At 67.1% G+C, this 57,671-nt stretch carries 42 protein-coding genes (2 of these 42 only partly in view); 25 read left to right on the forward strand and 17 right to left on the reverse strand.

Annotation, left to right across the window (positions count from 1 at the left end; genetic code table 11):
* The 9 genes in view from AC1DDH_RS06385 to AC1DDH_RS06425 are tightly spaced (at most 9 nt apart) and all read right to left on the reverse strand, a layout consistent with a single transcriptional unit that may run on beyond the window.
* Positions 1–1,100 carry the 5' portion of an XdhC family protein gene (locus AC1DDH_RS06385; protein WP_476955073.1) on the reverse strand. 28 nt of this gene lie to the left of the window's left edge, so only the first 1,100 of its 1,128 coding nucleotides appear in the window; it begins with the start codon at positions 1,098–1,100; its stop codon lies beyond the left edge, outside the window.
* A 9-nt stretch (positions 1,101–1,109) separates the two neighbouring features.
* Positions 1,110–1,820, reverse strand: a complete 711-nt coding sequence (locus AC1DDH_RS06390; RefSeq protein WP_476955074.1) for an SRPBCC family protein — start codon at positions 1,818–1,820, stop codon at positions 1,110–1,112.
* On the reverse strand, positions 1,810–3,117 hold the full coding sequence (locus tag AC1DDH_RS06395; RefSeq protein WP_476955075.1) for a vWA domain-containing protein: 1,308 nt from the start codon (positions 3,115–3,117) through the stop codon (positions 1,810–1,812). Before AC1DDH_RS06395 ends, AC1DDH_RS06390 begins: the two co-directional genes overlap by 11 nt.
* Entirely contained in the window at positions 3,110–4,033 is a 924-nt protein-coding gene (locus tag AC1DDH_RS06400; RefSeq protein WP_476849588.1) for an AAA family ATPase, read from the reverse strand. Before AC1DDH_RS06400 ends, AC1DDH_RS06395 begins: the two co-directional genes overlap by 8 nt.
* Positions 4,030–4,680, reverse strand: a complete 651-nt coding sequence (locus AC1DDH_RS06405; RefSeq protein WP_476858633.1) for a nucleotidyltransferase family protein — start codon at positions 4,678–4,680, stop codon at positions 4,030–4,032. The genes AC1DDH_RS06400 and AC1DDH_RS06405 overlap by 4 nt, the downstream gene beginning before the upstream one ends.
* A complete protein-coding gene (locus AC1DDH_RS06410; RefSeq protein WP_476955076.1) occupies positions 4,664–5,617 on the reverse strand; it encodes an XdhC family protein in 954 nt (317 codons plus the stop codon). Before AC1DDH_RS06410 ends, AC1DDH_RS06405 begins: the two co-directional genes overlap by 17 nt.
* A complete protein-coding gene (locus tag AC1DDH_RS06415) occupies positions 5,617–8,010 on the reverse strand; it encodes an aerobic carbon-monoxide dehydrogenase large subunit (protein WP_476849591.1) in 2,394 nt (797 codons plus the stop codon). The genes AC1DDH_RS06410 and AC1DDH_RS06415 overlap by 1 nt, the downstream gene beginning before the upstream one ends.
* On the reverse strand, positions 8,007–8,558 hold the full coding sequence (locus AC1DDH_RS06420; RefSeq protein ID WP_476858630.1) for a (2Fe-2S)-binding protein: 552 nt from the start codon (positions 8,556–8,558) through the stop codon (positions 8,007–8,009). The genes AC1DDH_RS06415 and AC1DDH_RS06420 overlap by 4 nt, the downstream gene beginning before the upstream one ends.
* A gap of 5 nt (positions 8,559–8,563) precedes the next feature.
* A complete protein-coding gene (locus AC1DDH_RS06425; protein ID WP_476955077.1) occupies positions 8,564–9,442 on the reverse strand; it encodes an FAD binding domain-containing protein in 879 nt (292 codons plus the stop codon).
* Between the two features lie 131 nt (positions 9,443–9,573).
* On the opposite strand from AC1DDH_RS06425, the gene AC1DDH_RS06430 reads away from it, so the two are divergent.
* Both AC1DDH_RS06430 and AC1DDH_RS06435 read left to right on the forward strand, forming a co-directional pair.
* The gene (locus tag AC1DDH_RS06430; protein ID WP_476955161.1) at positions 9,574–10,608 is read left to right on the forward strand and encodes a LysR family transcriptional regulator; all 1,035 of its coding nucleotides are present in this window, start codon (positions 9,574–9,576) and stop codon (positions 10,606–10,608) included.
* Positions 10,609–10,713: 105 nt separating this feature from the next.
* On the forward strand, positions 10,714–11,031 hold the full coding sequence (locus tag AC1DDH_RS06435) for a DUF6457 domain-containing protein (RefSeq protein WP_090577613.1): 318 nt from the start codon (positions 10,714–10,716) through the stop codon (positions 11,029–11,031).
* 184 nt (positions 11,032–11,215) lie between these two features.
* Here the strand turns inward: AC1DDH_RS06435 and AC1DDH_RS06440 are convergent, their stop codons facing one another.
* Positions 11,216–13,564, reverse strand: a complete 2,349-nt coding sequence (locus AC1DDH_RS06440) for an FdhF/YdeP family oxidoreductase (protein WP_476955078.1) — start codon at positions 13,562–13,564, stop codon at positions 11,216–11,218.
* Between the two features lie 382 nt (positions 13,565–13,946).
* Between AC1DDH_RS06440 and AC1DDH_RS06445 the strand changes: the two genes are divergently transcribed.
* The 5 genes from AC1DDH_RS06445 (at position 13,947) to AC1DDH_RS06465 (ending at position 24,900) form a co-directional block, all read left to right on the forward strand.
* On the forward strand, positions 13,947–15,059 hold the full coding sequence (locus AC1DDH_RS06445) for an SDR family NAD(P)-dependent oxidoreductase (RefSeq protein ID WP_476955079.1): 1,113 nt from the start codon (positions 13,947–13,949) through the stop codon (positions 15,057–15,059).
* A complete protein-coding gene (locus AC1DDH_RS06450) occupies positions 14,998–16,194 on the forward strand; it encodes a glycosyltransferase family 2 protein (RefSeq protein ID WP_253906778.1) in 1,197 nt (398 codons plus the stop codon). The genes AC1DDH_RS06445 and AC1DDH_RS06450 overlap by 62 nt, the downstream gene beginning before the upstream one ends.
* A gap of 614 nt (positions 16,195–16,808) precedes the next feature.
* The gene (locus tag AC1DDH_RS06455) at positions 16,809–22,187 is read left to right on the forward strand and encodes a peroxidase family protein (RefSeq protein WP_476855953.1); all 5,379 of its coding nucleotides are present in this window, start codon (positions 16,809–16,811) and stop codon (positions 22,185–22,187) included.
* A gap of 117 nt (positions 22,188–22,304) precedes the next feature.
* A complete protein-coding gene (locus tag AC1DDH_RS06460; RefSeq protein WP_476858624.1) occupies positions 22,305–24,014 on the forward strand; it encodes a multicopper oxidase family protein in 1,710 nt (569 codons plus the stop codon).
* A 1-nt stretch (position 24,015) separates the two neighbouring features.
* Positions 24,016–24,900 (forward strand): hypothetical protein, encoded by an 885-nt coding sequence (locus AC1DDH_RS06465; protein WP_476955080.1) that lies wholly within the window; start codon positions 24,016–24,018, stop codon positions 24,898–24,900.
* Between the two features lie 43 nt (positions 24,901–24,943).
* Here AC1DDH_RS06465 and AC1DDH_RS06470 read toward each other — a convergent pair whose 3' ends face one another.
* Positions 24,944–26,683, reverse strand: coding sequence for a long-chain-fatty-acid--CoA ligase (locus tag AC1DDH_RS06470; RefSeq protein ID WP_476955081.1), 1,740 nt, complete (start codon positions 26,681–26,683; stop codon positions 24,944–24,946).
* A 339-nt stretch (positions 26,684–27,022) separates the two neighbouring features.
* On the opposite strand from AC1DDH_RS06470, the gene AC1DDH_RS06475 reads away from it, so the two are divergent.
* The 7 genes from AC1DDH_RS06475 to AC1DDH_RS06505 all read left to right on the forward strand — a co-directional run bounded on the left by AC1DDH_RS06475 (position 27,023) and on the right by AC1DDH_RS06505 (position 33,723).
* Positions 27,023–28,405, forward strand: coding sequence for an MBL fold metallo-hydrolase (locus AC1DDH_RS06475; RefSeq protein ID WP_476955082.1), 1,383 nt, complete (start codon positions 27,023–27,025; stop codon positions 28,403–28,405).
* Complete coding sequence (locus AC1DDH_RS06480; RefSeq protein ID WP_476955083.1) at positions 28,402–29,718, forward strand: erythromycin esterase family protein; 1,317 nt, start codon at positions 28,402–28,404, stop codon at positions 29,716–29,718. The genes AC1DDH_RS06475 and AC1DDH_RS06480 overlap by 4 nt, the downstream gene beginning before the upstream one ends.
* A 33-nt stretch (positions 29,719–29,751) precedes the next feature.
* A complete protein-coding gene (locus tag AC1DDH_RS06485; protein WP_476872576.1) occupies positions 29,752–30,621 on the forward strand; it encodes a universal stress protein in 870 nt (289 codons plus the stop codon).
* A gap of 103 nt (positions 30,622–30,724) precedes the next feature.
* Entirely contained in the window at positions 30,725–31,411 is a 687-nt protein-coding gene (locus tag AC1DDH_RS06490; protein WP_223917392.1) for a hypothetical protein, read from the forward strand.
* Between the two features lie 265 nt (positions 31,412–31,676).
* The gene (locus AC1DDH_RS06495; RefSeq protein ID WP_230010221.1) at positions 31,677–32,882 is read left to right on the forward strand and encodes an inorganic phosphate transporter; all 1,206 of its coding nucleotides are present in this window, start codon (positions 31,677–31,679) and stop codon (positions 32,880–32,882) included.
* Complete coding sequence (locus AC1DDH_RS06500; protein ID WP_028276822.1) at positions 32,879–33,100, forward strand: hypothetical protein; 222 nt, start codon at positions 32,879–32,881, stop codon at positions 33,098–33,100. The genes AC1DDH_RS06495 and AC1DDH_RS06500 overlap by 4 nt, the downstream gene beginning before the upstream one ends.
* A 74-nt stretch (positions 33,101–33,174) precedes the next feature.
* On the forward strand, positions 33,175–33,723 hold the full coding sequence (locus AC1DDH_RS06505) for a dihydrofolate reductase family protein (RefSeq protein WP_476886588.1): 549 nt from the start codon (positions 33,175–33,177) through the stop codon (positions 33,721–33,723).
* A gap of 47 nt (positions 33,724–33,770) precedes the next feature.
* Here the strand turns inward: AC1DDH_RS06505 and AC1DDH_RS06510 are convergent, their stop codons facing one another.
* Complete coding sequence (locus AC1DDH_RS06510) at positions 33,771–34,235, reverse strand: hotdog fold thioesterase (RefSeq protein ID WP_476849603.1); 465 nt, start codon at positions 34,233–34,235, stop codon at positions 33,771–33,773.
* Here AC1DDH_RS06510 and polA point away from each other — a divergent pair.
* From polA to rpsA, 3 genes are all read left to right on the forward strand, one after another.
* Positions 34,234–37,128, forward strand: coding sequence for a DNA polymerase I (polA, locus tag AC1DDH_RS06515; protein ID WP_476955084.1), 2,895 nt, complete (start codon positions 34,234–34,236; stop codon positions 37,126–37,128). The genes AC1DDH_RS06510 and polA overlap by 2 nt on opposite strands.
* 101 nt (positions 37,129–37,229) lie before the next feature.
* The gene (locus tag AC1DDH_RS06520; protein ID WP_476955085.1) at positions 37,230–38,516 is read left to right on the forward strand and encodes a GNAT family N-acetyltransferase; all 1,287 of its coding nucleotides are present in this window, start codon (positions 37,230–37,232) and stop codon (positions 38,514–38,516) included.
* Positions 38,517–38,754: 238 nt separating this feature from the next.
* Entirely contained in the window at positions 38,755–40,230 is a 1,476-nt protein-coding gene (gene rpsA / locus AC1DDH_RS06525) for a 30S ribosomal protein S1 (protein WP_018773018.1), read from the forward strand.
* Positions 40,231–41,136: 906 nt separating this feature from the next.
* Here rpsA and AC1DDH_RS06530 read toward each other — a convergent pair.
* Complete coding sequence (locus AC1DDH_RS06530) at positions 41,137–41,787, reverse strand: GNAT family N-acetyltransferase (protein ID WP_476955086.1); 651 nt, start codon at positions 41,785–41,787, stop codon at positions 41,137–41,139.
* Complete coding sequence (locus tag AC1DDH_RS06535) at positions 41,771–42,472, reverse strand: IMPACT family protein (protein WP_476872141.1); 702 nt, start codon at positions 42,470–42,472, stop codon at positions 41,771–41,773. Before AC1DDH_RS06535 ends, AC1DDH_RS06530 begins: the two co-directional genes overlap by 17 nt.
* Positions 42,473–42,494: 22 nt before the next feature.
* Between AC1DDH_RS06535 and coaE the strand changes: the two genes are divergently transcribed.
* From coaE to AC1DDH_RS06550, 3 genes are all read left to right on the forward strand, one after another.
* Positions 42,495–43,796: a dephospho-CoA kinase gene (gene coaE / locus AC1DDH_RS06540; protein WP_476955087.1), complete on the forward strand. Its 1,302-nt coding sequence runs from the start codon at positions 42,495–42,497 to the stop codon at positions 43,794–43,796.
* Between the two features lie 40 nt (positions 43,797–43,836).
* Positions 43,837–45,918 carry an excinuclease ABC subunit UvrB gene (uvrB, locus tag AC1DDH_RS06545; protein ID WP_476858612.1) on the forward strand — a complete coding sequence of 694 codons (2,082 nt, stop codon included), beginning with the start codon at positions 43,837–43,839 and terminating at the stop codon, positions 45,916–45,918.
* Between the two features lie 163 nt (positions 45,919–46,081).
* Positions 46,082–47,110 carry a TerC family protein gene (locus AC1DDH_RS06550; protein ID WP_028276830.1) on the forward strand — a complete coding sequence of 343 codons (1,029 nt, stop codon included), beginning with the start codon at positions 46,082–46,084 and terminating at the stop codon, positions 47,108–47,110.
* Positions 47,111–47,261: 151 nt separating this feature from the next.
* On the opposite strand, the gene AC1DDH_RS06555 is transcribed toward AC1DDH_RS06550, so the two are convergent.
* The 3 genes from AC1DDH_RS06555 to AC1DDH_RS06565 form a co-directional block, all read right to left on the reverse strand.
* Entirely contained in the window at positions 47,262–48,620 is a 1,359-nt protein-coding gene (locus AC1DDH_RS06555) for an alpha/beta fold hydrolase (RefSeq protein ID WP_476955162.1), read from the reverse strand.
* 19 nt (positions 48,621–48,639) lie between these two features.
* Complete coding sequence (locus AC1DDH_RS06560) at positions 48,640–49,188, reverse strand: N-acetyltransferase family protein (RefSeq protein ID WP_476931758.1); 549 nt, start codon at positions 49,186–49,188, stop codon at positions 48,640–48,642.
* Between the two features lie 112 nt (positions 49,189–49,300).
* Positions 49,301–51,847: a DEAD/DEAH box helicase gene (locus AC1DDH_RS06565; protein ID WP_476849611.1), complete on the reverse strand. Its 2,547-nt coding sequence runs from the start codon at positions 51,845–51,847 to the stop codon at positions 49,301–49,303.
* 156 nt (positions 51,848–52,003) lie between these two features.
* On the opposite strand from AC1DDH_RS06565, the gene AC1DDH_RS06570 reads away from it, so the two are divergent.
* The 5 genes from AC1DDH_RS06570 to uvrA all read left to right on the forward strand — a co-directional run.
* The gene (locus tag AC1DDH_RS06570) at positions 52,004–52,783 is read left to right on the forward strand and encodes a trans-aconitate 2-methyltransferase (RefSeq protein WP_079549556.1); all 780 of its coding nucleotides are present in this window, start codon (positions 52,004–52,006) and stop codon (positions 52,781–52,783) included.
* A 134-nt stretch (positions 52,784–52,917) separates the two neighbouring features.
* Entirely contained in the window at positions 52,918–54,708 is a 1,791-nt protein-coding gene (locus AC1DDH_RS06575) for an ABC transporter ATP-binding protein (RefSeq protein ID WP_476856042.1), read from the forward strand.
* A 113-nt stretch (positions 54,709–54,821) separates the two neighbouring features.
* Positions 54,822–56,663: an ABC transporter ATP-binding protein gene (locus AC1DDH_RS06580; RefSeq protein WP_476856041.1), complete on the forward strand. Its 1,842-nt coding sequence runs from the start codon at positions 54,822–54,824 to the stop codon at positions 56,661–56,663.
* The gene (locus tag AC1DDH_RS06585; RefSeq protein ID WP_476849612.1) at positions 56,660–57,052 is read left to right on the forward strand and encodes a GntR family transcriptional regulator; all 393 of its coding nucleotides are present in this window, start codon (positions 56,660–56,662) and stop codon (positions 57,050–57,052) included. Before AC1DDH_RS06580 ends, AC1DDH_RS06585 begins: the two co-directional genes overlap by 4 nt.
* 67 nt (positions 57,053–57,119) lie before the next feature.
* On the forward strand, positions 57,120–57,671 hold the start of the coding sequence (gene uvrA, locus AC1DDH_RS06590; protein WP_476955088.1) for an excinuclease ABC subunit UvrA. It continues 2,397 nt past the right edge of the window; only the first 552 of its 2,949 coding nucleotides appear in the window; its start codon is at positions 57,120–57,122; its stop codon lies beyond the right edge, outside the window.

Here is a 57,671-nt window from a genome sequence, read left to right on the forward strand (position 1 = left end):
TCGCCGAGCTGCCGCAACGGCTCCCCGCTGCCGCTCCACTGTTGGGCGATGAACTCTGCCGCTATGGACACCGCCGTTTCCTCCGGGGTGCGGGCGCCCAGATCCAGGCCGACAGGACTGTGAAGCCTGGACAACTGGGCCTCAGTCAGTCCCGTCTGCCGAAGCCGTGCCATCCTGTCCTCGTGCGTGCGCCGGGATCCCATGGCGCCGATAAAGGCCACGGGGCTGCCGCGCAGGGCCACCTCAAGGACGGGGATGTCGAACTTCGGGTCGTGGGTCAGGACGCAAAGCACAGCCCTGGAATCCAGCAGCCCTTGGGCAAACTGCGCGCTCAGGTACCGGTGTGGCCACGCGTTGACCACCTCGGCTGCGTCAGGGAATCGCGCCGGCGTCGCGAACACGGACCGCGCATCGCAGACGGTCACCCGGTAGCCCAGGAACGCGCCCAGCCGCGCCAGCGCCGCGGCGAAGTCAATGGCGCCGAAGACGAGCATGCGCGGCGGCGGCGCATAGCTGGCAAAGAAGACGCGCATGCCGGTGTCCAGCCGCTCGCCGTCCACGCCGTAGTTCAGGATGCCCGTCCGGCCGGCGGCGAGAAGACCCTGGGTGTCGTCGCCGACGGCGCGGTTGGTCCGGTCCGAACCCAGGTCACCCTCGCAACCGTCCGGCCTGACAACCAGGTGCCGCCCCACACGGCCGGCATCAGGGTGTTCAATGACCGTGGCGACCCCCACACGGCGCCCGTCGGCGATGTCCTGGGCGACGGCGTCGAGTTCGGCAAAGTGTTGCCGGGAGACAGGTTCGACGAAGATGTCGATGATTCCACCGCAGGTCAGGCCCACGGCATAGGCGTCGTCGTCGCTGATCCCGTAGCGCACCAGGGCCGGCTCGCCGTCGTCCTTGACCTGGGTGGCGAGCTCGTAGACGGCGCCCTCGACGCAGCCGCCGGAGACGGAGCCCACGGCCTCGCCGCCGGCCGTCACCAGCATGGCGGCCCCGGGGAGCCGGGGCGCAGATCTGAATGTGCTCACAACGGTGGCCAGGCCTGCCGTGGCACCGCTTCGCCAGTCGGGCAACATGACCGCGAGGACATCACGCATCGGCGCTCCTCAGAGCCTGCCGCACAGCCGGAGCAGCCGGAACGCCGAACGCCGGCCGGCCCAGTACGCGATGCACGCTACGACGGCGATAACGCCGAGGACCTTCACCGGGCTGGACAATTGCTCCGCCGCGATTTCCTTGGCGAGGCTCAGCGCATCCAGGCTGCCGTCCGGCGCAGCCGCCGCCGAGACAGGCACAGGGACCGGAGCCGGGGTGGGTTCGGGGACCGCCGCAGGGGTCGGCCCCGCAGGGGCTTCCTGCGCAGGGGGTGCTGCCTCAGTGAGCATGGCCTGCAGATTTTTCGCGAAGAGCGACATCATCTGCTCCGTGACGCTGCCGATCACCCCCTTGCCCATGGCCGCTGCCTTGCCGGACAGCGCCAGGTCTGCGCTGACGGAACCCCGTGTGGCCGCTCCGTCTTCGGCCAGCACCAGGGTGACGGTGGCCTCGGCGGTGCCTTGTCCGCGGGTCTCCTGGGCCTTGCCGCCAAGGACCGCACGATGTTCCGGGGCGTTTCGTTCAATGACGTTCAGCAGGCCCTTGTATTGCATCGTGACCGGGCCGAGCTTTACCGTCATGCCCACTTGGTAGGCGTCGTCCGAGAGCTTGTTCAGGATCCTGGCCCCCGGAAGGCAACCGGCCACCCGTTCAAAGTCCATCAGCGTGTCCCACACCTGGCTTATTGGTGCGACCACCGAGAACGTGCTGTCAATGTGCATGGGCTGGTTCCTTGCCTCTCGCTCGTTCGTGCGTGTCCTGTGAAGGCGGCCCCTCGCCGCGAATGGCGGCAGCCACCTGCGCCAAGGCCCGGTAGCTGTGGCCGCTGACGAAGGCGTCGCAGTAGGGCAGGGCCGCCGCCATGCCGCCCACGAGGGGCCGGTACTGCGGGGCTGCCTTGCGCGGATTCACCCAGATGATCCGGTGGGCGAGCCGGCGCAGGCGGGCCATCTGCGCCGCGACCTGTTCCGGATCCTCGTAGGCCCAGCCGTCGGAAAACACCACCACCACAGCGCCCCGCGCCAGTCCGCGGCGGCCGTGCTCGTCGACGAAGCGCCGGAGGCATTCGGCGATCCGGGTTCCGCCGGCCCAGTCCGGCGCGGAGACAGCGGCGCGGGCCAGGGCCTGGTCCGGATCACGCAGGGCCAGTTGCCGTGTCAGCCGGGTCAGCCTGGTGGAGAAGACAAAGGCTTCCGCTCCGGCCCGGGTCACGGCGCCCTGCAGGAAGGATACGAAGACCCGGGAGTAGGGTTCCATCGATCCCGAAACATCGCAGAGCAATACCAGTTTGCGGCGCTGCTCGCGCCGGCGGGCATAGAGCAGCAGCGGGGCGTCGGTCCCGGACCGGCGGGCAGCGCGCACTGTCGCCCGGACATCCAGGCTCGCCGTGCTGTGGGCCGACGTGCGCGTGCGGCGGCTCAGGCGCAGCGGCGTCGCGAGCTGCAGCGCCGCCGCCAGCCGCCGGACCGCCGCTACTTCATCGGCGGAAAGCTCGGCGAAGGATGTCACCTGCAGGTGTTCGTCTGCGGAAACCATGGCAAGGACGGCCTCCCGGTCAGTGCGGCCGTCCTCCGCGGAGCCGTCCCGGCCGGGGAAGGCCAGGCGCGGCTGCTGCGGCGTGCCGGGGGCCGGGCCCGGCGTCTGGCTCCCTGGCGCTGCGGGCTTGGTCCGGAGGGCCGGTGCGGGCGGCGCCGCTGCCGCGCCGGGCACGCTGCCCGGCTGGGCGGGGGCGGCGTTCCCGCGGAACACGGCCGCGAAGACGGCATCGAACACGGGCACTTCTTCGCGGGCGGACACGAGCACCACGCGGCAGGTCCAGTAGAGCTGCTCAAGCCGGGCCGGGGGGATCAGGTGGAGCGCCTCGGCGAGCCGCGCCGCCCGGTCCGGCGAGGTCGCCAGGCCGGCCCTCCGGATGGCCGTGACGAACGCGGCGGACAAGGCGGCCGCCTCGACCAGTGGCGGCTGCGGCGGCTGATCGGTGGCACTGTTGTTCTGGGCGGGGCCGTGGTCTTCAGCCATCGGTGCCGTCCACGAGCCAGGCCGCGCCGCGGGAGCCGACGAGTTCGAGGTCATCGCGGTTCTTGACGATGGAGCCCCACGTTTGCTCGGTGGTGCCGGGGTCGATCCGCTCCACCCCCAGCACGGCCAGGGCCGAGACCCAGTCGATTGCCTCGGAGATCCCGGGCGGCTTGGCGAGGTCCAGGGTGCGCAGCCGGGTGATGACGGCAGCGGCCTGGAGGGCCAGCGGGCCGCTGCTGGCAGGAACCCGGCGGCGCACGATCTCGGCAATCCGGGCGGGTCCCGGGTAGTCGATCCAGTGGTACAGGCAGCGGCGGGTCAGGGCGTCGTGAAGGTCCCGGGTCCGGTTGGAGGTCAGGATCACGATGGGGGGATGGGTGGCGCGGATTGTGCCCAGCTCCGGGATGGTGACGGCGGATTCGGCCAGCAGTTCAAAGGTGAAGGCCTCGAATTCGGCGTCGGCGCGGTCGATCTCGTCCAGGAGCAGCACGGCAGGCCGCGGGCCGGGATGTTCCAGCGCCTGCAGGAGCGGGCGCCGCAGCAGGTACTGGGAGGCAAACAGGTCCGTTTCCGTGACCTCGGTGTCGCGGACTTCGGCCAGCCGGATGCCGAGCAGCTGGCGCTGGTGGTTCCACTCATAGAGGGCCTCACCGGCGTCGATTCCCTCGTAGCACTGCAGCCGGTACAGCGGGGTGTCGAGGAGCTCGGCCAGCGCCTTAGCGGCCTCCGTCTTCCCGACCCCCGCCTCGCCCTCGAGCAGGATGGGCTGCGGCAGGCGGACAGCCAGGAACAGGGCCGTCGCCAGTCCGACGTCGGCCAGGTAGTTGGCCCGGTCCAGCGCGGCCATCAGCGATCCGACATCCGGGACCCGGCGCCGCACGTCCTCCTCCGCGCCGGCCCGCGCCGCCGCCGTCATAGGGCCCCCAGCAGCCCGGCAAGGAGGCGCCGGTAGTCGTCTTCGGTGTCGACGTCCGGGGGGACGGGGCCGGCTGTGCGGACCTCGACGACGTCGTCCGCCCGCTGTGCCAGGAGCTTCCAGACGGCTTTGTCCCCGTGCAGGGCGGCCAGGTCCGGCAGCAGGCGCCGGGCAAACGCCATCGGGTGGCCCACGCCGTCGTCGTAGCGGCACACCGCGATGCCGGCAGTGTGCGCAGGAGTGGGCTGCAGGGCGCCAAGCACTGCCCGGACGCTCGCGGCCCGGACACCGGGCTGATCGCCGAGCAGCAGGACGACGGCGCTGGTGCCCGGATGGAGGGCGGCGAGGGCCGTGGCGATCGAGGACGCGCACCCTTCGCCGAAGTCCGGGTTGAGCACCACATCGCAGCCGCTGGTGTCCACAGTGCGCTCCACGTCGGCCGCTGCGCCGCCCAGGGCCAGCACCGTCTGGCCGAAGCCACAGTCCCGGGCAGTCGCCAGGACGGCATCGAGCAGCACTCCGGCGCCGTAGGGCAGCAGTTGCTTCGGCCGGCCCAGTCGCCGGGAACCGCCCGCGGCCAGGATGATGCCGGCGGTCCGGGGCCCGGGGCTTTCTGCCGCCGGCAACGGCTCAGGTCGTAACGGCATAGCGTTCCGGATCTTTGCGGAAGGCGGCCCGGCAGCCGGGCGAGCAGAAGTAGACGGCGGCCCCTTCGTGAACCAGGTGCAGGGACGATTCGAGGGCCGGGACAGACATGCCGCACACCGGGTCGACCGCGCTCGCCGGCCCCGGTGGTACTGGCTCCGTGCCGAAGCTCGTGGCCGCCGCGGCAGCGGACGCCAGGGGCGGGGCGGCGCGCCGCGCCCTGGACCGTTCACCGACCAGCTGGGCGAGGATGGACAGGGCGATCTCCCCGGGGGTCCGGGCGCCGAGTTGCAGCCCGGCCGGTGTGAAAACCCGCCGCCGCAGGGCGTCGTCGACGTCGAGGGATTCCAGGACGGCGGCGCCGCGGGTTCTACTGGCCACGAGGGCAACGTAGGGGACACCGGCCCGCAGGGCGGCTTCCAGGGCACGCTCTTCCGCTTTGCCGTGCGAGGCGACAATCAATGCCGCGTCGTCCCCGCGGGGATCTGCGGATTCGCCGTCCGTCAGTTCGACTTCGAGGCCGACGCCGGAGCCGAGCGTTTCCAGGGCCTGCGCCACCGGCGTCGTGCCCACCACCACGACACGGGGCGCCGGAATCCGCGGCTGGAGGAAGATCTCGATCGCCCCGCCGCTCAGGCACGGGTTGGTGACCTCGACGGCGCCTTCCTCCGCGGTGCGGGACGGTTCTCCGGGCAGCACCCGCAGCAGGAGGGGTTCCTGGGTGGCCAGGACCTGCCGGCTGTACTCGCGCACCGACTCCTCCACGCAGTTTCCGCCCACAAAGCCGTGGATCTCTCCGCCGGGCAGCACCAGGGCGGTGTCCCCGGCGTGGGCGCTCGTCGGATGCTGGGCGCGGACCACCGTGGCATGGACGAACGGCTCGCGGCGGCTGGCGAGTTCATCGGCCCTGGCGGCCAGGGATCCTGCGGTGGAGGCCATCAGATCGGCGGCCGGGCCCGGCCCTGCATGGCAGCCCAGACGCGGGCCGGGGTGCAGGGCATGTCCATATGTGTGACGCCGAACGGCGCCAGGGCATCGACAACAGCGTTGACGATCGCCGGCGGTGAGCCGACTGTGGCGGACTCGCCGATGCCCTTCGCCCCGATCGGGTGGTGCGGGGAGGGCGTGACAGTGAATCCGGTTTCCCAGTCCGGCACTTCCATGGCCGTGGGGATCAGGTAGTCCATGAAGGACCCGGCGAGGCAGTTGCCGTCCTCGTCGAACTCGATGATCTCCATCAGGGCCATGCCCACACCGTCCGTCAGCCCGCCATGCACCTGGCCTTCGATGATCATCGGGTTGATCCTGGTGCCGCAGTCATCCACCGCGATGAAGCGCCGCACTTTGACCTGCCCCGTGCCGGGATCGATGTCGACGACGCAGATGTAGGCGCCGAACGGGAAGGTCAGGTTCGGCGGGTCGTAGGTGACCTCGGCGTCGAGGTTTCCGTCCACGCCCTCAGGCAAGGCAACGGTGCCGTGGGCGCCCATGGCGATCTCGGCCATGGTCTTGCCGACGCTCGGATCGCCTTTGACGAACCAGCGGCCCTTTTCCCATTCGAGGTCCTCGGGGCGGGTCTCCAGCATCGCCCCGGCGATCAGTTTCGCCTTCTCGCGCACCTTCCGGGCTACAAGGGCCACGGCGCCGCCGCTGACCGGCGTCGAACGGCTGCCGTACGTGCCCAAGCCGAACGGCGTCTGGTCGGTGTCCCCGTGCACCACCTCGATGTCCTCCGGCGGGATGCCGAGTTCTTCCGCCACGATCTGGGCGAAGGTGGTCTCGTGGCCCTGGCCCTGGCTCTGCACCGAGATGCGCACCACGGCCTTGCCAGTGGGGTGGACGCGCAGTTCAGCGCCGTCGGCCATGCCGAGGCCCACAATGTCGAAGTGCTTCCTTGGCCCGGCTCCGACGACTTCCGTGAAGAAGGAAACCCCGATGCCCATGAGTTCCCCGCGTTCGCGTTTCTCGGCCTGCTCGCGGCGGAGGTCCTCGTATCCGGCGAGCTGCATCGAGAGGCGCATGGCGGCCTCGTAGTTGCCCGAGTCGTAGACCCAGCCGGTCTTGTTGGCATAGGGGAACTGCTCCGGCTTGATGAAGTTCTTCAGCCGCAGTTCCGCCGGGTCCATGTCCAGCTTGCGGGCAAGGATGTCGACCATCCGCTCCACGAGGTAGACGGCCTCGGTGACCCGGAACGAGCACGCGTACGCGACCCCGCCGGGCGCCTTGTTGGTGTAGACACCGGTGACGGAGCAGTGGGCGGCCGCGAGGTCGTAGCTGCCGGTGAAGATGGAGAAGAATCCGGCCGGGTTCTTGGTGGGCTGGGCCGTGGCGTTGAACGCGCCGTGGTCGGCCAGCACGTGGGTGCGCAGGGCGAGGATCTTGCCGTCTTTGGTCGCCGCGATTTCGCCCTGCATGATGTAGTCCCGGGCGAACGAGGTTGACATCAGGTTTTCGGAGCGGTCCTCCACCCATTTGACCGGGCGGCCGGAGACGATCGAACCGACGACGGCGAGGATGTAGCCGGGATAGATCCCGACCTTGTTGCCGAAACCGCCGCCGATATCGGGGGAGACGATCCGGATCTTGTGCTCGGGGATGCCGGCGACGATCGCGAACAGGGTCCGGTGCGCGTGCGGTGCCTGGGTGGTCTCGTAGAGCGTCAGCTTGCCGTTGACGGCGTCGAAATCGGCGACGGCGCCGCACGTCTCCATCGGTGCGGGATGGACCCGCGGGTAGACGATCTCCTGGCTGACCACAACATCCGCGGAGGCGAACACCGCATCCGTTTCGGCCTTGTCGCCCATCTCCCAGTCGAAGATCCGGTTGTCCGTCCGGCCCTCGATCTCATCGCGGATCACCGGGGCGTCCGGGTCCAGCGCCTTGCGGGCGTCCACCAGCGGGGGAAGGACTTCGTATTCGACGTCGATCAGCTCCAGGGCGTCCCGTGCGGCGTAACGGTCCTCGGCCACGACAAACGCGACTTCCTGCCCCTGGAACCGCACCTTGTCGGTCACCAGCACAGCCTGGACATCCGCCGAGAGCGTCGGCGCCCACGCGAGCTTCAGGCCCAGAAGGTCCTTGCCGGTGATGACTGCCACGACTTTCGGGTGAGCCAGGGCGTTGGTGGTGTCGATGGACACGAGCCGGGCGTGCGCCACCGGAGCGCGCAGGATGGCGCCGTGCAGCATCCCCGGCAGCACGATGTCATCCACGTAGTGCCCCTTGCCGCGCACGAAGCGCGGGTCTTCCTTCCGCTGGATGCGGCCATATCCGATCGGACGGTCCTCATCGCCTGCGGCCGGGTTTGACGGCCGGTCATGGATGACGGTCATGCCTTCACCTCCGTGTCTTCTGTCTCCGCCGTGACATCCGGGACGCCGGCATCCGGGACGGCGGTGTCCGTGTCGGCCAGGCCGGAGCCGGCCGGATGGGCGGCGGCCCACTGCACCGAGCGGACAATCGTGGCGTAGCCCGTGCACCGGCAGATCTGCCCGGAAATGGCCTGCCGGATCTCGGCGTCGTCCGGGTGCGGATTCTTATCCAGCAGCGCGCGGGCCGTGAGCATCATCCCCGGGGTGCAGAAGCCACACTGCAGCCCGTGCTCTTCCATGAAACCCTGCTGGACGGGGTCGAGGGTGCCGCCGCTGGCCAGCCCCTCGACGGTGCGGATGTCGTGCCCCGCGGCCATGGCGGCCAGGACGGTGCAGGACTTCACGGGCTGTCCGTCCATCAGGACCACGCACGTCCCGCAGTTGCTTGTGTCGCATCCCCAGTGCGTACCGGTGAGGCCCAGGACCTCGCGGATGTAGTGGACCAGGAGCACCCGGGGCTCAATCTCGCTCGTGACGTCGGTGCCGTTCACGGTCATGCTGATCTGCATCGGCTTCAGCCTTCCTGCATCTGGGCGGCGCGGGCACAGGCCCGCCGCAGTACCCGTTGGGTGAGCTCATCGGCGAGATGCCGCTTGTAGTCGACGGGGCCGCGCTGGTCAGCCACCGGATCGCAGGCCTCCGCTGCCAGCCTGCCCGCCTCGGCGAACAGCTCCTCGTCCGGATGCCGGCCGCGGAGCACGGCGGCGGCCTCGGCTACCGTATGGTCAAGGCCCAGCGCGGTGAGGCCGACGGCGGCGTCGTCAATCGTTCCGTCCGCAGCGAGGGACACGGCGGCGCCTGCGGCACCGACGGCCCAGTCGCCCACCCGGCGTTCGACCTTCTCGTAGGCGCTGCCCGAACGGGGGACGATGGGGAACCTGAGTTCGCAGAGCAGCTCATCCTGTCCGACGGCGGTTTGGTAGGGTCCGCGGTGGAACTCGGGCATGGTGAGGGTGCGCTCGCCGCCCGGTCCGCGGATCACGGCCTCGGCACCCAGGACATCACAAACGGTGGAGAGGTCCTCGGCGGGGTCGGCCTGGCACAGCGAGCCGCCAATCGTGCCGCGGTTGCGCACCACGGGGTCGGCGATCCGCAATTCGGCGTCCCGCACAATGGGGAACAGCGCTGCGACCTCGTCCGATTCCAGCAAGGTGGTGTGGCGGGTCAGGGCGCCGATCCTCAGCTTGTTGCCGTCACGGAGGATAAAGTCCAGCTCGTAGAGATCATTGATGTCAATCAGCCATTCGGGCCGGGACAGGCGAAGCTTCATCATCGGCAGAAGGCTGTGACCGCCGGCCACGACGCGCGAGTCCGGGCCGTACCGGGCGAGAAGTTCCAGGGCGTTGTCCACGGTAGTGGCGCGCACGTAGTCAAATGGAGCTGGAATCTGCATAATCCCTACCTCACTCCGAAGGGCCGGCGGCATGGCGTAGCGGTTGTCTAGCGCCGGATTGAGGTCAGTCTTGCCCCGGCCTAACCGGGATGTCAATATCGTCATAAGCGAAAGGTTATGAAGCCGTGGCGATGACATTGGGACAGTTGCGCACGTTCGCCCTGGTTGCCAAACTGGGCTCACTCCACGCAGCCGCTGCCCACCTCGGAGTCAGCGAACCGGCAGTGTCGACGGCGCTTGCCGCCCTCAGGCAGGACCTGGGTGACCCGCTCTTTGTGCGCGCCCACGGCGGAATTTCGTTGACCCCGGGGGGCAGGGCGCTCGCCGAATACGCCCAGGACATCGTGGGGCTGGCGGACAAGGCCCGGTGGGAGGTGGCGCATGCCCAGACCGAGACCGGGCGCCTGAAAATCGTGGCGACGGCGCCTTTTGCGGAGCACGCTGCCGGTCGCCTCCTGGATCTGTTCACCCGCCGCGTTCCCGGCGCCTCTGTCGATGTGGTCGTTGAGCAAGCGGAGGACATTGTGTCGCTGATGCTGGAACGCGTCTATGACATCGCCCTGGGCGCCCGGCCAGCCGCTCCCAACGGCGCCGTCGCCAACGGACTGGCTGCCAATGGGCTGGCTGCCAACGGGCTGGCTGTCAACGGGACGGGCGACGTCGGCATCGACTCCGTCCCGTTCCTGCGGTACCAGCGGATTGTCGTGGCGGCCGCCGGGCATCCCCTTGCCTCGTACCACGGGCCGGTCGCGCCGGCCGAACTGGTGCGCAGACCCTGGTTTGCCGGGCCCGCCGGCATCCAGGCCGCCAGTGAAGAAGGACGCTGGCTGGCGTCCCAGGGCGTGGCGCCGGAGATTGTCCGGCTCAGCAGCGAAACGGAGGCCCTCGCTGCCGTCAGGGCCGGTGAGGGAACCATGATGGCGCTCGGCCACATCGTCCGGGCTGAAATCCGAAGCGGTGCCCTGGTCCGCGTTCCGGTGGCCGGGACGCCGGTCGCCGGGCTCTGGTGGGCCAGCATCCTTGACCGCCACCGGGCCACCTCCATGGCACGGACTTTGCAACGGTTTGCCGCCACTGCCGATGCCACCGCGGCCATGGTGGCTCCCGGCGGTTCGCGAGGGCTCGAACGGCGGGGGTCCAAGTTCCATGTGGCGCTCTGGAGCTGAGGGGCCGGCCGGGGCGCCGGACGCTGTGTCGCGTTGCGCAACGCCGGGCCGGGTGCTAACCCTTGAGGGTTAGACGATCCATTCACCCCGCGAGAAGGAGTAGCAATGACGTTGTCCCGAGACGAAGACAGCTCGCTGCGGCATTGGAGCAGCCGGCTCATCCAGGCCCTGCAGATTCTTGACCTGGAAGTCGACCACGAAAAGATCGTCCAGGTCGCCGACGAATCCGTTAAAGCCGTCGGGCCGCACGCGGATGCCATCAGCGCGTTCATCGTGGGCTACGCGGCGGGCACTGCATCCACCAACGGCCGCAAGGGCACCCAGGAGGCGGTGCACGCCGCGTCGAACAAAGTCATTGAGCTCTGTGAGCACGGCGAGTCCGGCGGCCCGGACGAAGAAGGCTGGACCAAGAGGGCCCAGTAGCGCCAAGACTTCTCGGGAAAGGCCGCGTCCCCCATGGGGCGCGGCCTTTCCGCATTTTTCAGATCCGTTCCGTGGGACATGCTCATTGCTTGGGCGCAGGGGTGGGCATGGTGGTGTTATGTCCAGTGGCCGGGGCGGGGGCTGGGCATGTCCCGCGGCCCCGGCCAGTGGAACCGGGTGCCTACTAGGGCGACGCCACGCCGGCAGGGGCTGTTGCCGCGCCGTCGGGCGTCTGGTCCAGGCTCGGCTCGAGCCGGACGATGACTGCCTTCGAGACTGGCGTGTTGCTGCCTTCGGCCGTGTGGTTCAGCGGCACCAGCACGTTGGCTTCGGGGTAATAGGCAGCAGCGCAACCGCGTGCCGTGGGGTACGACACCACACGGAACTTGCGCACCACGCGTTCCTCACCGTCGTCGTATACGCCGCGGACGTCCACATATTGCCCGTCCGCAAGGCCGAGTTCGGCGATGTCGTCAGGGTTCACGAACACCACATGGCGGCCCTTCTTGATGCCACGGTAGCGGTCGTTGTGCGAGTAGATGGTGGTGTTGAACTGGTCGTGGGAGCGCATGCTCTGCAGGATCAGGGTTCCCTCCGGCCGTTCGACAAGTTCAAGATCGTTGGCGGTCAGCACGGCCTTGCCGGTGGGCGTGGGGAAAGTGCGGGAGTCGCGGGGACCGTGGGCGAGGACAAACCCGCCTTCCTGCCGGATCCGCTGGTTGTAGTCCTTGCAGCCGCCCACCACGCGCGAAATATGGTCCCGGATGAGGTCGTAGTTCTTCTCATAGCCGTCCCAGTCGGCCCTGATCTTGTCGCCCACCAGGAGTTTGCCCAGCCGGCTCACGATGGCCGGCTCCGAGAGCAGATGGTGGGACACCGGCTCGACGCTGCCCCAGGACGGGTGCACTGCGCAGACGGTGTCCTCCACCGACACGAACTGGGGACCGGATTCCTGGATATCGATCTCGGTCCGGCCCATCGTGGGGAGGATCAGGGCCTCGCGGCCCGTCACAGTGTGCGAGCGGTTCAGCTTGGTCGAGATCTGGACCGTCATCTCCGTGTTTTGCATGGCAGCCTCGGCGGCGTTCGTGTCCGAGATGGCACCCACCAGGTTGCCGCCCAGGGCGACGAATACCTTGATCTCGCCCGCGCGCATCTTGTTGATGGTCTCGACGGCGTCCGCGCCGTGTTCGCGGGGCGGCTCGAAGTCGAACTCCTCGCCGAGGGCCTCCATGAAGGACTGCGGCATTTGCTCCCAGATGCCCATGGTCCGGTCGCCCTGCACATTGCTGTGCCCGCGGATGGGGGAGGCGCCGGCGCCTGGCTTGCCGATATTGCCGCGCAGCAGCAGGAGGTTGATGATCTCCTTGATGGTGGCAACACCCTTCTTCTGCTGCGTGATGCCCATGGCCCAGGTGATGATGACTTTCTCGGCCTTGAGGTAGCGGGCGGCCAGCTCATCGATGTCCTCGCTGCGCAGGCCCGTGGCCTCAAGCACTGTGCCTTCATCCAGCCCGGCGAGGTGTTCCTTGAGCTCCTCGAGCCCCTCACAGTGTTCGGCCAGGAAGGCGTGGTCCAGGACCGTCCCGGGGTTCTTGGCCTCGGCGTCGAGCACGCGCTTGGACACGGCCTGCAGCAGCGCCATGTCCCCGCCGATCCGGATCTGGAGGAACTGGTCCGCGATCTGGACGCCGTGACCGACGACCCCGTTGACCTGCTGCGGGTTCTTGTACCGGCGCAGGCCCGCTTCGGGGAGGGGGTTGACGGCCACGATCTCACCGCCGTTGCGCTTGCACGCCTCGAGTTCGGTCATCATCCGGGGGTGGTTGGTGCCGGGGTTCTGGCCCATGATGATGATCAGGTCGGCTTTGGCGTAGTCGTCGAAGCTGACCGTCGCCTTGCCGATGCCGATGGTCTGGCCCATGGCCCAGCCGGAGGATTCGTGGCACATATTGGAGCAGTCCGGCAGGTTGTTGGTGCCGTAGCCGCGGACCATGAGCTGGTAGAGGAAGGCAGCCTCGTTCGAGGTCCGGCCGCTCGTATAGAACGCCGCCTGGTCGGGGGAGTCCAGACCCTTGAGCTTGTCGGCCACGAGCCGGAGCGCCTCGTCCCAGCTGACCGCCTTGTAGTGGTCCTCGCCGGCGGCCTTGTACACCGGTTCGGTCAGGCGGCCCTGCATGCCAAGCCAGTACTCGGTCTGGCCGCGCAGGTCGCTGACGGCATTCTCGGCCCAGAAAGTTTCGGGTACCACCACCGGGGTCGCTTCCCAGGTGACCGCCTTGGCCCCGTTCTCGCAGAACTCGAATGCCTTGCGGTGGTGGGGATCCGGCCACGCGCAGCTCGGACAGTCGAAGCCGTCCTTCTGGTTCATCGCCATGACGGTCTTGCGGGTCCGGTTCAGCCCCATCTGTTCGATGGCTGGCTTCATGGAGTGGTACACGCCCGGGACGCCGGCGGCCCAGCTTTTCGGCCCGTCTCCGACGACGAGATCCTTTTCGGACGGTTCCTCGATGTGAGGAGTCTTGCGAGTCACGTGAACTTCCCTTCTGCAACCACCACCCGGATGGGGCGGCGTGCTGATCTGCCACTCTGCACCTTACCGTCAGGCCTATCAGCTTGATCGGAGCGCCGCAAGCAATTGACCGGCCGGTGCCCGTAGGCAAGTCCTCCTTACCAAGTAGCGCTCACGCTCATTTACAGGTACCAGCTACTCGTGTTGCCGAGAAAGAAGCCGTGTGTTGTTGGGGTGGAAGGTCTCAGTGGGGGAAAACCAACGGATTCCAGGGTCACGGCCCTGCGGCATGCGGGTTATTCATTTGCGTTCGGCCGCCTCCTGGCGGAGCCGAAGAGATCTGTCCTGCGATGAATTTGCTCAATAAGAAGCCGAACAATTTTGTGAACATGGGGGCAGTGCGATGGAAAAGATTTGGGCCGACCGACTACTTGGCAGAGAGTCGATGCACGTTTACGGGTCTGCTGCGAAAGCTTTGATCCAAGGCAGAACCATCCTCGTGACGGGCGCCGGGGGTTCCATCGGCTCAGAGATCGTGCGCCAGATGCATACGCTGGAAGCTGGCAAGGTCTTCTGCATCGACGACGACGAGTTCGCCCTTTATAACCTGCAAATGGACCTGGAAGGCCTGGCGCTGCTGGACGACGACGTGTACCGGCTGGCCGACATCCGGGACGAACAGCTCATGCGGCGCATCATGCAGGAGGTCCACCCGGATGTCGTCTTTCATGCCGCAGCCCACAAGCACCTGCCGCTTCTCGAGCGGGCACCTGAGGCAGCAGTCAAGACCAACGTCTTTGGAACCCAGTCCGTAGTCCGAGCAGCAATTGCTGCAGGTGTCAGCAGGGTTGTCAACATCAGCACAGACAAGGCGGCCAATCCGACATCGGCATTGGGATGGTCCAAGAGGCTCGCCGAGCACGTGGCCGGCAAGTATGCCGGCACCTCAGAGACCAAACTGGCAAGTGTCCGGTTTGGAAATGTTCTTGGCAGCCGAGGCTCCTTCCTGCCCACGCTGATGACTCAGATTGAGAGGGGACAGCCGATCCGGATCACCGATCCCGGTGTCGCACGCTACTTCATGACCATCCCCGAAGCAGCCGGCCTGGTGATCGAAGCCGCTTGCCTCGGTTCCGGCGGGGAAACGTACGTGCTGGACATGGGCGCCCCTGTGCGGATCGAGTCGCTGCTGCGCCGGTACGTCGAAATGGTTGACTGCCCGATGCCTGCAGTTGAGTACACCGGCCTGCGTCCCGGCGAAAAGATGTCCGAGGAACTTTTCGACATGCGCGAAACCCACTACGCCACGCCTCATCCGCGCATCCTGAAGGTCGATGTTGGATCCTATCCGATTGACCCTGCACTGGAACTTCTTCGCGAGCTCGTCGATCACGGCGCGCATCCTGCACTCGTTCGCGAGGCCCTCGAATTCAATACGGCCGGAAAGGTAAACGATGGACTGGACAGCCTCTCTTCTGGCGCTCTTGGCACTGCCACTTCTCGCAGTCTTAGTTGACGCTGTCGGGGCGGCCCGCAGCAGCCGCTTCGGAACGGCGGTCCGGGAAGCCGGCAGTGAGTCGCTTCAGGGTTTGTCATTCGACGTGCTGGTTCCCATCTATGGCGATATCCGCTATTTGACAAACGTCGACTTTCTCCACAGCTACGGCTCCCAGGTCATCCTCTGTACGACCTCCGGTGAGTCCGACGGCTTCAGGCAGTCGCTCGACCAAATTGCGACGACTCATGGTTTCCGGGTATTCCTCAGCGATTACGTTGCGCCTTCTGCCGGAACTGGTCGCCGAACTGGCGGTACAGTCCGTGACCGAGTCATTCGGGACGCACTGGAATCTGCCGTTGACGCTGAATACGTCGTATGTCTGGATGCGGACACGACGTCGGTCCGCCCGCTGTCAGAGCTGGTGGGAGAGCTTCGGAGGCGGGGTGACGATGTCGCCTCCATTGAACTGGTGCCGCAGGCGGAGGGTCCCGCCTTGGTCCAGTTGCAGCGGCATGAGTACCGCCTGGCCATGCGCCTCAGGTTCGTCATGCCGTGGCTTCTGAGCGGGGCATGCCACGCAGGAACAACATCCGCAATGCGTGCCATCATGGCGCAGCATTCACTCTTCTTCCAGGGGAATGATGTTGAGACAGGACTGCTCGGTGAGCGCCTTGGATACCGTATGACACACATTCCGTTCGCCGTGAACACGGAGGTACCAGCGACGCTGCGGGCCTGGTGGCGGCAGCGCCTGGCCTGGGCGGGCGGGGAATTCCGCTTGTATATTGTGAATATCCGCTTCTGCTTTTGGCATCCGTTCTTCTGGACATACGGCAGCGTCGTACTGTTTGCTTTTCTCCTTCTTCGGTGGGAAGCGCTCGTGCATCCCGGGCTGTCACTGCTGGCCGCGGCCGTTCTTTACTTCGGCATGATTTATGGCATCCACTGGAAAAATCGGAATCGCTGGCTTTTGCTGATGCCTTTCTACACACTCATCACAAGCTTGATCATTCTGCCCCTCGGCATGGTTTGGTATTTTGCCATGGCAATTCCTGAGAAGAACTTCGGACTCATCAGGTTTCGCCGCGGCTCTGGCGGTTCCCGTGCGACGAGCCCACGGCGAAGGAACGCAGTGGGTGTAGCCGGCACATAGCCAGGGTGCCCTTGTCCCTCAAGCTCGCTGCTCGCGGCTCGGCCAGCCAGCGGCATTCGAGCGCCCACCGTCGCCCGCTGGTCCAGAAGGGTCAAACGGTCGCAAAGCCCCCGGGTCTGCCCAGGCAACCCGGGGGCCTATGCCGCCACTATCGAGTGCACCGTCCAGCTCCTGTGCGGGCCACCATTATCAGCACCACCTTGGCGCAAGCTGGGGATCTGCTGTACGCCGGCCTCAGGTAGCGGAGGCCAAAAAAACGGGTCCTCGGGGGGTATCCGTTACTCGGCCGTTATTCGTCGACAGTACGCCCGTGCAGTCGTTCCCGCGTAGGCTGCGGCAGCGCCGTCGAGCACAGGGCGAGTAGCCCAAAGCGTCTGCGCACGTAGCCCCAGAGCATGGTCCGGGTGGCCAGAGGCCCCGGAAAGCACCGGACTGCGGTCCGGATCCGAAGTTACCGACCGGTCCCAGTTTTCCCCAAGGAATCACCCAGCACTGTTGCACCATCACTCACTCTAAGAGGCAGGTGTGCAATGAATTTGTTCGCATGCAGGAAGGTTGAAGGCCAAAGACGTGCCTTTAGCCGGCCGACCCGCGCAGTAGCGGCAGGGACAGCGATGACCTTGCTCAGTTTTGTTGGACTCACCACAACGGCGCTTGGCGCCAGCGCCGCGCCGGCACCCGTCGGCGCAGGCTTCACCGTCACCGCGGCCGACCTGGCCTATATCCTCAAGCAAATCAAGATCGCCGAGGCGCACGTCGCGAATACGACGTCGGCGACCGGCCCTTGCGGGGCGCTGGTCGGGCCGGGCCCCAACCAGATCCCGGACGCCCTCACCTCCTACGGCCTCCGTACGGTTGACGGCTCCTGCAACAACCTGATCAAGGGCCGCGAAACGTATGGGGCCGCCGATCAGCTATTCCCGCGTCACGCGACGCCGTCGTTTAACACCGCCGACGCCGTCCCCGCAGGGTTCGGCCCTGCCGGCACGTCCTCCTACGCACAGAAGTCGGGCAATGTGTTCGACGCCCAGCCCCGCCAGATCAGCAATCTGATCGTGGACCAGACCTCCACCAATCCAGCCGCCGTGGCTGCTGCCGGGTTCCCGGTCCGGACCCAGGGCAACCCCGGTCTGTTCCCGTGCACCACTGATCCTGACCCCTTGGCGACTCCGCCGGTCGAGGCTGTGCCGGCCGGCTGCGTCCCCACGGGTGACACGCTGTTCATCCCCAACGTCACCACCGACGTCGGCCTCTCCCCGCCGTACAACTCCCTGTTCACCCTGTTCGGTCAATTCTTCGACCACGGCGTGGACCAGACGGTCAAGGGCGGCGGAACGGTGTTCGTGCCGCTCAAGGCCGACGACCCGCTGATTACCGTAGGCCCTGATGGCAAGGCCGGTACCGGTGACGAAGTGGCCCCCAACAGCCCGAACGCGTTCATGGTCCTCACCCGGGCCCAGAACCAGCCCGGCAACGACGGCATCCTCGGCACCGCGGATGACGTCCAGGAAGCCGCCAACACGGACTCGCCCTACGTGGACCAGTCCCAGACCTACACGTCCCACCCCTCGCACCAGGTGTTCCTGCGGGAGTACATCAACAACGCCGCCGGCAGGCCGGTTTCAACCGGCAAGCTCCTGGGCGGTCCTGCCGGCCCCACCGCCGGCGGCATGGCCACGTGGGCGGACGTCAAGTCGCAAGCAGCGATCTTCCTTGGCCTCAAGCTCGAGGACAAGGACGTCACCAACATCCCGATGATCGCAGCTGACCCGTACGGCAAGTTCATCCCCGGCCCCGCCCGGGGCCTGCCGCAGTACGTCACGCTGACCGGACTCGTTGAGGGCAACACGGCAAATCCTGTCCCGGTGCCGGCAAACGTGCGGTACTTCGACACCCCGTTCCTGACCGACATCGCGCACAACGCCGACCCGTCGCCGCAGGACGCGGACCACAACCCTGCCACGCCGCCCGTCGCGCCCACCCCGGACAGCGACAACACGGCCTCGGCAGATTTTGCGAACCAGCCCGCCGGGACTTACGACGACGAAATGCTCAACGCGCACTTCTGTGCCGGTGACGGCCGCGTCAACGAAAACATCGGACTGACCACCATCCACCAGGTGTTCCACTCCGAGCATGACCGGCTCGTCGCGGACATCGAGAACACCCTGACCAACGACACTTCGGCCAAGGGCGTCGCCGCACTGGCGGAGTGGAAGCTGGCTGCCGGTGCCAACGGCTGGAACGGCGAACGCCTGTTCCAGGCGGCACGGTTCGTCACGGAAATGGAATACCAGCACCTGGTGTTCGAGGAGTTCGGCCGCAAGGTCCAACCCGCGATCCAGCCCTTCCACGTCTACCACACGGACCTCAACGCGGCCGTGAGGGCGGAGTTCGCCCACGCGGTCTACCGCTTCGGCCACTCTATGCTGACGGAGACGATCTCGCGCACCAACGCGGACGGCACCGACAACTCCATTTCCCTGCTCCATGGCTTCCTGAACCCGCCCGAGTACACCAACGGCGGATCGGCGGGGTCCCTGACCTCGGAAGAGGCCGCAGGCAGCATCGTCATGGGCATGAGCGACCAGGTCGGCAACGAACTCGACGAGTTCGTGACGGGCACGCTGCGCAACAACCTGCTGGGTCTTCCCCTGGACCTGGCGACGATCAACATGACCCGTGCACGTTCCGAAGGCGTCCCGCCGCTCAATGAGCTGCGGCGCCAGATCAACGACGCCACGGGCGACGCTCAATTGGCTCCGTATACGAGCTGGGCCGACTTCGGGCAGAACCTCAAGCACCCGGAATCGCTGGTCAACTTTGTTGCCGCCTACGGCACCTACCCGACCATCACCAGCGAAACCACGCTGGCGGGCAAGCGGGCAGCGGCCAAGGCAATCGTCGATCCGGGCACCCTGGCGACTCCTCCCACGGCTGACATGAGCGACTTCATGAACAGTGCCGGACCGTGGGCCACTCAGGAGACCGGCCTGAACCGGGTCGACCTCTGGGTTGGCGGCCTGGCGGAGAAGACCAACCTCTTCGGCGGACTCTTGGGCAGCACGTTCAACTACGTGTTCGAGAACCAGATGACCGACCTGCAGAACGGTGACCGCCTGTACTACCTGGCGCGCACGCCGGGCATGAACCTGCGGTCGCAGCTGGAGAGCAACTCCTTCGCGGAGATGATCATGCGCAACACCAATGCGCACTCGCTCAAGGCGGATGCTTTCGGAACCGCCGACTGCAAGTTCCAGCTGGGCAACCTGGCCGGTACACCGGCCGGCTACACGGCCTCGGGGGCCACGGTCGCCGACGACCCGACCAGCGAGTGCAAGGAGAACCTGCTGCTCCTGCGCAAGCCGGACGGCACCATCCAGTACATGGAGAAGAACACGGTCGATCCGAGCGGCATCAACGGCCAATCGGTGTACAACGGCACCGCCAACGCTGACCGGGTCACCGGCGGCAACGACAACGACACGTTCCTCGGCAACGAAGGCGACGACGTCATTGAAGGCAACGGCGGCGACGACATCGCACTCGGCGGCGACGGCAACGACAGGATCACCGATCTGTCCGGGGCCGACGTCCTCAAGGGCGGTCCGGGTAACGACTACCTCAACTCCGGTATCGGAGACGACATCAACATGGGCGGCGACGGCCAGGACTTCACCAACGGCGGCGCCAACGACAACGAAACGTTTGCCGGCGAAGGAAACGACTTCGTGCAGTCCGGTGACGGTGCCGATGCGACGTTCGGTGACGGCGGCGATGACTGGATCCAAGGCGGTTCCGGCCAGGACCTGCTGATCGGCGATCACGGTGCTCCGTTCTTCGACGACCCGGCCCAGACGAAGCCCGGAAACGACATCTTCGTTGGACAGGTTGGCGAGAACGACTACGACGCCGAGGGTGGCGACGACATCATGACGTCCAACGCGGCCATCGACCGCTACGCCGGTGCTGCCGGCTTCGACTGGGCCACGCACCAGTACGACACCGTAGCAGCCGACGACGACATGAAGATCAACAACAACCTCGTTGGTGTTCCGCTGCCCGTCGTGGTCAACCGCGACCGGTGGCAGGAAGTGGAAGCCAACTCCGGTTCCAAGTTCGACGACGTCATCCGTGGCGACGACGCAGTGCCCAGCACCGTAGGTGGTGCAGGCTTCAGTGGCTGCGACGTCCTCGACCAGACGGGCATCAACCGGATCGCCGGCCTGCAGGCTATCCTGCCGGCACCGACCACCCCGCTTGCGCCGGTCGAGGCACTCTCACCGATGGGCGTCTGCCCGCTGACCGGTCCGGTCTGGGGCGACGGTAACATCCTTGTCGGCGGCCTCGGCAGCGACAAGCTCGAGGGCAGGGGCGGCAACGACGTCATCGACGGCGACCGGTACCTGAAGATCCGCATCAGCGTGCGGGACAACGCGGGCGCAGAGATCGGCACCACCGACCTCATGGAGCGCCCGTACCAGGCAGGTAACCCGCAGACCCTGGCGGCCGCAGTAGCGGCCGGCGTCGTCAACCCGGGGAACCTGGTGGCTGTCCGCGAACTCGTCACCCCCACCGCCCTCGAAACCGCGGGCAACCGGGACGTCGCGATCTTCTCCGGACCGCGGGCCAACTACACCATCACCACGACAGGCGGCACCGGCACCATCGGTTCGGCTGGCTCAACCACCACGGTGGTGGACAACGTTGGAGTCGATGGCACGGATACGATCCGCAACATCGAGTTCCTGCAGTTCTCCGACACCGTACTGCCAGGCGCTCCGGTCATCGGCACGGCAACCGCCGGCCCCGGGCAGGCAACGGTTCGCTGGACGGCCCCGACGGTCGGGCCTGCCGACGCCTTTTCCGTGAAGGTGCTCGACGTGACGACTAACCCGGCCGGCGTCCAGGTCGGTGCCCTGCGCACCGCTCCGGCAGGCGCCACCAGCCTGGTGGTAACCGGCCTGACCAACGGATCCCAGTACCGGTTCCAGGTGCTGGCCAGCAACGCCCTCGGTGACAGCCCGTTCTCGGCACTCTCCAACACGGTGAGCCCGACGACGGCAACCGTACCGGGAGCGCCCACCATCGGGACGACCACGGCAGGGAATGCCTCGGTGACCGTGAGGTGGACCGCTCCGACGAACACCGGCGGATCGCCCATCACCGGCTACTCGGTGCGGGCCTTCGCCGGAACTGCCCTGATCAAGACGCAGGCAGTCACCGGAAACGTCGGAAGCGTCCTCGTGACGGGCCTGACCAACGGGACGGCGTACACGTTCGACGTCGCCGCAGTCAACGCAGTGGGTACGGGCGGATTCTCAGCCCGCACCGCAGCGGTGACACCACGTACCGAATTCGTGGCTCCCACCCTGACCGCGCGGTCCCCTGCACCGGGGGCATTGTCGGTCAGCCAGGGCGCCAACGTGACGGCAACGTTTAGCGAAGCGGTGACGGGGGTGACGGGAACGAACTTCCAACTGCGGCAGGGCACCACGGCGATCGCCGCCGTCGTCTCCTACAATTCGCTGACCCGCGTCGCGACGCTCAACCCGGTGGCAACGCTGCCGGCAGACCGCCTCTACACCGTGACTGTCTCCGGCGTCCGTGACCTTGCGGGCAACACGATGGCGACGAGCACGTGGACGTTCACGTCGGGACCTCTTCCGGTCATCACCTCCACGACCCCCGCTTCGGGAGCCATAGGGGTGCTGCGGAACAGCAACACGACGGTGACGTTCAGTGAGCCCATCACCGGATTCGCCGCTGCCGGCAGCGTCCGGATCGTGCGGGCCTCCACCGGGGCCGACATCGCGGTCGCGGTGACGTACAACGCCACAACCAGGGTGCTGACAATCAACCCCAGTGCGACGCTTCTCGCCAGCACGCAGTACAGGGTCATCATCACCGGTGGCACCACCCGGATCCGCGATCTGGCAGGCAACCCGTTGCCCAGCCGTTCGTGGACATTCACCACGGGAACAGCACTGTAACAGCAGTCTGAGAACGCCGGCTGGCGGGGCCGCTACGGTCCGCCAGCCGGCTTCCTCACTTGTTGGAAAGCCACTTTCCGACACGGTATACAGCACTATTGCCCACTTGGAGGGGCCATGACTACACGACGAGAAATTTTCAAACTGGGCGCTGTCGGCGCCCTCGGCCTTGCCGGTTTCAAAGGCGGCGACGACGACATCCCGACGACGGGCACCACCGCGCCGGCCGCGACGCCGGTCACTGCCAGTCTTCTTGCACCGCAGAACATGCCTGTTCCCTATGCGGGAGTATTCCGCCGCCCGCCGGAACTGGTCCCCTTTCAGACGGGCTTCGACGGCGGCGACCCGGCCCGTCCTTTCGCCCGGTACGCCCTTACCCAGAAGCTCGGCCAGGCCCACTTCCTGCCCGGACTGAACACCACCGTCGCGGGCTACAACGGCATCTTCCCCGGCCCAACCATCCGGGCCACCCAGGGCACCCGGATCGAGGTGCGGATCCGCAACGCGCTGCCCGCCGCTGGGCTGGTTCAGCCGGCCCGCTTTGATACCGTCACCCACCTGCACGGCTCAGCGTCGCTGCCGCAGTACGACGGCTACGCCAACGACATCACCGTCCCGGGAAACGTCAAGAACTACCGGTACCCCAACTTTCAGACGGCTCGGACCCTCTGGTACCACGACCATAAGCACCACATCACCGCCCAGAACGTGTATTCGGGGCTCGCGGCCTTCTATCCACTGTCCGACAAGTTTGAGCGTGCCCAACTGCCGCAGGGCGAATTCGACGTACCACTCATGATCTCAGACGCCATGTTCAACGCCGACGGATCCCTCGCCTACAACGACAACGACGTCAAGGGCCTCTGGGGCGACATCATCATGGTCAACGGCGTGCCGTGGCCCACCATGAAGGTCAAGCCCCGGATCTACCGCTTCCGGGTACTCGACGCCTCGATTTCACGGTCCTACCGGCCCACGTTGTCCACCGGAGACCCCATCTACGTGGTGGGCACCGACGCCGGCATGACGCCCAAAGTGGAGGCCGTGAAATCGTGGCGGCAGGGCACCGCGGAACGCTATGAGGTGCTGATCGATTTCCGGAAATACCGGACCGGCCAGTTGATCGAGCTGCGGAACCTCAGTAACAAGAACAACATCGACTTCGCGAACACCAACAAAATCATGCGCTTCCAGGTAGTGGCCGACTCCGGGTCCGGGGCCGGCTCCATTTCCAGCATCCCGGCCACCCTGGACGACGGCGGCTCCGTCAACGCCTCCAAGGGGGGCATCCCCACCATGAGCCTCACCCCGGCGATGGCCAAGGCGAAGCGCGAGCTGAGATTCTTCCGGGACCACGGCGAGTGGACCGTCAACGGCGTCACGTGGGCCGACGTGGAGAAGTCCGGGTTCACCAAGCTGTTCGGCAACCCCCAGCCCTTCGACGTCGAGCAATGGACCATCATCAACGCGTCCGGGGGATGGTTCCATCCGGTACACATCCACCTCATTGACGCCAAGATCATCGCGAGAAACACCAACGGCGGCCTGCCGTTTGCCTGGGAAAAGGGCCCCAAGGATGTCTTCTACGCCGGCGAGAACGAGTCCATCACCGCCCTCATGCAGTTCGACACAGGTACCGGCGGGGGCGGGCGTTACATGATCCACTGCCACAACCTGGTCCATGAGGACCACGACATGATGGTGCAGTTCTCCGTGGGCGACCTCCGCACCAACGACCCCATCACTTCCGACCCGCCGACCCTGGACACCACTGCTCTGGACGCGTTCCCGCCGGTGTACCGGCCCGGACTGCCGGCGGGGACCTGAGATGGCCCGCGTTGGGACGCTGGGCGCGGCGGCCCTGCTTGTACTGGCGCTGAGCGCCTGCACAGGCGGACCGCCGGCCCCGGCCCAGCCCTCGCCGACGGCAGCGCCGACCGCCGGAGCCGTGCAGAGCGCCGCGCCCGTGTCCCTGGAGACTGGGACCGACGTCGGCAACGGCCGCCCGGCCGTGAGCCACGACGGGCTGATGGTTCGACGCCGCGCCGTCATTGCCATCCACCCCGCCGCGGGCGGAAAGCCAGGCGCGCCGCGCGCACGGCTCGAGCAGACCGCGGCTGCCGGCGGCATCCTCCTTTCCGACATCCCCCCGGACGTGCTCGAACCAGCGATCCTGGAGCACCTCGCGCCGGAACTGATCCTGGCGCTTCCACCCGGAAGCACCAGCGACGACGCCGAGAGACTGGCGGAGCGCGCCTTCGGCCCGGAGGGCAGCTACCCCGGAGTGGAGCATGTCCACGTCGCCTCAGTCCTGGTCCACGACCTCCAGTTCAGCGTCGCTGCCGCCGATCCGGCAGTCCTGGCCGCTTCCATCGCCAGGGAAGGCATTCTCTCGGACGCGCTCGGGAACTACGGCACGTCGGTGGATGGCGGAGCCCTGACGGTCACGTACACGGGACCACTGCTCAGCGACTCGCTGGTGGAATCCGTGCGGAACGGCATGGCCCGCGGCGCCGGGGTCCAGCCAGCGGACGTGACGCTGGCTCCCCGTTCAACCACGGGGGAGGGAGTGGACATGTCCCGCGAACCGGAACCGGCGGAGCCTGAACCGTCCGCGGGGGACAGCGGGACGCACTCGCATGAGGAAGGCGGCGATGATTCGGGCAGCGGCACAACCGCGACGACCCCGGGCCCCGACGATTCAGGACACTGAGGAGTCCGGACACTGAGCGCACCAGTGGCCGGCCGGAGGTAAGCTACCGGCCGGCCACGAGTGTGTCCCGGATCTCGCGGCGCAGGACCTTGCCGATCAGCGAACGCGGCAGCTCATCCACCACGGCAACGCGGCGCGGCACCTTGTAGGCGGCCAGGTTCTCCCGGCCAAACGCCAGCAGCGCCTCCGGGTCCAGGCCGGAGCCCGCGGACGGGACGACGGCGGCAACCACGTCTTCGCCGCCGCCCGGGCGGGGCAGTCCCACCACGCACACGTCCCGGACACCGGGGTACCCGGAGAGGACATCTTCAACTTCCGTGGGGGAGACGTTGAAGCCCCCCGTGATGATCAGTTCCTTGATCCGGTCCCGGACGGTCACGAAATCATCCTTATCTACCGAGACGATGTCACCGGTCCGGAACCAGCCGCCCTCCAGCAGCGCCTCCTCGGTCTCCTTCGGCCGGTTCCAGTAGCCGGCAAAGACCTGCGGGCCGCGGACCAGGAGCTCGCCCTCCTCTCCCGGGGCGCGGTCCAGGAGGACGTTCCGCGGGTCCACGACACGAATGTCCGTCAGGGGAAACGGGACCCCCACGGTTCCCGGTTTCCGGCTGGGACCGAAGGGGTTGCCCAAGGCGATGGGCGAGGTTTCCGTCAGCCCGTAGCCCTCGATCAGGTAGCCCCCGGTCGCATTCTCCCACGTGTCCACCGTCGCCGTCGGCAGGTTCATCGCCCCCGAGATGGAAAAGCGGATGCTGTCCAGCGCGATACCGCGCTCGGCGGCTGCGGCGGCGATGCGGTCGTAGATCGGCGGCACCGCCGGCAGGAATGTGGCAGGCGACTTCCTGTGTGCCTTCAGCACGAGGTCGACGTCGAACTTAGGGAAGAGCACCAGCCTCGCGCCGATGCTCAGGGCAAACGTCATGCACAGCGTCAGGCCGTAGGCGTGGAACATCGGCAGCACCGCGTACACGGTTTCCCGGCCGTCCTTGAGCCCCGGCACCCAGGCGCGGCCCTGCGCGGCATTGGCCTGCAGGTTGGCATGGGTAAGCATGGCGCCTTTGGGCCGGCCCGTGGTGCCGCTCGTGTATTGGATGACAGCCAGGTCAGTGGCGGCCGGGCGCGGATGCTTTTTCTTCAGGTCGCCTGCGCCAAGGAGGTCTTTCCACGCCAGCACGGTCCGGCGCGCCGGCTGCGCCACGGTCCGGCGCGTGTGCTTGCCGGCGGTCAAGGCGGCGCGGGCGGCGCGGGCCGCCGGCACGGGGAGCCGCAGCGCGACCCGTTGCAGCAGCGGCATCGCCGGAATCAGCTCAACGGAGACGATGCTCTGCAGCCCGACGTCGGCCGGCAGTTGGCGGACCTTGTCCACGGCCTTGTCCCAGACAACGGCGACGGTGGCGCCATGGTCCTCGAACTGGTGGCGCAGCTCACGGTCCGTATATAAGGGGTTGTGTTCGACGACCACGGCGCCCAGGCGCAGTGCCGCGTGGAAAGCGATGATGTGTTGCGGGCAGTTCGGCAGGACCAGCGCCACCCGGTCACCGGCCCGGACGCCGAGCTTCCTCAGGCCCGCGGCCGCCCTGTTGATGGCGGTGCCGAGGTCCCGGTAGCTGGTACGCGCTCCGAAGAATTCCAGTGCGGTCTTCTTCCCGTAGCGCCGGACCGACGAGTCCATCAGGTCAACGAGGGACCCTTCCGGGAGCTTGAGGCTGGCGGGAACCCCGGGGCTGTAGTGGCGGGTCCAGGGGCGGTCGGGACGCCTGGGCCCTGCGGATTTGGTGCTCATGGTGTGTCCTTGCGACTGGGCTGCGCTGTGCTGGGCGGTGCCGGGCTGCCGGCCTCGGGCCCGGCCGGGCCCATCAAGAAATCCTACCGGGGGCGGCCCGCCTGGACGCGTGCCGCGGAGGCCCCGGCGGCGGCCGACGCCGGCCCGGAGGTGACTTTTGGCCCTTGGCACCCGGCAGGCCCGGGCGGAAGCTGGGGCGTACACCGCGAGCCGCGGGTCCGCGCACTTCTCTGGGGTCGTTCAGGACACAGGTTCGCGCTGGTCACAGGTTTGCGCAGGTCACAGGTTCGCGCGCAATTAACGCACAATTTACGCAAGAAGAAGGTCCACGGGGGCGCCATGAAGCAGCAGCAGCCGAGCCTGAACTTCCTTGGTGCCACCGACACCGTGACCGGTTCACGCTACCTGATCGACGCCGGCGGCGGGCGCGTGCTGGTGGACTGCGGACTCTTCCAGGGCTATAAGCGCAGCCGCGAGCGCAACCGGGCGCCCTTTCCGGTGCCGCCGCGGTCCATCGACGCCGTGGTGCTGACCCACGCGCACCTGGACCACACCGGATATGTCCCTGCTCTGGTCAGGGGCGGGTTCGGCGGCCCCGTGTACGCCACGGCCGGCACCACAGACCTATGCAAACTCATCCTGCCGGACAGCGGCCACCTGCAGGAGGAGGAGGCCCGGTATGCCTCACAGCGGGGGTCATCCGCGCATGATCCCGCCCTGCCCCTCTACACGGCTGCGGACGCCGTCGCGTCCCTCAACAGATTCAAAATCGTCGGGTTTGATGTGCCCCTTGACCTTGGCGGTGGCATGGAGTTGACGTTCGTGCCGGCCGGGCACATCCTGGGGGCCGCCCAGGTGCACGTCCGGGTTGGCTCCCAGTCGGTGCACTTCACCGGGGACCTGGGCCGGGCCGATGACCCGTTCATGTATCCGCCCCGCCCGCTCGGCGAAACCGGCATCCTGGTGACCGAATCAACCTACGGCAACCGGAAACACTCCACTGAGGATCCGGAGAAGCTGCTGGGAGAGATCATCAACCGCGTCGCGAAACGCGGAGGGGTCATCATGTTTGCCGCGTTCGCCGTCGGCCGGGCCGAAACGCTGATGCTGTACCTGTCCCGGCTCCTGCGCAAGGGCGCGATTCCTCGCATCCCGGTCTACCTCAACAGCCCCATGGCCATCGACGCCTCCGAAATGTACCAGCGCCACCCCGAAGAACACCGGCTCAAGCGGGAGGAATACGTGGACATGTACAAACTGGCCAAACTCACCCGCACCGTGGACGAATCCAAGTTGCTGAACCTGCGCGGCGGCCCCATGATCATCATCTCGGCCAGCGGCATGCTGACGGGCGGACGGATCCTGCACCACGTCGCGGCGTACGGCCCCGACCCGAAAAACGCCATCATCCTCAGCGGCTACCAGGCCAGCGGCACGCGGGGGGCCACCCTTGCTGCCGGTGAACGCGAGTTGCGCATCTACGGGGAAGACGTCAAGGTGCGGGCCGAGGTTATCCAGATGGAAAGCCTGTCCGCGCACGCCGACGGCGACGCCATCATCGCGTGGATGAGGGCGTCAGAAGTTGCGCCCCGGATGACCTACATCACGCACGGTGACCCGGACGCGTCCGACGCCCTGCGTATCAGGATCAAACGCGAACTCGGCTGGCGGGCCAGGGTGCCCGAATACCTGGAGACGATCGACATCGAGGATCCGCGATGAACCCCGAGGCCGTCACCCGGACCACCGTGTTGAAGGAGGTCCACGATCTCGCCCGGCCGCTGAAAACCGATCGGGACCTCAACGGCCTCGTGCGGCGCGCGGCCGACTGCCGTTTTGTCGCCATCGGCGAGGCCTCCCACGGCACCCACGAGTTCTACACCTGGCGCGACACCCTCAGCAGGCGGCTCATCGCGGAGGAAGGCTACAACTGGATTGGGGTGGAAGGGGACTGGCCCGACTGCCGGCGGATCAACCGATGGGTCCGCGGCCAGGAGGGGAAGGACCAGGGCGTCCACGCGCTGCTGGCCGGCTTCGAACGCTGGCCAACCTGGATGTGGGCCAACGAGGAAGTCGCGGCGTTCCTGGACTGGCTGCGCAGCTGGAACCTGGCCAGGCCGCTGGACAAACGTGTCGGCTTCTACGGGCTGGATGTCTACTCGCTCTGGGATTCGCTGCGCGAAATCATCGGCTGGCTACAGGCGAACGTTCCCGACGCCGTCCCCGCGGCGGAGCGCGCCTGGCAGTGCTTCCTGCCCCACCACGAGGACCCGCACCAGTATGCCTGGAGCACGCGGCTGGTGCCGCAGTCCTGCGAGCCCGACGTCGTGGCCCTCCTGACCGAGGTCAGGAACCGGGCCTTCAGCCCCGGCCGGCAGGAGGAGGACGCCTTCGACGCCGTCCAGAACGCTGAAGTCGCGGCCAACGCTGAGCACTACTACCGCATCATGGTCCGCGGCGACAGGCAGTCCTGGAACGTCCGCGACCACCATATGGCCGACACCATCGACCGGGTCAGCAGGCACCTCGGGCCGACGTCGAAGGGACTGATCTGGGAACACAACACACACATCGGCGATGCCCGGGCCACCGACATGGCGCAGGACGGCCTGGTCAACGTCGGGCAGCTGCTGCGCGAACGCCACGCGGGCGAAGGCGTGCTGCTGGTCGGCTTCGCATCCCACCGCGGCTCCGTGCTCGCCTCCGACGGGTGGGGCCGCCCCGAACGCATCCTGACGGTGCCGGAAGCGCGCCCGGGCAGCCACGAAGACTTCCTGCATCAGGCCCTGGGGGTGCCCTCAGTGCTGGTGTTCGGCGACGACAGGACCGGGCCGTGGCTTTCGACATGGCTCGGACACCGGGCGATCGGCGTCGTCTACCACCCGGAAAGGGACGCCGGAAACTATGTTCCGACCCGGATGGGGGAGCGCTACGACGCCCTCATCTGGCTGGAACACACCGCAGCGCTGCGTCCGGTGCACCATGAAGGCCCGCCCCGCGAACCGGAGTTCGAGACCGAGCCCACCGGATTCTAGGCCGGTGTGCATTCCAGGAAAGCAGGAATCAGCATGAGCAAAGCAATCATCGTCGGCATCAACGGGTCCGCAGGCAGCAGCGCCGCCCTGGCCTGGGCCCTTGACCGGGCCGCCCGGGACAAGCTCCCGGTCACGGTCGTCCACGCGGTGGACGACCGCTGGATGTCACCGGATTTTCAGTACCACGAGATCATCCGGGAATCGGGGATGGACCTGCTTCGGGACGCTGAGACGGCCGCCCGTGAACAGGCCCCGGACGTCACTGTCGACATCCAGCTCCGTCATGGCAGCGGCGGCTCGGTGCTCCGGGAAGTCTCCAAGGAGGCAGCCATGATCGTGGTTGGCGGCCATGACAAACATTGGATGGGCGGCGGTCCCATGACGGACCGGGCCCTGCAGGTTGTCTCGGCCTCGGAATGCCCGGTAGCCGTCGTGCCGGCGAAACCGGCCACCGGGGTCAAGGGCGTCGTGGTCGGCGTGGACGGCTCCGAGGAGTCGCTGCAGGCCGTCGCCTTCGCGGCCGCCGAAGCTGATCGGGGTGGAGACGAGCTCACCGTGGTCCTCGCGTTCAAGAGCCCCGCCCGGTGGGTCGAGAAGCAGCTGCCGACCAGTGGTCTCGCCGAGAGCATCGTCGAAGAGGACCGGATTGTTCTCGCCGAGTCGGTCGCCGGGCTCGGCGACAAATACCCCGACCTGGTGGTCCATCAGCGCCTTGAGACGAACACCGAACCGGCGAAGGCCCTCGTGGATATCGCCGCCGACGCCAGGGAGTTGGTGATTGGAAGTCGCGGACGTGGCGGGTTCTCCCGGACCGTGCTCGGCTCCACCGCGCACGCTGTACTCCTGAACGTGCCGTGCCCCACCATCGTGACGAAGGTGCATAAGGTCAAGCACGGCGACTGACCGCCCGGCAAGCAACCCGTGCCGGCAAGGTCCCGGAACGGGCCGGAGAGCCCCCTTTTGGCGGGGGCTTTCCGGCGCCGCCAACGGATGGGAGGATGATGCCGTGGACCCCTTCTTCAATTTCATCACCCACTTTTGGTGGCTCGTCTTTCCCCTGAGCGGACTGGCCGGGGGGTGGGCGCGGTCCTGGTCCAAAGCCGCCGAACGCCGGCACCGCCGCCGCGTGGAGCTTTATACGCTCAAGAACCAGGCGGCGCAGGCAGAGCAGGCCAGCCAGGCCGACGTGCTGGCCCTCATGAAGGCGCACGACACCGTCAACCAACGCTGGCTGGATTACGAACTCGACGTGGGGAAGCTGATCGACTACCCGGTCATGACGGATGTCCGGGAGCCCCTCACCGTGGCCTTCCTCCGGGCCAAACGCGAGGCCGACGGGCTGCGCCCCGCCGCCCCGGCGGAAGTCAGGACCGCCGCGCGGCTTGCGGAGTACCGGGCGGCCGTGACCAGCTTTGAGCTCGCATTCGACGTCGCCGAACGGGAAGCCAAACGGATCAGGGACAGCAAGTTCACCGGTCCCGAACGCCAGCGGCTCGAGACAGCCCGGAAACTTCTGCGGATAGCGTCGGACGCGGCCGCAACTCCCGCCGAGCGGCAGACGGCCTACCGCCGCGCCCGCCGGGAACTCGACGGGCTCATCGTGCTGCCCGAGGCGACGCTAGCGGCGCTGGAGGACAGGATCGCTTCGATGCTCGGCGCGGGCCCGGCGCCGGACGTCCGCCGGGCCGTCTGAGCTGGGCCGCAGCCGGCGGAGCCGGGCGGTGCCCGCTGTGACCGGCATCGCACCGCCACCGTGAAGGCCCGTGCCGCACAGGAGGACTGAATTTAGGGACTTCTAGCATGTTTTGCCCAGCCGTCTTTCCCACGTACCATCGATAAGGTTTCAAATCGCGTTAGCGCCACCGAATTCATCTGATCAGGCATCGAATGGACGTCGTGGCCATGCAGCAACGGGGATGTGGAACTGCCGACCGTGAACACTTCAGATTGGGCAACAGGTGGAAATCACCGTAATGGTGGCGCTAGTGATATCGCTGGCGCTGTTCTTCGACTTCACCAACGGATTTCATGACACCGCGAACGCCATGGCTACCCCCATCGCGACCGGCGCCATCAAACCGAAAACAGCAGTTGCCCTCGCGGCGGTGCTGAACCTCGTGGGAGCGTTCCTCTCCACGGAAGTCGCCAAGACCGTCTCGGGCGGCATCATCAAGGAAGGCTCGGACGGGGTCCAGATCACCCCGGACATCATCTTCGCCGGGCTGATGGGCGCCATCCTCTGGAACATGATCACCTGGCTCAAGGGCCTGCCGTCCAGTTCCTCCCACGCCCTCTTCGGCGGCCTGATCGGGGCCGCGATTGCCGGTATCGGCATCCACGCGATCAACTTCGAGTCAATTCTCCAAAAGATCATTCTTCCCGCGGTGTTCGCCCCGATCATCGCGGGCGGCGTAGCCTACTTGTGCACGCGGCTGGCGTACGGCCTGACCGCCCGCCATGACCCCGAAACCGGGGACAAGCTCACGCAGAAGCGCGGCGGATTCCGGACCGGTCAAGTCTTCACGTCCAGCCTCGTGGCGTTGGCCCACGGCACCAACGACGCCCAGAAGACGATGGGCATCATCACCCTGGTCCTGATCTCCGCCGGCCTCCAGCCTGCCGGCTCCGGTCCGGAGTGGTGGGTTATCACCGCCTGTGCCTTCGCCATCGCGATCGGCACGTATTCCGGCGGGTGGCGGATCATCCGCACCATGGGCTCGGGACTCACCGAAGTGAAGCCCGCCCAGGGCTTTGCCGCCGAGACCAGCACCGCCACAGCCATTCTGGCGTCCTCGCACCTGGGCTTCGCCCTGTCCACCACGCAGGTGGCCTCCGGCTCGGTCGTGGGCTCCGGCATGGGACGCCGCGGCACTACGGTGCGGTGGGGAACCGCCGGCCGGATTGCCATTGGCTGGCTGTTCACGCTGCCGGCCGCCGGAATCATGGGCGCGCTGACGGCTCTGCTCGTGCAGACCGGGGTCGTAGGCGTGATCATTGCGGCAACTGCCGGCACCGCCGCAGTGGCCTACATGTTTGTGCGCTCACGGAAGTCGCCTGTGGGCAGCAACAACGCCGTCGAGATCGAGGAAGTCGGCCAGGCCGTGCAGTTCCGGAAGAAAAAGTCCGCCACCAAGTCGATCAAGAACGGCGGTGCCCAGCGATGAAATGGCTGGAACTGTTCAGCGTGGCGAGTGCCACGCTTGTGTCCGCTGTAACCGTGGTAGTTCTCTACTCCCTCGGCGTCCGGCTCACGGCCATCGCGGGGGACACCCGGACCTCCCCGGCGGCCTGGACCCGACCGCTCGCTTACACGTGCTTCGCTTTGTGCGGCGCCGCCATTCTCTTCGGGCTCTACCTGATCATTCCTTACTTCCACAAATAGGACGTCCCCGCGGCCGTGCAGCCGTTGCGTTCGGGGGATGGGACACCGGCCACCGCAGTGGCTAGGCTGGGGCCATGGTGAGCTTCCAATACTTCGTGGCGTCCTCACTCGACGGGTTCATCGCCACTGCCGACGACAATCTCGCCTGGCTGCTGCAGTTCGACGGCTTTGAGGGCGGACAGGACAGCTATGACGCGTTCATGGCCGACGTCGGCTGCATCGTCATGGGCGGCGAGACGTACGCGTGGCTTCGGGAGCACGAACCGGACACCTGGCCGTATCCGGGCACACCCTCCTGGGTCTTCACCCGTCACGAGCACGCCGCCCCGAAGGGCGCGGATGTGACGTTCGTGCGCGGGGCGGTAGGCGAGTTCGTGGACGACCTCAAAGAAGCGGCCGGCGGCCGAAACGTCTGGGTTGTGGGTGGAGGCGTGCTCGCAGCGCAGTTCGCTGACGCCGGGCTGCTGGACGAACTGATTGTCTCGGTCATTCCCGTGGTCCTGGGCGGCGGCAAACAGTTGCTGCCTATGGCGGGCCCGACGCCGCCGCTCGAGTTGACATCTTCCCGCACCTTGGGCCGGGGCATCGTGGAGCTGCGCTACCGCTTCCCGGCCCGGCCCTAGCCGGATCCGGCGCCGCCGGGCCGGTCGCCCTCCGCGTTATCGCGGACCTAGCGCGCGATATCGCGGATCAGGTTCGTGATCCGGGCGGTGGAGAGCCGCCGGCCGAGTTCGTCGGTCATCACGATTTCGTGGGTGGCGAGCGTCCGGCCGAGGTGAATGGCCGTGCAGGTGCCGGTGACGGTGCCCTCGGAGATCGCCCGGTGGTGCGTCGCCCCGACCTCGATCCCGAGCGCCTGCCGGTCCGGTCCGGCATGCATGCCGGCCGCGAACGAACCCAGGGTTTCGGCCAGGACCACGTGGGCCCCGCCGTGCAGGATGCCTGCCACCTGGGTGTTCCCCGCCACCGGCATGGTGGCCACAGTGCGCTCCGGGCTCATCTCGAGGAAGCGGATCCCCATCTTCACCACAAGGGCTCCGACGCCGTACTGGCCCAGCCAATCGTGCATGTCCTCGGGAACACCGGCCGCAGCGAGCTCGGCCGCGTACGGGCCGGGCGTGAAATTGTCCATCATGGGAACTAGGCTGGCACCTGTGAGTGAAACTACCAAACCGGCCCTTGCCCTCGAGAATGCAGCCTCCCAAAATGCTGCCCCCCTTTCCGCGGACACTGCCGCAGACCAACTCCTGGCAGCTGAGCCGGATTCAGGGGTTGCGGCCAAGCGTGCCGGAAAATCCAGCCGGGCCGCGGCGTCGGTTTCCGCCACCGAGGCCCCCGTGATTCCCATCACGGACCAGCCGCGGCTACTCGTGCTCGATGGGCACTCCATGGCGTTCCGGGCGTTCTTCGCCCTGCCCGCGGACAAGTTCTCCACCGCCACGGGCCAGCACACGAACGCCGTCCACGGCTTCACGTCCATGCTGATCAACCTGATCAAGGAGCAAAAGCCCACCCACGTGGCGGTCGCCTTCGACGTCTCCGATGACACGACGCACCGCAAGGCCGAGTACAGCGAGTACAAGGGCGGACGCAACGAGACCCCGCGGGAAATGAGCGGCCAGATCGACCTCATCGACAAGGTCATGGGCGCCTGGGGCATCAAGACCATCAAAATGCCCGGTTGGGAAGCTGACGACATCCTGGCCACCCTCGCCGCAATGGGGGAAAAGGCCGGTTACGAAGTGCTGCTGGTCTCAGGCGACCGCGATGCCTTCCAGCTCATCACCGACAACGTTTTCGTCCTGTACCCCAAGAAGGGTGTCAGCGATATTCCCCGCATGGACGCGGACGCCATCCAGGAGAAGTACTTCGTCAGCCCGGCCCAGTACTCGGACCTCGCCGCCCTGGTGGGGGAATCCGCGGACAACCTCCCCGGTGTTCCCGGCGTCGGCCCCAAGACGGCAGCGAAATGGATCAACCTTTACGGCGGACTGGAGGGGGTCCTGGAGAACCTCGACGCGATCGGCGGGAAGGTGGGGGACTCCCTGCGCGAATACGTTGACGACGTCAAGCGCAACCGGCGCCTCAACAGGCTGCACACCGACCTGGATTTGCCAGTGACGCTGGACGAGCTCGCGGACCCGCGGCCTGACCAGGCAGCCCTCGAGGAGCTGTTCGACGCCCTGGAATTCAAGACCATCCGGACCCGGCTCTTCGCCCTCTACGGCAGTGAAGTCACCGAAGCCGAGCGGGAAAGCCTCGACATCCCGGACTTCGTGATCCCGGCGGACGCAGCCGAACTTGGCGCGTTCCTCGAGGCCGGTGCCGGCAAGCGCTCCGCTGTGGCGGTCGACGTTGTGCCCGGCCGGATCGGCGAGGACGCCGCAGCGGTGGCGATCGTCCGCGACGACGCTGCCGTCTATATCGACCTGGCCAGCCAGGACGCCGCCGCCGAAAATGTTCTGGCCGCATGGCTGCGCGACGCCCACGCACCGAAGGTCGTGCACGGGTTCAAGGCTGCCCTGAAGGCCCTGACCGCGCGCGGCCTGGAACTGGAGGGCGTGGTGGATGACACCTCGATCTCCGGCTACCTCATCCAGCCGGACCGCCGCAGCTACGAGCTTGCGGAGCTGGCACAGCATCACCTCAACATCGCGGTTTCCACGGAGGCCGCCAAGGAAGGCCAGCTTGAGCTGGCGTTCGACGGCGACGACGCCGCCGCTGCGGGCGCGCTGGTCCACGTCGCCGCCGTCGTGCAGGCCCTGAGCCGCTTCTTCGAATCAGAACTGACGGAACGCAAAGCGCAGGACCTGCTCACCACGCTGGAACTGCCGGTCAGCCGGGTGCTGGCCGATATGGAACTGGCGGGAATCGCCATCGACATGCCCCGCATGGACGAGCAGCTGTCGGATCTCGCCAAGGTGATCGACAACGCCCAGGAGCTGGCGTTCGCCGCGATCGGCCACGAGGTCAACCTTGGTTCGCCGAAGCAGCTCCAGACCGTGCTGTTCGACGAACTGCAGTTGCCGAAGACCAAGAAAATCAAGTCCGGCTACACCACCGACGCCGCGTCACTCAAAAACCTGCTGGAAAAGACCGGGCACGAATTCCTGGTCCAGCTCATGGCGCACCGGGAGTCGTCGAAGCTGCGCCAGATGCTGGAGTCGCTGAAGAAGTCCGTCACGGAAGACGGCCGGATCCACACCACGTACGCGCAGAACGTCGCAGCCACGGGCCGGATCTCCTCCAACAACCCCAACCTGCAGAACATCCCCATCCGCAGCGAGGAAGGCCGGCGCGTCCGCGGCATCTTTGTGGTCAGCGAGGGCTACGAGTGCCTGCTCTCCGCGGACTACTCGCAGATCGAAATGCGCATCATGGCGCACCTCTCGGGCGACGCCGGCCTGATCCAGGCTTACAAGGACGGCGAAGACCTCCACCGGTTCGTGGGCTCTAACATTTTCCATGTGCCCACCGACCAGGTGACCAGCGCCATGCGGTCCAAGGTCAAGGCGATGTCCTATGGCCTCGCGTACGGGCTGACCTCGTTCGGTCTGTCCAAGCAGCTGGAGATCTCCGTTGACGAGGCGCGGACCCTCATGAAGGACTACTTCGACCGGTTCGGCGCCGTCCGCGACTACCTCCGCGGCGTGGTGGACCAGGCCCGGATCGACGGCTACACCGCCACCATCGAGGGGCGCCGGCGCTACCTCCCGGACCTGACCAGCACCGACCGCCAGCTGCGTGAGAATGCGGAGCGCATCGCGCTGAACTCGCCCATCCAGGGATCGGCGGCTGACATCATCAAGCGCGCCATGCTGGGTGTGCACGCGGAACTGGCGGCACGGGGCCTGAAATCGCGCATGCTCCTGCAGGTCCATGATGAACTTGTCCTCGAAGTCGCCGCGGGTGAGCGCGAGGCCGTGGAGCAGCTGGTGACCGAGCAAATGGGCTCGGCCGCGGACCTCAGCGTTCCGCTGGACGTCCAGATCGGCATCGGCTCCAGCTGGTACGAGGCGGGGCACTAAAGCTGGACAGGTATCGGCAAGGTTTCGGTCCGGCAAGTATTCGGTCCGGCAGTATTCGTTCCGGCTATGCCGGGACCCGAGATTCTCAGGGGGAGAAGTACGTGGCAGATAAGTACGAGCTCAGGCGGTTCCGCGCGGTCGCGAAGGACGAGGCGGAATACGCGCAAGGCACGGCGTGGCTGCGCGGGGTCGGGATCGGCTTCTACGACGAGCCGCGCAAAGACGACTTCGCGGACAAGATCATGGCCATGTATCTCGTGGACAACCGTGAAATGACCGGCGTTTACCAGGCCGACGGCGTTGCGGCCCACTCGCTGGCTGCCGACGTCCCGGTGGCGACCTTCGCCACCCTGCGCAAGGACCTGAACATCGGCTACGGCCGTCAGCTCGAAGCCCAGCTGGTCACGGCCGTCACGGTGCGCGGGACCCACCGCCGGCAGGGACTGCTGCGGCGGATGATGACCGAGGACCTTGCCGCGGCGAAGGCGGACGGCGTCGCGCTGGCGGCACTGACCGCCTCGGAGGCCTCGATCTACGGGCGGTTCGGTTACGGTGTGGCCACCTTCGAGCGCAGCATCAAGGTCGACACCGGGCCGCGCTTCCGGCTGCGCCATGCGCCCGCCGGCACCGTGGAGATTGCGGACCGCAAGGTCCTGCTGGAACTGGCCCCCGAGGTTTTTGGTCGGGTCCACGCGTCCATGCCCGGATCGATCTCGCGGCAGGAAGCGTACCGGCTGCGGTCTTCGGGCATACTCGGCCGGGACGGCAGCGAGGACGAGGCAATCCGCTGCGCCCTGCACTACGACGCCGCCGGAACCGTGGACGGCTACGTGTCCTATAAATTCGCCGGGTGGGACGCCAAGCCGTACACCATGGAGATCGTGGACCTCGTGGCCGCGAATGACGCCGCGTACCTGGAACTCTGGCAGTTCCTGGGCAGCATCGACCTCGTGGACCGGATCAGCTGGCAGGATGCACCGGTGGACGATCCCCTGACCTGGGCGCTTGAGGACCCGCGATGCGTCGAGGCATCGGACCACCGCGACATGCTGTGGCTGCGCGTCCTGGACCCGGCCCGGGTGCTGGGGGCCCGGCGCTACTCGGCCGACGGGACGGTCGTTCTCGCGGTCAGGGACAGTCTCGGCTTCGCGGCCGGCACCTTCGCGCTCACGGTCAGCGGGGGAGAGGCCACGGTGCGGCCGGCTCCGGAGGCTGAGCCGGACCTGTCCCTTGATGTTGCGGACCTCGGCTCCATCTATCTGGGCGCCGTTTGTCCCGTGACGCTGAAAGCTGCCGGCCGGATCACCGAGCACACCGCCGGGGGGGCGCTGACGGCGCGCCTCATGTTCGCCGTCGAACGTTCACCGCACTGCCTCACGCACTTCTAGGCCTCCGGTCCGATTTCGGCGCCTAAGGCGACACGGACGGCCCCGTGCGCTTTGACCGGCGTTCGCGTAAACGACTAGACTAAACAGGCGCGTACTACGTGCGCGCATCTACAATCCACAAAATCAGGATGACCCGGCGGAACGCTTGCTGTGACGCCGTGCTCTTGGCCTGCATGCCATAATGCCGGCGAAGCGGTTTGCCTGACCGACTCACTATCCACAACGGAGCCCCTACTACATGACCATCACCTCCACCGAGAAGCCCGGTACCCCCGTAGTCGCCATTAACGACATCGGTACCGCTGAGGACTTCCTCGCAGCTGTCGACGCCACCATCAAGTACTTCAACGACGGAGACCTCGTCGAAGGTACCGTCGTCAAGGTCGACCGCGACGAAGTCCTGCTCGACATCGGTTACAAGACCGAAGGTGTCATTCCCTCCCGCGAGCTTTCCATCAAGCACGACGTTGACCCCGGAGACGTCGTCTCCGTTGGCGATCAGGTCGAAGCCCTGGTGCTCACCAAGGAAGACAAAGAAGGCCGCCTGATCCTCTCCAAGAAGCGTGCTCAGTACGAGCGTGCCTGGGGCGACATCGAGAAGGTCAAGGAAGAAGACGGTGTTGTCACCGGTACCGTCATCGAGGTTGTCAAGGGTGGTCTTATCCTCGACATCGGTCTGCGCGGCTTCCTGCCCGCATCCCTCGTCGAGATGCGCCGTGTGCGCGACCTCGCTCCGTACATCGGTCAGCAGATCGAAGCCAAGATCATCGAGCTGGACAAGAACCGCAACAACGTTGTGCTGTCCCGCCGTGCATGGCTCGAGCAGACCCAGTCCGAGGTCCGCTCCACGTTCCTCAACAAGCTGGAAAAGGGCCAGGTCCGTCCCGGCGTCGTTTCCTCCATCGTCAACTTCGGTGCCTTCGTGGACCTGGGCGGCGTAGACGGCCTGGTTCACGTTTCCGAGCTGTCCTGGAAGCACATCGACCACCCGTCCGAGGTTGTCGAAGTTGGCCAGGAAGTCACCGTCGAGGTTCTCGAGGTCGACCTGGACCGCGAGCGCGTCTCCCTGTCGCTCAAGGCTACGCAGGAAGATCCGTGGCAGACCTTCGCCCGCACCCACGCCCTCGGCCAGGTTGTTCCGGGTAAGGTCACCAAGCTCGTTCCGTTCGGCGCGTTCGTTCGCGTTGAAGACGGCATCGAAGGCCTGGTCCACATCTCCGAGCTCGCCGTGCGCCACGTTGAGCTGGCCGAGCAGGTTGTCTCCGTTGGTGACGAGCTGTTCGTCAAGGTCATCGACATCGACCTCGAGCGCCGCCGCATCTCGCTCTCCCTCAAGCAGGCCAACGAGGGCGTCGACGCCGACAGCACCGAATTCGATCCGGCTCTCTACGGCATGGCCGCAGAGTACGACGAAGAGGGCAACTACAAGTACCCGGAGGGCTTCGACCCGGAGTCCAACGAGTGGCTTGAAGGCTACGAGAACCAGCGCGCAGCCTGGGAGCAGCAGTACGCTGACGCCCAGACCCGCTGGGAAGCACACAAGAAGCAGGTTGCCCAGCACGCTGCCGACGACGCTGCAGCTGCAACGTCCGGTGAGAGCGATTCCGGCACCACCAGCTACTCCTCCGAGCCGGCTGCAGCCGAGACCGGTGCAGGCACGCTTGCTTCGGACGAGGCTCTTGCCGCTCTGCGCGAGAAGCTGACCGGCAACTAATTGCCCGTGATCCTCAAGGAGTCAGCTCCCTGAGGCCAGGCAGTTTGTAGCTTGAAGGTGGCCGTCCCCTCGGGGGCGGCCACCTTTTTGTGTGCCCCGGGGGACATGCCCATTTTTCGATCCGGGCCGTGGACATTTGTGGATTGGGCCCAGTCCTGGCCCTGGGCGCGGGACATATCCAGTGCCGGGAGGCCCGCGCCATGCCCTGGCGCCGGACATGAGCCGCGGTTGCCCGGACCACCGGACATGCCCCCTTTTGAAGCCCTCCCTCCGGGGACATGCCCATTTTTCGAGCCGGCCCGTGGACATTTGTGGATTGGGCCCAGTCCTGGCCCTGGGCGCGGGACATATCCAGTGCCGGGAGGCCCGCGCCATGCCGTGGCGCCGGACATGCCCCGCGGTTGCCCGGACCACCGGACATGCCCATTTTTGAAGCCCCCTCCGGGGACATGCCCATTTTTCGAGCCGGGCCGTGGACATTTGTGGATTGTGTCCAGTCCTGGCCTTGGGCGCGGGACATGTCCAGTGCGGGGAGGCCGGCGCCATGCCCTGGCGCCGGACATGCCCCGCGGGCGCCCGGACCACCGGACATGCCCATTTTTGAAGCCCCCTCCGGGGACATGCCCATTTTTCGAGCCGGGCCGTGGACATTTGAGGATTGTGCCCAGTCCTGGCCTTGGGCGCGGGACATGTCCAGTGCGGGGAGGCCGGCGCCATGCGTTGGTGCCGGACATGCGCATTCCTGGCACTAGGCACCGGGCTGCCGTTGCACGCGTTTCCTGCTCGTCAGGACAAGCAAGGGGCCGCGCCATGGAATGTAGGCTCCTTGACGGCAGCCAGGCGCTGACGACGGGGGCATGTCCAATGGCGGAAGGGAGCCCGGGCCCGGCCCAGGGTGCCATGCCTTCAGCGCAGCGGGATCTTCGCTATGACCGGCACCGTGTGCGTCTGCGAGGCGGCACCGGTCACCAGTTCGGCGCCCGCGTACTTCAGCAACGCGAGGGCTCCCACATTGCCGGCCGTCGTCTCGGCTACCAGGACGGCTGCCCCGGTCGACGCGGCGCGAGCCCTTACGAGGCGCAGCGCCTCGCGGCCCACACCCTGGCCGCGGAAGCTCCGGGCGAGCCAGATTCCGGTCTCCAGCGCCCAGCCGCCACCCCCTGCAACGGCCCCGGCGGCACCAACAGCCCCGGCGTCACCACCTGGCCCAGCCCCGGCGGCACCAACAGCCCAGCCGCCACCACCGGCCCAGCCCTCATCCGCTGCTGCCGGCTCCGTGTCCATCCGCCTGAGCCGCACGGACCCTGCCATCTGCCCGTCGCAGCTGATGGCCCACGTCTTCTGCCCCGCGGGACCGTCCAGGCCGGCTGCGGCGGCGCGGTGGAATTCGCGGAACCAGCTGATCCGGTCGGTGTTCCAGCCGGCGGTCGTGCCCAGCGGCGGGGTGACCTCGTCGGCGTCGGCGTCCCGGAGCCCAAGTTCCAGGAGCTGTTCGAGAACGTCCTCGCTGACGTCAAGCAGCGCGACCGCGGGCACGGGCTCAGCTGATGGGCACATCGATCCACTCCGTTTCTCCGGGCAGCAGCGACGCGCTGCCGGCCGACATGGCGGCCACGCGGTCCGCGGCCCGGGCAAGTTCTTCCGCATCATCCGGCAGCGCGAGCCTCAGGACAGTAGTCTGCGCCTCGTAACGGGTTTCGGCCATGACATACCCCGCGGCGCGCAGATCGTTTTCGAGCCGGCCGGCGACGGCGTGCTGTACGGGTACCGAGCAAATGCGCAGCCGGCGGCGCCGCACGAGGGGAGCCAGCTCCAGCGCTCCGGACACCGATTCGGAATAGGCCCGCACCAGGCCGCCGGCACCCAGGAGAATGCCGCCGAAATAGCGCACGACGACGACGGCGACGTCGCTGAGATCGGCGACGCCGGGTGCGGTCTCCCGCTTCAGCAGCGCCTCGAGCATGGGGATGCCCGCGGTGCCGGACGGCTCGCCGTCGTCGTTGGAACGCTGGATGTCCCGGTCGGGGCCGAGCACGAAGGCGAAGCAGTGATGCCGGGCGTCATGGAATTCCCGGCGCAACCCGCCCAGGACGGCCCGGGCGGCGTCCTCGTCCGCCGTGCGGGCCAGCACGGTGATGAAACGGGACCGCTTGACCTCGATTTCGTGCCGAAACCCGGGCCCCGCTGCGAGGGTGGTGTAGACGGCCGTCCTGCTCTCGGGGGATTCCGCCGCATCTGCCACCGGTTCAGTTTAGTCTGGTGAGGTGTTGAAGATCGGGTTGACCGGCGGAATCGCCTCGGGGAAGTCCACGGTTGCCGCGCGCCTGCGCGACCTTGGAGCAGTGCTTGTCGACGCCGACGCGCTGGCCCGGGAGGTCGTGGAACCTGGTACGCCCGGACTGGCCAGTGTGGTGGAAGCCTTCGGTGCCGCCGTCCTGAGCCCGGAAGGCCGGCTGGACCGGGCCCGGCTCGGTGCCCTGGTCTTCGGTGATCCGGAGCGCCTGGCCGCGCTGAACGGCATCGTCCACCCCTTGGTGCGGGAGCGCGCCGCGGCGATGGTCGCCGCCGCCCCGGCCGGCGCCGTCGTGGTCCAGGACATCCCGCTCCTGGTCGAAACCGGGCAAGGGAAGAACTTCCATCTGGTGGTCGTGGTGGATGCCCCCGACGACGTCCGGGTCCGTCGCATGGCCGAACACCGCAACATGACCGCCGACGAGGCGCGCGCCCGGATGGCAGCCCAGGCGGGCCGCGCGGACCGGCTGGCCGCAGCGGACGTCGTGCTGGACAACTCCGGCACCCCGGAGGACCTCCGGCACGCGGTCGACGCGCTGTGGGAGGAGCGGCTGAGGCCGTTCGCACTGAACCTCAAGGAGCAAAGGATCGCCCCGCGGACGGCGGGGCCGGTACTCGCCCCGGCCGATCCGGCCTGGGCCGCGCAGGCCGCCCGGCTGATCGCCCAGCTGCGGGCAGCGGTCCCGCAGGATGTCCTGGCCGTCGACCACCTCGGGTCCACGGCCGTCCCTGGCCTCGACGCCAAAGATGTGATCGACCTCCAGCTCAGCGTCCGGGACCTCGACGCCGCGGACCGGATCGCGCCGCTGCTGGCCGACGCAGGATTCCCGCGCTGGCCCGGCATCATCGCCGACAACCCGAAACCCTCGCACCCGGACCCTGCCGACTGGGGCAAGCGGCTGCACGGCAACGCCGACCCCGGCCGGCCGGTGAATCTCCACCTCCGCGCGGCCGGCTCGCCGGGCTGGCGGTACGCGCTCTGCTTCCGCGACTGGCTGCGCGCCGATCCCGAGGCCCGGGCGGACTATGTGGCCGAAAAGCAACGGGTCGCCGGGCTGCACGGCGTCGACAAGTCCACCGCCGGCTACGCGGCCGACAAGGAGGGCTGGTTCACCGAGTATGCCTGGCCCCGGATGGAAGCGTGGGTGCAGCGCACGGGATGGCAACCGCCGTCGTACGCGGACGACGCCGGAGCAGACGACGCCGGTGCCGGCACCGTCGGTGGCGCCACCGCAACGGCACCTGCCGCCGGCCCCGGTACCGCCCAAAGCTGAATCAGGGCATCCTGTCACAGCCCGGCGGTAGATTAGGTACATGAGTCTTGCCCAGGAAATCAACCGCGTCGTGGCGCCCTTCGAGGTCATCAGTGAGTTCCAGCCGGCGGGTGACCAGCCGGCCGCCATCGCAGAGCTGACCGAGCGCATCAAGAACGGCGAAAAAGACGTCGTGCTGCTTGGCGCCACCGGTACCGGTAAGAGCGCGACCACGGCCTGGCTGATCGAGCAGGTCCAGCGGCCCACCCTGGTGATGGTGCAGAACAAAACCCTCGCCGCGCAGCTGGCCAACGAATTCCGCGAACTGCTGCCGAACAACGCGGTGGAATACTTCGTGTCCTACTACGACTACTACCAGCCGGAGGCCTACGTCGCCCAGACGGACACCTTCATCGAGAAGGACTCCTCCGTCAACGAGGAAGTCGAACGGCTCCGCCACTCCGCCACCAACGCGCTGCTGACCCGCCGCGACGTGATCGTGGTTGCCACCGTCTCCTGCATCTACGGCCTCGGCACCCCGGAAGAATACATCGCCGGGATGGTGACCCTCCGCAAGGGGGCGGAGATGAACCGTGACGACCTGCTCCGGAAGTTCGTCTCCATGCAGTACACCCGCAACGACATGGACTTCCACCGCGGCACGTTCCGGGTCCGCGGGGACACCGTGGAAATCATCCCGATGTACGAGGAACTGGCGATCCGGATCGAGTTTTTCGGTGACGAGATCGAAAATATCCAGACCCTGCACCCGCTGACCGGCGAAGTGCTCCGGGACGAGAACGAAATGTACGTCTTCCCCGCCTCGCACTACGTCGCCGGTCCGGAACGGATGGGCCGGGCGATCAAGCGGATCGAAGACGAACTGGCCGAGCGCCTCGCCGTGCTGGAAAGCCAGAACAAGCTGGTCGAGGCCCAACGGCTCCGGATGCGCACCACTTATGACCTGGAAATGATGCAGCAGATGGGGTTCTGCAACGGCATCGAGAACTATTCCTCGCACATCGACGGCCGGGCCCGCGGAACCGCGCCGCACTGCCTGATCGACTACTTCCCGGATGACTTCCTCCTGGTGATCGATGAGTCCCACGTCACCGTGCCGCAGATCGGCGCCATGTACGAGGGCGACATGTCCCGCAAACGGAACCTTGTGGACCACGGCTTCCGGCTGCCCTCGGCGATGGACAACCGCCCGCTCAAATGGGACGAGTTCCAGGACCGCGTGGGCCAGACGGTCTACCTGTCCGCGACGCCGGGCAAGTACGAGCTCGGCAAGTCCGACGGCTTCGTCCAGCAGATCATCCGCCCCACCGGCCTGATCGACCCCGAGGTCGTCGTCAAGCCCACGAAGGGGCAGATCGATGACCTGCTGGGCGAAATCCGGACCCGGACCGCGAAGAACGAGCGGGTCCTGGTCACCACCCTGACCAAGCGGATGGCCGAGGACCTGACGGACTACCTGCTGGGCCATGGCGTGAAGGTGGAATACCTGCACTCCGACGTCGATACCCTCCGCCGCGTGGAACTCCTGCGCGAACTGCGGATGGGTGTCTTCGACGTCCTCGTCGGCATCAACCTGCTCCGTGAAGGCCTGGACCTCCCGGAGGTGTCGCTGGTCAGCATCCTGGACGCGGACAAGGAAGGCTTCCTGCGCTCCTCGACATCCCTGATCCAGACCATCGGGCGTGCCGCCCGAAACGTCTCCGGCCAGGTGCACATGTACGCGGACCGCATCACCGATTCGATGGCCCATGCCATCGACGAGACCAACCGCCGCCGCGCCATCCAGGTGGCCTACAACACGGAGAACGGGATCGATCCCCAGCCGCTCCGGAAGAAGATCGCGGACATCACCGACCAGCTGGCCAAGGAAGACGCGGACACCCGCGAGCTGCTGGCCGCGGCCGGGAAGAACCGCGGCAAGGGCAAGGGCACCTCGCTCATCCGTGCGGACGGGCTCGCCGCCGCGCCGGCCGAGGACCTCGTCGGGCTGATCGAACAGCTGACCGAACAGATGCACGCCGCAGCCGGGGAGCTGCAGTTCGAACTGGCCGCCCGGCTGCGCGACGAGGTGGGGGATTTGAAGAAGGAACTGCGGCAAATGCAATCCGCGGGGCACGCCTAGGGTAAACTCGGTCAAACGTAGGGGAGTATCCCAAACGCTACGATCGTCAACACGCACGGCTACGATGCCGCGCCGGGCGTAGCGGGCAGCCAGGCAGCGTCATGCGCCGGCGGTCGGAGAGACTTACACCGCTGAGCTGTACCCTACGAAAGGTATTTCCCCCGTGCCCGAGCTTCCCCTGTGGTTCGAGATCGGCTCGTTTGTCGTCCTCGGCGTCATTCTGGCCATCGACCTGCTGATGGTCCTCAAACGCCCGCATGAGCCCTCCATGAAAGAAGCCGGACTGTGGGTCGCGTTCTACGTGGCCCTGGCCCTGGTCTTCGCCGGCGCCATGTTCGCCTTCACCGGCCCGGAATTCGGCGGCCAGTTCATCGCCGGCTGGGTGACCGAATACAGCCTGAGCATCGACAACCTGTTCGTCTTCATCATCATCATGGCGCGCTTCTCGGTACCGAGAAAGTATCAGCAGGAAGTGCTCATGGTGGGCATCATCATCGCCCTGATCCTCCGCGGCATCTTCATCATGCTCGGCGCGATCGTGATCGAGCAGTTCAGCTGGGTCTTCTACATCTTCGGCGCCTTCCTGCTCTGGACCGCCTGGAAGCAGGCCCAGGACGAGGGCGAGGACGAGGAAGACAAGGAAAACCCGCTGATCGCCCGGATCCGCCGGGTCCTGCCGATGTCCGAGAAGTTCGACGGCGGCAAGCTCCGCACCGTCGTTGACGGCAAGAAGGTGTTCACCCCGATGCTGATCGTCTTCGTGACCATCGGCATGACGGACCTGCTCTTCGCTGTCGACTCCATTCCGGCCATTTTCGGCCTCACCCAGAGCGCCTTCATCGTCTTCACCGCCAACATCTTTGCCCTCATGGGGCTGCGCCAGCTGTACTTCCTGCTCGGCGGCCTCATGAACCGGCTCATCTACCTCAAGCACGCCCTGTCCGTGATCCTGGCGTTCATCGGTGTGAAGCTGGTCCTGCACGCCATGCACGTCAACGAGCTGCCCTTTATCAACGGCGGCCAGCACATCGAATGGGCCCCCGAGATCCCCACCTACGTCTCGCTCGGTGTGATCATCGGCACCATCGTCGTCGCGGTGGTCGCCAGCCTCATGAGCTCCAAGGCGTCCAAGTCGAAGCTGGATGCCCGGCTGGAAGAGGACTCCCGCAAGAGCCTGAGCGACGTCGACTAGTACCAAACCGCCGGGGTGAGAGTGCAGGACACACCTCGCGGCACATAGCAGTACGGCGCTGGACCCTCACGGGTCCGGCGCCGTACCTGTTTAAGCAGTACCTGCTAAGCCGGGCGCCATCGGCCCGGGCCCGTGCCTGGCCGCGCCCGGGTCACCGTCGGGCGGAACGTGCCATCCCCAGCAGGCGCCCGAAGATCGCCTCGCCGTCGTCCGCGATGCCGTCGTGGTGGAAGTCGCCGGTTTCCCAGACCTGCAGGCCCCGGACCGCGGCCGCCGTCTCCAGGGACAGCTCCCGGTCCACGTAGATGTCGTCGGTGTAGACGGCCGCGGCGACGGGCACGGTGTTCAGCGCCAGTCGCTCCGGGTCGTAGAGGGGTGCCCAGCCGCCCATTTCGGCCAGGAGCCGGGCCACGTCCTGCAGCGGGTGCAGGGCCGGGTCCTGCTCGAAATACCAGGGGTACACCATTTCCCCGGTCAGAAGCGGTTCGCCGGCGTCGGGGCGGAACTCGGGGAATTCCTCCAGCACGCGCCAGGCGGCCCAGTTGGTGGCACCGTCCTGGGCGTAAATGGATTCGTGCATCAACGCGTACAACGGGTTCGCGGCCCGGGACACGAGGCCCCGGACCTGCTCCAGGAAGGTGTCCGAGAGACGGTCGCCGCCCGGTGTGGCCACGAAGGCGTCTTCGAGCAGGTGGTGCAGTGCGTCCACCCGGGTGTTGCCGCCCAGGAACGAGCCCACCATCTGGAACCGTTCCACCGTGAGCCGGCCGCCGTCGGGCAGCACCTCCTCCGTTTCCCGCAGGTGCCGGGCGATCCGGGTGACGGCGGCCCGGTCCTCGGGATACCAGTCAAAGTATTCGGCGTTCCGGGCCGCGACCCGCTGGAACGTGGCCCGGTACACTCGGTCGGCGGAGCCGCCCAGCGGGGCCAGCCCGCCCGTCACGAGGACCTCGCGCAGCCCCTCGGGGGCGAAGGAAAGGTAGCTGAGCGCGCAGAAACCGCCGTAGCTCTGGCCGTAGATGGTCCACGGGGCCGAGTTCAGGGCCGCCCTGATCGCCTCGGCGTCGGCAACGATCGAGTCGGCGCGGAAGTGCGTCAGGTAGTCAGCCTGCTCCGCGTCGGTGCCGCGCAGCGGCAGCGTGTTGCGGTCGACGGGCGAGGACAGGCCGGTGCCGCGCTGGTCCAGCATGAGGATCCGGAAGTCCTTCGCGGCGGCCTTGCTCCAGCCGCCCAGCGACGGGAACCGGTTTCCACGCCCGCCGGGACCGCCCTGCAGGAAAAGCAGCCAGGGCAGCCCGGCGGCCTCTGCCTCGCTGTGTTCGGTGGACACGTACTCGCGGGCGAACACGGAGATGGTTTCGCCGCGGCGCCCCGCCTCGCTGAAGTGGTCAAGGGGGACCTGGAAGTAATGTTCCGCGGTCCGCATTCCCCGGTAGGTGTGTCGTGCCCGGACGCTGTGCGGAACTTTGCGCCCGGCGCTGGAGGCAGTCTCCAGCAGGGAGGCTCCCATGAGCCCCGTCATTGGGAGATCAGCCACGGGTGGCCGCCTCGCGGGAACCGGAGCTGGAGCCGGCAGGGGAGCCGGCGCCGGCAACTGCCGGGCGGCTGCCGAAGGCCGTCAGCGCCGCTCCGGTGAGGCGGAAGGTGGACCATTCCTCCATCGGCGAAGCGCCGAGGTTCTTGTAGAAGTTGATGGAGGGCTCGTTCCAGTCCAGGACACTCCATTCGACGCGCGCATAGCCCCGGTCGACGGCGGTCGCTGCCAGGTGCTGCAGCAGTGCCTTGCCGTGGCCCTCGCCGCGGGCCTCCGGCCGGACGTAGAGGTCCTCGAGGTAGATCCCGTGGACGCCCTCCCACGTGGAGTAGTTCAGGAACCAGAGGGCGAAGCCGCGGACCTCGCCCGCGGAGTTCTCCGCCATGGTGGCGAAGACCTTGGGATGCTCGCCGAAAAGGACCTCGGTGAGCATCTCGGGGGTGTTCCGGACTGCGTCCGGTTCCTTCTCGTAGAGGGCGAGGTCGTGGATCATCTGCAGGATGGCAGGGACGTCATGCGCTGTGGCAGGCCGGATTACACTCATTGTCCGAGTTTACCCGCGGCGCGAAGGCCCAGGCTGGGGCGACGGCGCCGGCCCGGCGCCGTCCAGGCCCTGCGGCCGCCCCCCGTGCAGGCCAGCCCCCGTGCCGTCCCGCCTAGAGCCGGTTGACGTCCGTGACGCGGACGACGGCGGTCCCGGACTCGTCCGAGGCCGCCAGGTCCACGTCGGCGGAGATGCCCCAGTCGTGGTTGCGGGCGGGGTCATCGAAGATCTGCCGCACCTTCCACACCCCGGGTTCCTCGGTGATGATCAGCAGCCCGGGACCGCGGGCGTCCGGTCCGGTGCCAATGTCGTTGTGCTCATCAAAGTAGTCATCGAGGGCATCTTCCCAGCGCTCGGCGTCCCAGCCGGACCCGGCGTCGAGCTCGCCCAGGGCGGTGGCGGCCTCATCGGCGAACAGCTCCACGCGGCGGAACATCTCGTTGCGCACCATCACCCGGAAGGCCCGGATGTTGGAGGTCAGCGACGGCGGCGGGGGCGGCGGAGCGTCATGCGGTGTGGGCGCCGCGCCGGATGTGAGCTCTTCCCATTCGTCCAGCAGGCTGGAGTCCACCTGCCGGACCAGTTCGCCCAGCCAGGCGATGAGGTCCTCGAGGTCCTCACGGAGGGCATCCTGCGGGACCGTCTGGCGGAGCGCCTTGAAACCGTCGGCGAGGTAGCGCAGCACGATCCCCTCCGAGCGGGCGAGGCCGTAGAACTGGACGAACTCGCCGAAGTTCATGGCACGCTCGTACATGTCCCGGACCACGGACTTGGGCGCGAGCTCGAAGTCGCCGACCCAGGGCGCGGCCTTGCGGTAGACGTCGAACGCCTCGCCGAGGATCTCGGCGAGCGGCTGCGGGTAGGTGACCTCCTCGAGCATTGCCATCCGCTGGTCGTACTCGATGCCGTCGGCCTTCATCGCCGCGATCGCCTCGCCGCGCGCCTTCTTCTGCTGTGCCGATAGGATCTGCCGCGGCTTCTCCAGGGTCGCCTCGATCACCGACACCACGTCCAGGGCGTACGACGGCGACTCCGGGTCCAGCAGCTCCAGCGCCGCCAGCGCGAACGGGGACAGCGGCTGGTTGAGGGCAAAGTTTGCCTGCAGATGGACCGTGAGCCGGACCGTGCGGCCGTCAGCACCCTGCTCCCCGGCCGGGATCCGCTCCACGACGCCGGCCGCGAGCAGCTCGCGGTAGATTCCCAGGGCCTTCTTCATGAGCCGCAGCTGGGCCGGACGGGTCTCGTGGTTTTCGGTGAGCAGGCGGCGGGCGGCCTGGAACGGGTCGCCGGGGCGTTCCATCAGGTTCATCAGCATCGCATGCGTCACGGTGAAACTCGACGTCAGCGGATCCGGAACGGACTCGACCAGCCGCTTGTACGTCGGTTCGCCCCAGGATACGAAGCCTTCCGGGGGCTTCTTCTTGACCACCTGGCGCAGCTTCTTCTGGTCGTCGCCGAACTTGGCCGTGGCCTTGGCCATCGCCTTCACGTTTTCCGTCACGTGCTCCGGGGCCTGGACCACCACGGTTCCTGCGGTGTCATAGCCGGCGCGGCCGGCGCGCCCGGCGATCTGGTGGAACTCACGGGAGTTCAGCAGACGGGTGCGGACGCCGTCGTATTTGCTCAGTGCCGTCAGCAGCACGGTGCGGATGGGCACGTTGATGCCCACCCCGAGCGTATCCGTGCCGCAGATGACCTTCAGCAGACCAGCCTGGGCAAGCTGTTCGACCAGCCGGCGGTACTTCGGCAGCATGCCGGCGTGGTGAACGCCGATCCCGTGCCGGACCAGGCGGTTAAGGGTCTTGCCGAAGCCTGCGGCGAAGCGGAACCCGGCAATGAGCTCGGCGATCTTGTCTTTTTCCTCGCGGGTGCAGACGTTGATGCTCATCAGGTTCTGGGCCCGGTCGATCGCCTCGACCTGGCTGAAGTGGACCACATAGACCGGGACCTGCTTGGTGGCGAGCAGCTCCTCCAGCGTCTCGTGGACCGGGGTCTGCTCGTAGTAGTAGTGCAGCGGGATGGGGCGTTCCGCGGAACTGACGGTCGTCGTCGTGCGGCCGGTCAGGTCGCTGAGGCCGTCCTCAAACCGGCTGACATCGCCGAGCGTCGCCGACATCAGCAGGAACTGCGCCTGGGGCAGTTCAAGCAGCGGCACCTGCCACGCCCAGCCGCGCTGCGGGTCCGAGTAGAAGTGGAACTCGTCCATGATCACGGCGCCGAGCTGCGCCGCAGAACCTTCACGCAGGGCGATGTTGGCCAGGATCTCGGCAGTGCAGCAGATGATCGGGGCGTCCTGGTTCACGCCGGAGTCGCCGGTGATCATGCCGACATTGTCGGCACCGAAGATCTCACAGAGGGCAAAGAACTTTTCCGAGACGAGGGCCTTGATCGGGGCGGTGTAGTAGCTCCGCTGCCCGCGGGCCATGGCCTGGAAGTGCGCGGCAATGGCCACGAGGGATTTCCCGGACCCGGTCGGGGTGGCCAGGATGACGTTTGAGCCGGCGGCCAGCTCCATGATGGCCTCGTCCTGGGCGGTGTACAGGGCCAGGCCGCGGGTCTCGGTCCACTCGACAAACCGGGTGTAGAGCTCGTCCGGGTCCAGGCCCGTCCTGCCGGGGATACGGGCGGCCGGGGCGGGGAGCTGATCAACGAGTTTCATTGCTGTCCAGCTTAGTGCCCGCGTGGTAGCCGCGGCACCGCACGCAGTGCGGGCGCGCGCCGTGAGCCGCCCGCAGCGCAGGCGTGCTTCCTTGGCTGGCCCACGGGCCGGGACTAGGCTTCGGTTAGGACAACGTGCCGGGAACTGGAGGCAGCCATGAAGTGGGATCCGGAGAAATATGTGCAGTTCGGGGACTACCGGGACAGACCATTTTTTGATCTGACCGGTCGGATTCATGCCGAAGCCCCGCGGCACGTGGTGGACCTCGGCTGCGGTCCCGGCAACCTGACCGCGACGCTCGCGGACCGCTGGCCGGGCGCGCAGGTGGTGGGTCTGGATTCGTCGCCGGAAATGCTGGCCACTTCCAAGGACCACGCAGCCGCGGCGGCCAATCTTTCCTACGAGCTGGCCGACATTGAGCACTGGCTGCCGTCCGGGGACACGGACGTGGTGGTCACCAACGCGGCCCTGCAGTGGGTGCCCGGCCACCGAAAGCTCCTGCCCCTATGGCTCGATGCCCTCAAACCGGGCGCCTGGTTCGCGCTGCAAGTGCCGGGGAACTTCAATGCACCGTCGCACACCCTGATGCGGGAGCTGGCCGATTCTCCGGCCTGGGCGGGGCGGCTCGCCGGGGTGCTCCGCCACGACGACGTGGTGGGGGAGGCAGCGGAATATCTGGAGATCATGCTCGACGCCGGTTGTGCCGCCGACGCCTGGGAGACCACGTACCTTCAGCTGCTCCCGGGCGCCAACCCCGTTTTGGAGTGGGTCCGCGGAACCGGACTCAGGCCGGTCCTCGCGGCCCTCCCCGACGACGAGGCCAGGGAGTTCGAGGCCGAGTATTCGGCACGCCTGGACGACGCATATCCGGCAGGCCGGCACGGGACGGTCTTCCCGTTCCGCCGCACGTTCGCGGTGGCGCAGAAGACCGGGTAGGCGGCGTGTCAGCCGCATGACACGAAGCACTCCGGAATGGGGCTTACAATGACGTGGCGGTGTGGGGCGGCCGTTAGGCTGATCACCATTCCGGGCCCTGGGCTAGTAATGGAGGTTCAGTGCTTATAGGCCTGATGTCGCGGCTGTTGTCCGCGCATAAAGGGACCGTGCTGGCCATCGTTGTGCTGCAGCTCGTGCAAGCCACCGCCAACCTGCTCCTGCCCACCCTGAATGCCGCGATCATCGACGACGGCATCATCGGCGGGGACACCGGGGAGATCCTCCACCTTGGGGCCTGGATGGCCGGAATCGCTGCCGTCCAGGTGATCACGGCCGTCGCGGCCGGATATCTGGGCGCCGTGGTCGCCATGGAGATTGGCGGCCAGCTGCGCGGGGAGCTCTTCGCGAAGGTGCAGTCCTTCTCCTCCCAGGAGGTGGGCCTTTTCGGTGCGCCCAGCCTCGTGACCCGGGCCACCAACGACGTCGCCCAGATCCAAAACCTCGCCGTCCTGGTGTTCATCATGCTGATTGCCGCACCGGCGATCTTCATCGGCGGCATCGTGCTGGCCGTGCACCAGGACGTGGTGCTGTCCTGGATTGTGGTCGTGGTGATCCCGGTCCTGACGGTGATCATGACGGTGATCGTCCGCCGCCTGATTCCCCTGTACCGCCAGGGCCAGGGCCTTCTGGACCGGATCGGCCGGGTGCTGCGGGAGCAGATCATCGGCGCGAATGTCATCCGCGGCTTTGTCCGGCAGGACCACGAGGTCCGCCGGTTCGATGAAGCCAACAAGGACCTCACCCGGAACAATCTGCAATCCGCCCTCCTGGTGGCGGCGATGATGCCGATGATCATGTTCGTGGTCAACATCTCCTCCGTGTTCGTGGTGTGGTTCGGCGGCCATCGCATCGACGCCGGCGAAATGCGGCTGGGGGCGCTGACGGCGTTCATCGCCTACATCCTGCAGATCCTGATTGCCATCATGATGGCGATGTACGTCTTCATGACCGCCCCCCGGGCGGCGGCCTGCGCGGAACGGATCCGCGAGGTGCTGGACACGGAACCGGCCATCGCGGATCCGGCCGTTCCCGCCGGGGCCACCGCTGCCACCATTCCGGCCGGCGGGGCCAGTGCGGCGGGCACCGCCGGTGCGCCCGCCGTCGCCGGCGCCCCGGGCCGCTCCGGCGCTGTCGAGTTCCGGAACGTGTCCTTCGCTTACCCCGGCGCCGAAGCACCCGTGCTGGACGGCGTCTCCTTCACCGCCAGGGCCGGTACCACGACGGCGATCATCGGCGCGACCGGCAGCGGCAAGACGACACTCCTGAACCTGCTGCCGCGTTTCCTCGACGCGACGGCCGGAGAGATCAGCATCGGCGGGGAGAACGTGCGGGCGATGCCCCTGGACGACCTGCGCGGCCTGATCGCAATAGTCCCGCAGCAGTCCTACCTGTTCGCGGACACGGTCGCGGGGAACCTCCGGTTCGGGGCGCCCGCCGCGAGCGAGCCCGAAATATGGCAGGCGCTTGAAGCTGCCCAGGCCGCCGACTTTGTCCGCGCCCTGCCGCTCGGGCTCGACACGCCCGTAAGCCAGGGCGGCACCAACTTCTCCGGCGGCGAACGGCAGCGCCTGTGCATCGCGCGGGCCCTGCTCAAGCGGGCCCCCGCCTACCTCTTCGACGACAGTTTCTCGGCTCTGGACTACGGCACCGACATCAGGCTCCGGGCGGCGATCGAGCCGCTGCTGCGCTCGGCGACCGTGCTGATCGTGGCCGAGCGGGTGTCAACAATCGTGGACGCCGGGCTGATCCTCGTCCTGGAGGGCGGCCGGGTGGTCGCGCAGGGCACGCACAGCGAACTCATGGAGTCCTCGCCCAGCTACCAGGAAATTGCCGCGTCCCAGCTGGTGCTGGAGGAAGCCCCGTGAGCCGCGCGCGGGCACACCGCGCCGGGACCGTTGCGGGACCCGGCGTGCCGGAGCGCATCAAATGGCACACCGCCGCCCGGCTGCTTGGCCTGCTGTTGCCGCTGAAGTGGCGGATGGCCGGCGTCATCGCCGCGACCTGCGCGTTCGTGACACTCAACGTGGCGGCGCCCAAGGTGCTGGGCGACGCCACCGACGTCGTCGTCGACGGCTTCCTGGGCGGCTCCCTCGACGAGCAACAGCTGGCCGAGCGGCTACTGGCCGTTTCGGCCATGTACGTCGGGGCGTCGCTGTTCAGCTGGATCCAGGGCAGCCTGACCGCCACCGCGGTGCAGCGCCTCAGCTACGGCCTCCGCGGCTCCGTGGAACAAAAACTCCATGTGCTGCCGTCCAGCCATTTCGAGGAGCAGCGCCGCGGCGACGTGCTCAGCCGGGCCACGAACGACGTCGACAATATCTCTCAGGCGCTCAACCAGCTCCTCAACCAGCTGATCATGGCCGTCCTGATGCTCTCGGCCGCTCTCGCCATGATGCTGTGGCTCTCGCCGCTGCTGGCGCTGATCGCGATCCTCTCGGTGCCCGTGTCCACGATGATCACCGTGCTCGTGGCCCGGCACTCCCAGGCGCACTTCAAGGAGCAGTGGAGCAGCACGGGGGCGCTGACTGCCCAACTCGAAGAGTTCTTCACCGGGCATGAAGTGGTCAAGGCCTTCGGCCGGCAGGAAGAGTCGGCGGCGAGCTTCCGGGAGCGCAACGAGAAGCTCACCCGATCGAGCACCCGCGCCCAGTATTTGTCCGGCATCGTGCAGCCGCTGCTGGTGTTTGTCGCCAACCTCAACTACATCGCAATTGCTGTTGTGGGGGCGCTGCAGGTCACCGCGGGGCTCTTGACGATCGGCGGCATCCAGGCCTTTGTCCAGTTCTCCCGTCTCTTTAGCCAGCCGGTGAGCCAGATCGGCGGCATGCTGACTCTCGTGCAGTCCTGCCTGGCCTCGGCGGAGCGGGTGTTTGAGCTGCTGGACGCCCCGGAGATCCCTGCGGACAGCGCCGTGCCGGCCGTTTCGGCGAACGGCGCCGGCAAGCTGCAAGGCTTCACGGCCGCGCGAAAGCTCCATGTCCCGCGCAAATCCTCCAACGGACGCAAAGCCCCTGCCCCGGGCACGCCCGGCGACCTGCTGGATCCCAGCGCAGTGGCGGGCCGGGTCACGTTCGAGCACGTCAGCTTCAGCTACAGCCCCGGCACCCCCGTGGTGAAGGACCTCTCCTTCACGGTGGACCCGGGACAGACCGTGGCGATCGTGGGACACACCGGTGCCGGCAAGACCACCGTGGTCAACCTCCTGATGCGCTTCTACGAACTCGACTCCGGCCGGATCCTGGTGGACTCGACGGACATCGCCACCATCCCGCGGGACGAGCTGCGGCGCGCCTTCGGAATCGTCCTGCAGGATGCCTGGCTGTTTACCGGCAGCATCCGGGAGAACATCGAATACGGCCGGCCCGGCGCCGCCGAAGCCGATATCGTTGCGGCGGCCCACGCCAGCCACGTGGACCAGTTTGTCCGGTCCCTGCCGGCCGGCTACGCCACGATGCTCGGCAACGACGGCGACTCCCTGAGCCGGGGCCAGCGCCAGCTCGTCTCGATCGCACGGGCGCAGCTCGCCGGGCGCAGCATCATGGTGCTGGATGAGGCGACGAGCTCCGTCGACAGCCGCACTGAGGTGCAGATCCGCCATGCTATGGAGCAGCTGCGGGCCGGTCACACGAGCTTCGTGATCGCGCACCGTTTGTCCACGGTCCGGGACGCTGATCTAATTCTCGTCATGGACCACGGACGAATCGTTGAACACGGCACCCACCAGCAGCTGGTGGCCCGGCAGGGGCTCTACAAGGATTTGTACGAGGCCCAGTTCGCCGGCCGCGAACAGGTCCCGGCCGTCCAGGAGGCCGAACAGTGAGCCCCGCGGACGCCGTGGGGGAGCGTTTTCCCGGATCCTGGCGGACCAATCCGGCCAGCTCCGTCCCGCTCTTCGAACAGCTGCGGCTCTACGTGATCGAACGCGCCGACAACGGCACACTCGCGCCGGGCACCAGGCTTCCGGCCGTGCGGAGCCTGGCCGGCGAACTGGGCGTGGCCCCGCACACTGTGGCGCGGGCCTACAAGGAACTCGAGGCCGCCGGCGTCGTAGTGACGAAGGGCCGCAACGGGACCGTTGTGTGTGCCCGCGATGCCGCCTGGAGTTCGCTGTCCGCCGCCGCCGCCGAGTTCGCCGCGGCCGCCAAAGCCCAGGGCGCCAGTTTCGCCGAGGCCGTGCAGCTGCTGGCCGCCGCCTACGACCGCCAATAGCACATCCGGCGCCGCCCGTGGCGCGCGGAATAGTTTTTCGAAGAAGTTTTCGATTAGCATTGGATTCGTGCCTAAAGCTGTAGCTGAAGATCCAGCCGTTGAAGTCCATTCCGCCGTCGAGCCGCTGGCAGTCCGGGATGCGGCCCCGTCCCGCCCCGTCCTGAAGCGTCCGGACATGACGCGCCTCGTCGTCAAGGGCGCCCGCGAGCACAACCTGCGCAACGTGGACCTGGACCTGCCGCGCGATGCCATGATCGTGTTCACCGGCCTGTCCGGCTCCGGAAAGTCCTCCCTCGCGTTCGACACCATCTTCGCCGAGGGCCAGCGCCGCTACGTCGAATCCCTCTCCGCCTACGCCCGGCAGTTCCTGGGCCAGGTGGACAAGCCCGACGTCGACTTCATCGAGGGCCTCTCGCCGGCGGTGTCCATCGACCAGAAGTCCACGTCCAAGAACCCTCGCTCGACCGTGGGCACCATCACCGAGATTTACGACTACATGCGCCTGCTCTGGGCCCGTGTGGGCCGGCCGCACTGCCCCGTATGCGGGGAGCCCGTGACCAAGCAGACCCCGCAGCAGATCGTCGACCAGCTGCTCGAGCTCCCGGACGGCACCCGCTTC

The sequence above is a fragment of the Arthrobacter sp. 10T425 genome (genome assembly GCF_056393985.1).

What these genes read in the sequence shown, in the direction of transcription:
- AC1DDH_RS06390 (WP_476955074.1), bottom strand. Translation starts at nt 1,820, where the DNA reads ATGCACATTGACAGCACGTTCTCGGTGGTCGCACCAATAAGCCAGGTG.
- AC1DDH_RS06395 (WP_476955075.1), bottom strand. Translation starts at nt 3,117, where the DNA reads ATGGCTGAAGACCACGGCCCCGCCCAGAACAACAGTGCCACCGATCAG.
- AC1DDH_RS06400 (WP_476849588.1), bottom strand. Translation starts at nt 4,033, where the DNA reads ATGACGGCGGCGGCGCGGGCCGGCGCGGAGGAGGACGTGCGGCGCCGG.
- AC1DDH_RS06405 (WP_476858633.1), bottom strand. Translation starts at nt 4,680, where the DNA reads ATGCCGTTACGACCTGAGCCGTTGCCGGCGGCAGAAAGCCCCGGGCCC.
- AC1DDH_RS06410 (WP_476955076.1), bottom strand. Translation starts at nt 5,617, where the DNA reads ATGGCCTCCACCGCAGGATCCCTGGCCGCCAGGGCCGATGAACTCGCC.
- AC1DDH_RS06415 (WP_476849591.1), bottom strand. Translation starts at nt 8,010, where the DNA reads ATGACCGTCATCCATGACCGGCCGTCAAACCCGGCCGCAGGCGATGAG.
- AC1DDH_RS06420 (WP_476858630.1), bottom strand. Translation starts at nt 8,558, where the DNA reads ATGCAGATCAGCATGACCGTGAACGGCACCGACGTCACGAGCGAGATT.
- AC1DDH_RS06425 (WP_476955077.1), bottom strand. Translation starts at nt 9,442, where the DNA reads ATGCAGATTCCAGCTCCATTTGACTACGTGCGCGCCACTACCGTGGAC.
- AC1DDH_RS06430 (WP_476955161.1), top strand. Translation starts at nt 9,574, where the DNA reads ATGACATTGGGACAGTTGCGCACGTTCGCCCTGGTTGCCAAACTGGGC.
- AC1DDH_RS06435 (WP_090577613.1), top strand. Translation starts at nt 10,714, where the DNA reads ATGACGTTGTCCCGAGACGAAGACAGCTCGCTGCGGCATTGGAGCAGC.
- AC1DDH_RS06445 (WP_476955079.1), top strand. Translation starts at nt 13,947, where the DNA reads ATGGAAAAGATTTGGGCCGACCGACTACTTGGCAGAGAGTCGATGCAC.
- AC1DDH_RS06450 (WP_253906778.1), top strand. Translation starts at nt 14,998, where the DNA reads ATGGACTGGACAGCCTCTCTTCTGGCGCTCTTGGCACTGCCACTTCTC.
- AC1DDH_RS06455 (WP_476855953.1), top strand. Translation starts at nt 16,809, where the DNA reads ATGACCTTGCTCAGTTTTGTTGGACTCACCACAACGGCGCTTGGCGCC.
- AC1DDH_RS06460 (WP_476858624.1), top strand. Translation starts at nt 22,305, where the DNA reads ATGACTACACGACGAGAAATTTTCAAACTGGGCGCTGTCGGCGCCCTC.
- AC1DDH_RS06465 (WP_476955080.1), top strand. Translation starts at nt 24,016, where the DNA reads ATGGCCCGCGTTGGGACGCTGGGCGCGGCGGCCCTGCTTGTACTGGCG.
- AC1DDH_RS06470 (WP_476955081.1), bottom strand. Translation starts at nt 26,683, where the DNA reads ATGAGCACCAAATCCGCAGGGCCCAGGCGTCCCGACCGCCCCTGGACC.
- AC1DDH_RS06475 (WP_476955082.1), top strand. Translation starts at nt 27,023, where the DNA reads ATGAAGCAGCAGCAGCCGAGCCTGAACTTCCTTGGTGCCACCGACACC.
- AC1DDH_RS06480 (WP_476955083.1), top strand. Translation starts at nt 28,402, where the DNA reads ATGAACCCCGAGGCCGTCACCCGGACCACCGTGTTGAAGGAGGTCCAC.
- AC1DDH_RS06485 (WP_476872576.1), top strand. Translation starts at nt 29,752, where the DNA reads ATGAGCAAAGCAATCATCGTCGGCATCAACGGGTCCGCAGGCAGCAGC.
- AC1DDH_RS06500 (WP_028276822.1), top strand. Translation starts at nt 32,879, where the DNA reads ATGAAATGGCTGGAACTGTTCAGCGTGGCGAGTGCCACGCTTGTGTCC.
- AC1DDH_RS06505 (WP_476886588.1), top strand. Translation starts at nt 33,175, where the DNA reads ATGGTGAGCTTCCAATACTTCGTGGCGTCCTCACTCGACGGGTTCATC.
- polA (WP_476955084.1), top strand. Translation starts at nt 34,234, where the DNA reads ATGGGAACTAGGCTGGCACCTGTGAGTGAAACTACCAAACCGGCCCTT.
- AC1DDH_RS06510 (WP_476849603.1), bottom strand. Translation starts at nt 34,235, where the DNA reads ATGATGGACAATTTCACGCCCGGCCCGTACGCGGCCGAGCTCGCTGCG.
- rpsA (WP_018773018.1), top strand. Translation starts at nt 38,755, where the DNA reads ATGACCATCACCTCCACCGAGAAGCCCGGTACCCCCGTAGTCGCCATT.
- AC1DDH_RS06530 (WP_476955086.1), bottom strand. Translation starts at nt 41,787, where the DNA reads ATGTGCCCATCAGCTGAGCCCGTGCCCGCGGTCGCGCTGCTTGACGTC.
- uvrB (WP_476858612.1), top strand. Translation starts at nt 43,837, where the DNA reads ATGAGTCTTGCCCAGGAAATCAACCGCGTCGTGGCGCCCTTCGAGGTC.
- AC1DDH_RS06555 (WP_476955162.1), bottom strand. Translation starts at nt 48,620, where the DNA reads ATGGGAGCCTCCCTGCTGGAGACTGCCTCCAGCGCCGGGCGCAAAGTT.
- AC1DDH_RS06560 (WP_476931758.1), bottom strand. Translation starts at nt 49,188, where the DNA reads ATGAGTGTAATCCGGCCTGCCACAGCGCATGACGTCCCTGCCATCCTG.
- AC1DDH_RS06565 (WP_476849611.1), bottom strand. Translation starts at nt 51,847, where the DNA reads ATGAAACTCGTTGATCAGCTCCCCGCCCCGGCCGCCCGTATCCCCGGC.
- AC1DDH_RS06570 (WP_079549556.1), top strand. Translation starts at nt 52,004, where the DNA reads ATGAAGTGGGATCCGGAGAAATATGTGCAGTTCGGGGACTACCGGGAC.
- AC1DDH_RS06575 (WP_476856042.1), top strand. Translation starts at nt 52,918, where the DNA reads ATGTCGCGGCTGTTGTCCGCGCATAAAGGGACCGTGCTGGCCATCGTT.
- AC1DDH_RS06580 (WP_476856041.1), top strand. Translation starts at nt 54,822, where the DNA reads ATGGCCGGCGTCATCGCCGCGACCTGCGCGTTCGTGACACTCAACGTG.